Source organism: Sphingomonas sp. 1185 (genome assembly GCF_040544655.1).
In the GTDB taxonomy this organism is placed as follows: Bacteria; Pseudomonadota; Alphaproteobacteria; order Sphingomonadales; family Sphingomonadaceae; genus Sphingomonas.
The window spans coordinates 1-47120 of sequence record NZ_JBEPKL010000034.1 but is presented as its reverse complement, the minus strand read 5'-3'; the positions used below and the strand labels follow the sequence as shown (position 1 = coordinate 47120).

The window sequence follows — 47120 nt, the reverse complement described above, 5'->3', positions numbered from 1 at the left end:
GGGTGCCGCGCCCTGCCCTCGCGACTCCCCCCCGGCTTAGCGTGGGGGGGCACCGGGGGCTGCACACAAACCCCCTTCCTGCATTACCTACGTCCACGCCCACGCCCCGCACCCCGTCCCACCCCGCCCCTCCCAAAATACGTGACGAATTGGCGACAGCCCGGTAAAGGCCCGCCAATGACTCGTCCCACCGCCCGTACCCAGGCGCGCGCCGCCGCGCGCCTTGCCGCCGTTCAGGCGCTTTACCAGCATGACATGGAACAGACGCCGCTGGCCACGCTGCTCCACGAATTCCACAATCACCGCATCGGCGCGACCATCGAGGATGTCGAATATGCCGATGCCGACATCGATTTCTTCGACGACATCGTGAAGGGCGTGCATGCCCGCCTGGGCGAGATCGATCGGGCGATCGAGGAAAAGCTGGCCAAGGGATGGTCGCTGAACCGGCTCGACAAGCCGATGAAGGCGATCCTGCGCGCCGGCACCTATGAACTGCTCGCGCGGCACGACGTGCCGGTCGGCGCGGTCATCAGCGAATATGTCGACGTCGCCCACGCCTTTTACGAAAAGCGCGAATCGGGCTTCGTCAACGGCCTGCTCGACGCGATCGCCAAGGTCGCACGGGCCTGAAGCCCCGACCGCCCCGATGACCGAGGCGGAGTTCATCGCCGCGTTGCGCCGGATGCCGCTGCATCCCGGCGCGCGCGGGCTGATCGACGACAGCGCGGTGCTGACCGCCGCGCCGCTGGTCGTCACCACCGATACGCTGGTCGAGGGGGTGCATTTCCTGCCCCATGATCCGCCCGCCGATGTGGCGTGGAAGCTGGTCGCGACCAACCTGTCCGACCTCGCCGCCAAGGGGGCGCTGGTCGAGGGCGTCCTGCTCAACTATCCGCTGGGCGACGCCGCCTGGGACCGCGCGTTCCTCGCCGGGCTCGACGGCGTGCTGACCCGGTTCGAGGCCCGGCTGATCGGCGGCGACACGGTGACGATGCGCGGCCCCCGCACACTGACGCTGACCGCCTTCGGCCGCGACGCCGCCGCCCCGTCGCGCGACGGGGCCAAAGCGGGGGACGGCCTGTGGGTCACCGGGACGATCGGTGATGCCGGACTGGGCCTCGCGATCGCGATGAAGGGCGATGGCCCCACCACCCTGCGCGACGCCTATCGCCGCCCCTTTCCGCGTCTGGCCGAAGGCCGCGCGCTGGGCCCCGTGGTTCATGCGATGATGGACGTGTCGGACGGCCTGCTGATCGACGCGATGCGCATGGCGGGCGCGAGCGGGCTGGCGGTGGCGATCGACCTCGACTCGGTCCCGCTCTCCACCGAGGCACGCACCCATGGCGGCGAGGATCGCGCCGCCCGGCTGGCCGCAGCGACCGCGGGCGACGATTACGAACTCCTCTTCGCCCTGCCCCCCGACACCCCGCCCCCCGTCGCAGCAACGCGGGTCGGCCAGTTCGATCCGGGCGAAGGCCTGCGCCTGTTCGACGCTGGCGGCCCGGTTCCCCTGCCCGCACGGCTTGGGTTCGAGCACGCGCCCTCGCGCTGAATTTCCTTTTCCACGCCGATCGCCCGCTGCTAACCTGCATCATCCGGGCATGGGGAGATCGCCCGGACAAGGGGGGATAGCGTGACGACGGGTGTGACGAGGATGCTGGGCGCGTCGGTGATGGCGCTTGCCCTGATGAGCCTGACCGCGATGACTCAGGACCAGGCCGCCCCGCCGCCCACGGCCGCCAGTCCGTCGGCGGCCGCCGCACCCGTCCCGGTCGAGGCCTTTGCCGCGCTGCCCGAATTCGACAGCCCGGCCTTGTCCCCCGACGGCACCCGCATCGCCGCCAAGCGCGCGATCGACGGCAAGCAATATCTGATGGTCGCCCCGCTGATAAAGGGACAGGGCAAGCCCGCGCTGGCCGCGCTCAGCGACAAGGTCGACGTGAATTGGTGGCGCTGGGTCAATGACGAATGGCTGGTCGTCGGGCTGGGCAGCCAGGACACGATCCGGGGCGAGGATTATTACGTCACCCGCCTGATCGGCATCCGCGCCGACATGACCAAGATGGTGCGGATCGATTGGGAGAATTCGGGCTTCCGCGCCGACGAACTGCTGTGGACCGCACGCGACGGCAGCACCCGCATCCTGTTCGCCAAGCAGACCGGCATCTACGAGATGCAGGACGTCTATCCCTCGGTGTACGAGGCGGATGTCGCGACCGGGCGGGTCAAGCGGATCGCCTCCGGCCAGACCGATGTGTGGGACTGGTATGCCGATGGTGAGGGCCAGTTGCGCATGGGCGTGCGCTATAGCGACGATACCCGGCAGAAGAGCGTCCTCTATCGCCGGTCCAATGCCGAATCGTTCCACACCATCGCGCGCGCCAATGGCCGCAAGGACGAATCGGTTTTGATTCCGCGCATCTTCCGCGCCGACGGCACCGCACTCGCGATCGACGACAGCGACGGCTATGACGCACTCTACGAAGTCACGCTTCCCGACCTGAAGCTGGGCCGCAAGCTCAGCAGCGTCACCGGCTATGACATTGACGGGGTCATCGGCAACGAAGCGGGCAACGACATTTCCGCCATCCGCTATACCGACCAATCCTATCACGACGCCTGGACCGATCCGCGGATCAAGGAATTACAGGGTCTGATCGACAAGGCCGTCGCGCCGCGTCGCGCCGAGATCACCTCCTGGGACAAGGTGCGGAACCGCTTCCTGGTCGAAGTCGGCGGCGCGTCCCAGGCGGGCGCGCTCTATTATTGGGATATCGATTACGGGACCATGCAGTTCCTGACCTGGAACAATGCGCAGTTGCGCGGGCGGCGCCTCTCCCCGGTGCGCAGCGTCCGCTATAGCGCGCGCGACGGCACGTCGATCGAGGCGATACTGACATTGCCGCGTGGCAAGCCGGACCGGAACCTGCCGCTGATCGTGCTGCCCCATGGCGGGCCGTTCGCCCGCGATTCGGAAAGCTGGGACTGGTGGACCCAGTATCTGGCGGAGCTGGGCTATGCCGTGATCCAGCCCAATTATCGCGGCTCCTCCGGCTATGGCACCGCTTTTGCCCGCAAGGGAGAAGGCGAATGGGGCCTGAAGATGCAGGACGACCTCAACGACGCGGTCACCTATCTCGCCAAGGAAGGCATTGCCGATCCCAAGCGGGTCTGCATGGTCGGCGCCTCCTATGGCGGTTATGCGGCCATGCGCGCGGCACAACGCGACGGAGCGCTGTATCGCTGCGCCATCTCCTATGCGGGCGTCTCCGACCTTCAGGCGATGAAGCGCTACGACTCGCGCTTCCTGTTCAGCAAGACGCGCGCCGACTGGCTGCAGAAACAGGCGCCCGACTATCACGCGGTGTCGCCGCGTTTCGGCGCCGCCGACATGACGATCCCGCTGTTGATCGTGCACGGCAAGGCGGACAAGCGCGTGCCCGTCAACCAGTCGCGGATGATGGTGGCGGCGCTGAAGGCGGCGGGCAAGCCGGTCAATTACATCGAACAGCCGCTGGCCGACCACCATTTCACCCGCGCCGAGGACCGGCTGGAATTCCTGAAAGCCATGGCCGCCTTCCTGGCCAAGCATAACCCGGCCTGACCCTTCCCTCGCGGTTGCGGGGTGCCGTCCCCACCTTGCCGAAGGCGTCCCGCACCCCCATATCTTGTGTAGATTCGGCGCGCCTTTCCTTTTGGGGCCATTGCGGCTATGGCGGCGCCTCTTCGACATACCCTATAACACGACGAACCGAGGTATTTTTTGGCCAAGGAAGAACTGCTCGAGATGCGCGGCCGCGTGGTGGAACTCCTCCCCAACGCGATGTTCCGCGTCCAGCTCGAGAATGATCACGAGATCCTGGGGCATACGGCAGGCAAGATGCGCAAGAACCGCATCCGCGTGCTGGTCGGCGACGAAGTGCTCGTCGAACTGACGCCGTACGACCTGACCAAGGGCCGGATCACCTACCGCTTCAAGTGAGCGACCGGCCCCATATGCCGCTCGTCCTTGCATCCTCTTCCCCGCGCCGCCGCGATCTGCTGGCGCGGCTGGGAGTCGTGCCCGACCGAGTCGCCTCCCCCGATATCGACGAAAGCCCCCGCCCCGCCGAGCTTCCGCGTGTCTATGCGCTGCGGCTGGCGGTGGAAAAGGCGCAGGCCGTCGAGCGTGCCGAGGGCGAGATCGTCGTCGCGGGCGACACCACCATCGCGCTGGGCCGCCGCATCCTGCCCCCCGCCGAGACCGAGGCTGTGCAGCGCAAGCTGCTGCGCCTGATGTCCGGACGGCGGCACCATGCGCTGTCGGCGGTGTGCGTGATCGACGCGACCGGCAAGGTGCGCACCCGTCTGGCCGACACCATCGTCGCGTTCAAGCCGCTCTCCGATGACGAGATCGACGCCTATGTCGCGTGCGGCGAAGGGCTGGGCAAGGCGGGCGGCTATGCCATCCAGGGCCGCGCCGAGGTGTTCGTCCGCTTCCTGCAAGGGTCGCATTCGGGGGTGATCGGCCTGCCGCTGTTCGAGACCCGCGCCCTGTTGAAAGCCGCCGGGCTACCGCTTGTCTGAATGGCTCTATGAGGCCGGGATCGGCGAGGCGCGCGCCGCGCTGGTCGCGGATGGCCGGATCGTCCAGGCCGCGATCGAGCCGACCGCCACGCTGACCGTCGGCACGGTGGCCGAAGGGCGGCTGGTCGAACTGCTCCCCGGTCGACAGGGCCGGGTGACGCTGGCGGGCGGCGGCGAGGTGCTGCTGTCGCCGGTGCCCAGGGGGATGACGCAAGGCTCCGCACTGACCGTTATCGTCACGCGCGAGGCCATACCCGAGCGCGGCCGCGCCAAGCTGCCCAAGGCGCAACAGGCCCCCGACGACGCGACGCCCGCCCCCGGCCCCGATCTGCGCGCCCGCATCGCCGCCACCGGCCTGCCGGTCCGCGAATTGCGCGCGCATCAGGCGGACGATCTGGAAGCGGCGGGCTGGTCCGAACTGCTCGACGAGGCGGTGACGGGGGAGATCGGATTTGGCGCGGGCGTGCTGCGGATGACGCCCACCCCGGCGATGACGCTGTTCGATGTCGACGGTTCGCCCCCGCATGAGCCGCTGGCGATCGCGGCGGCGCGTGCGGTGGCCGGGGCGATTCTGCGCCACGGCATTGGCGGGTCGATCGGGATCGATTTTCCGACACTGGAGGGCAAGGGCCCGCGCCAGGCGGTGGCGGAGGCGCTGGATGCCGCGCTCCCCCTTCCCTTCGAGCGGACGGCGGTCAACGGCTTCGGCTTTCTCCAGATCGTGCGCCCGCGCCCGCGCGCCTCGATCCCCGAGCGGCTGGCGATCGACCCCGTCGGCGCCCGCGCCCGCGCGATCCTGCGTCAATGGGAGCGCGAGCCGCCCGGCCCGGCGATGGTCCACCGGCTCCCCGGCCCCCTTTACGATCGATTGATGGCCCAGCCCGACTGGCGCGACGAATGCGCGCGCCGCACGGGCCGCCCGCTGCAACTGGAACGCGCATGACCACCTGCCCCATCTGCGACAAGCCGACCGCCGCCGACCACGCCCCCTTCTGCTCGCGCGGCTGCAAGGACCGCGACCTGCTGCAATGGCTGGGCGAGGGTTATCGCATTCCGGTCAAAGAAAATGACGAAGAGGGGCTGGACACGGGGCAAAGCCACCCGTAAAGGCACGCCTCCAATCGCAATCGCGGTGTGGGCCCAAGTAGCTCAGTTGGTAGAGCATGCGACTGAAAATCGCAGTGTCGGTGGTTCGATCCCGCCCTTGGGCACCATTTTTCTGACATCGATGGTGTTTTGACGGTTCGCTTCTGGCGGGCTGTTTTCGCGTGGCTGGCGTTGCCCCATGGCCTTCGACTTCGCTCAGGCTGAACGGATGTTTGCAGATAGGACCTGATCCTACGCCCCGTTCGGCCTGAGCGAAGTCGAAGGCCATGCCAACACCACTTCCCTCCCGCAGGCGGGAGGGGCTGGGGGAGGGCAAGGGGTCTCACCGAGTGGGCAGCCCGCGACTCTTCCCCCTTCACGGATAGCTGACGGTCTTCGGAATCTCCGGAATCTCGATCCGCTCGGCATCGTCCCCCGGCACGGTCGGAAACTCCCGCGCACGCCAGGCCCGCTTGGCCTCCTCGATCCGTTCGCGGCGCGAGGAGACGAAGTTCCACCACACATGGCGCGGCGTGGTGAAGGCATCGCCGCCGCACAGCATCACCCGCCCGCCCGATCCGGACCGCAGCGTCGCGGCGATCCCCGGCTTCAGGATGTAGAGCCGCTGCGGCTCCAGCGGCATCCCCTCCAGGCTCGCCTCGCCCAGCGCGCAATAGACGGCGCGTTCCTCGGCCGACGCATCGATGGGCACGCTCCCGCCCGGCTCCAGCGCGATGTCGGCATAGATGGTGCCCGCATAGGTGGTCGTCGGTGCACGCTCTCCCCACAGCTCGCCCATGATGACCCGCGCGGTCGCGCCCTGCCCCTGTATCACCGGCAGCGCCTCGGCCCCGATATGCTCGAAGGCGGGGTCGATCTCCTCCTGCGCCTCGGGCAGCGCCAGCCAAGTCTGGATGCCCGACAGGATCGGCCCCTGCGGCCGCGTCTCGCCGGGCGAGCGTTCGGAATGGACGATGCCGTGCCCGGCGGTCATCAGATTCACCGCCCCCGGCTCGATCACCAGGTCGGTGCCCAGCGAATCGCGGTGCCCCAGCGCGCCGTCGAACAGATAGGTCACGGTCGACAGGTTGATATGCGGATGCGGCCGCACGTCGATCCCCGATCCGGGCGCCAGCTGCGCCGGGCCCATCTGGTCGAAGAACAGGAAGGGGCCGACCATCGTCCGCTCCTTGTTGGGCAGTGTCCGGTGCACCTTGAACCCGCCCAGATCGTGGGTGGAGGGTTCCAGCGTGCGCAGCAGGAAATCGTCAAACATGGGTCGCCTCCGTGGCGTCGAGCAGCTCGATCAGGTCGGTCGGGAAATAGGGTTCGGCGTGGGCGGCCAGTTCGTCGCGGGTGAACCAGCGCCAGCTCTGCATGACCCGCTGTTCGAGTGCGGTATGGCCCGCGCCCGTCACCTCATGCGCGTCGATGTCGACGCGGAAATAGCGTTCGTCGGCATCCACCTCGACCCCCTCGATGGTGCGGAATTCGACCTGCCGCCGCGCGACCTGCGGCCCGCAATCGCGGTCGAGCCCGGTTTCCTCGCGCAATTCACGCCGCGCGGCCGCCTCATAGCTCTCGCCCGGATCGACCGCGCCGCCCGGCGTGCACCAGAAGGGCGGGCGATCGCCGGGGGTGAAGCGGAACATCAGCGTCCGGCCCGCCCCATCCACCAGGAGGATGCGCGCGGCGGGACGGGGCAAGCGGGTCATTCGGCATCAAGCTCCGGATAATGGCGGAAGATTCCGTCTTCATTGAACGCCTGTCGCCGCTCGCTGTCCAGATAGGCGGCGATGCCGGGCAGGGTCTTCACACGGTCGTGCAAGCCGATCAGCGCGGGATAGTCGCGCTCGACCGCCGCCATCCGTTTCGGGAACATGTAGCGCAGGCCCGCGACCAGCTGGAACAGCGAGGTGTCGACCGGCGACCAGCGCCCGCCCGCCATCCAGTCGCGCGGCCCCAGCGCATCCTCGAAATAGCCGAGGAATTTGGGGATCCGCTCGCCCCGAAACTGCGCGGCGGCGCGTGCGGCCTCGGGCTTCTGCTCGTGATAATAGGCGCCGGTCGCGACCGGGTGATGGACGTTGTGGACCTCGGCGACCATGTCGCTGATCGTCAGTTGCAACTGGTGGAGCCACACACGCTCCCCCTCCGGCGCCAGGTCGTGCCGCTCGGTCAGCCAGTGGAGGATATTGGCGACCTGCGCGATCGCCTGTCCATCGGCGCGCAGATAGGGCGGCGCGAAGGGCGGGCGATCGCCCTTCTGCATGTCGGCGAGCAGCGCCTCCGCGCCCTCCTCCACGCCCCGGTCGCGATAGGGCAGACCCGCGGCCTCCAGCGCCAGCCGGACGAACTCGCCGCGTCCCGGCAGGCCAGGCCAGTACCACAGGTCATAGGGCATGGGCTTATTCTCCGGGCGCCTTCGCGCTGATCGCCAGCGCGTGGATACGCTCGGACAACAGATCGGCCAGCGCGTGGTTCACCCGGCGCTGGCGGGCGACGCGCGACTCCCCGGCGAACAGGGGCGATTCGACGATGACGCGAAAATGGCTCTCGCCGGTACCGTCATCGCCCAGATGGCCCCGGTGCATCGCGCTTTCGTTGATGACCTCCAAATGGGTGGGGGCCAGCGCCTGCGTCAGGCGGGCGGTGATCTGGTCGGCGACGGGAGCGGTGGTGATATCGGTCATGGCCCCTATATAGACGGTTTTTCGGGACAAGCGGATAGCCGTGGTACGTCGGTCGAGCAGCGATACCTCCAAGGACAAACCCGGCGCGCGGTTTCACGGCCGGGTCGAAAATACCGGCCGCGCCTGCGACCATGCCGGTTGCGCCGAAGCGGGCGAGTTTCGCGCGCCCCCGCCAGAAGGCACGCGCAGCGGCGACGGACCGGGGCAGTTCCGCTGGTTCTGCCTGGAGCATGTCCGCGCGTTCAACAGCCGGTACAATTTCTTCGAGGGCATGAGCGCCGACGAGATTCACCGCGCGCAACGCCCCTATGCGGGCTGGGAGCGCGAGACGCGCGCCTTTGCGCAAGGGGGGACCGATCCGGGGCCGCGCTGGGCCGATTTCTCCGATCCGCTCGACGCCATCGCCGCGCGCTATCGCCGCGAGGCCGCGCCCGAACGCAGCGACGGCAAGCCGCTGTCGGGGCAGGATCGCGAAAGCCTGAAAGTGCTGGGGCTGGAGGCGAATGCGGACCGCAGCGCGCTGCGCCGCCGCTATAGCGAGCTGGTGCGACGCTATCACCCCGACCGCAATGGCGGCGACCGGAGCCATGAGGGACGGCTGCAAAAGGTGATCGCGGCGTATCAACAGTTGCGCCAGGCTCCGGCGTTTGCCTGAACCCCTTATTCCTCCCCTGCAAGGGGAGGGGGACCGGCGAAGCGGATGAAGCTTTCGATAGCGGGACACCCCTCCGCCAGGCCTGCGGCCTGCCACCTCCCCTTGCAGGGGAGGAATCCAGGGCGGATCGACATTCAGGACTTCTTCCCCTCTCCCCTGGACAGGGGAGAGGGTTAGCGAAGCTTGCCAGCCTGCTGGCTAGCGCAGCTTGGGTGAGGGGTTGAGCGAGCCCAAGGGCTCGCGTGCTCGCGAAGTGAGCGCCCACCCCTCACCCAGCTCCGACTAAGCCTTTGCTTTCGCAAAGACCAAGTCTGCGCAACCCTCTCCCCTCTGCGAGGGGCGAGGGAAGGAAAGGCATCGCTGAATGGCGATCCGTCCTGATTACCTCCGCGGCCCGACCAGCCCGAATCGCGCGCCCTGCGGGTCCAGCGCCGACAGCGAATAATCGCCGCCGGGAATCTCCATCGGCCCGAACACGATCGTGCCGCCATGCTCGGTCACACGCGCCGCCGCGGCATCGATGTCCTCCACCGCAAAGTAGAAATGCCATCCCGGCACGCCCCCCGGCGGGCACCCCATCAACGCGCCCAGCACCACCGGCCCATCGGCCAGGAAGCGGTATTCGCCCAGCTCGCCCATCGGCATCCCGCCGCGATGGGCCCAGCCGAAATGCCGCTGGAAAAAGGCGAGCGCCCGGTCGGGGTCGCTGGCGATCCGTTCGTTCCACACGACATGCCCGGTCGCGGGGCCGGTGCCATGCTCGACAAAGGCGCGCGACGGGCGCTCCTCCTCCGCCGCCATGATATAGAAGGGCGCGCCCAGCGGATCGGCGACCAGCGCCATCCGCCCGACGCCCGCCACGGTCCAGGCGGGCATCAGCACCGATCCGCCATCCTCGACGATGGTCGCCAGCGACTCGTCGACATCGACGACCGGCAGATAGCCCAGCCAGACCGGCTTGCCCGCCGCCCCCGGCGGCCGCTGCATCAGGCCGCCGATCGCCTCGCCCTCGGTCGTGGCGAAGATTCGGTAATCCAGCTCGGCGATGCCGCTGTCGCCCACCTGCCATCCGATCACGCCCGCATAAAAGGCCTGCGCCGCCGCCGCATCGTCGGTCAGCAATTCGTACCAGATGAAATTCGCCATCACCCCACCCCATCATATTGCCGATCTCTCAGGGCGTTATGACGCTCCCCGGAGCCGATTCGGCGGCCCGTCGGCTCCCCCGACGATGACGCCCAAGCCCCGCCGACGCAATCGCCGCGACCGGGCCGATCCGCCATCTTCCTGCGATCACCGCCATTGAGTAGGGAGCCGCGCTTGGCCTAAGGCGTTGAGCGACGAGACGAGGGCCTGATGACCAACATCCCGAATACGCTTCCCGACAGCCGCGATACGACGATCCTCGACGCACCCGACAAGATGGTGTCGGTGCGCGACCTGTTCGGCATCGATACCGACATGGAGGTGCCCGCCTTCTCCGAGGCCGACGAGCGCGTCCCCGATCTCGATCCCGCCTATGTGTTCGATCCCGACACGACGCTGGCGATCCTGGCCGGTTTCGCGCACAATCGCCGCGTGATGGTGCAGGGCTATCACGGCACCGGCAAGTCGAGCCATATCGAACAGGTCGCCGCCCGCCTGAACTGGCCGTGCATCCGCATCAACCTGGACGCGCATATCAGCCGTATCGACCTGATCGGCCGCGACGCCATCGTCCTGAAGGACGGGCAGCAGGTGACCGAGTTCCGCGAGGGCCTGCTCCCCTGGGCGCTCCAGACGCCGACTGCGCTCGTCTTCGACGAATATGATGCGGGCCGTCCCGACGTGATGTTCGTGATCCAGCGCGTGCTGGAGACCGAGGGCAAGCTGACCCTGCTCGACCAGAATCGCGTCATCCGCCCCAGCAAGTGGTTCCGCCTGTTCGCCACCGCCAACACCATCGGCCTGGGCGACACCAGCGGCCTGTATCACGGCACGCAGCAGATCAACCAGGGCCAGATGGACCGCTGGAACATCGTGGTGACGCTCAACTATCTGCCCGCCGCGACCGAGGCGCAGATCGTGCTCGCCAAGTCGGGCGAATATGACAAGCCCGAGGGCAAGCAGCTGGTCGAGAACATGGTCCGCGTCGCCGACATGACCCGCAAGGGCTTCATCAACGGCGACATCTCGACCGTGATGAGCCCGCGCACGGTCATCACCTGGGCGCAGAACACGCTGATCTTCAACAACGATCCGGGCTTTGCCTTCCGCCTGTCGTTCCTGAACAAGTGCGACGAGAACGAACGCGCGCTGGTTGCGGAATATTATCAGCGCGTGTTCGGCAAGGACCTGCCCGAGAGCGTCGTCAGCCGGGCCTGACTCCCTTGGGCAACGAAACCCCTCTCGACCGGTTCAAGGCGGTCCTCGGCGGCACGGCGCGCACCATCGCGCAGGAGCCGGAGGTGGAGCTTGCCTTCACTGCCGACGCGCCGACGTCATCGGGCAAGCATATCCGCGTGCCGATGCCCGGCCGCGCCCTGCCCCCCGAGCAGGTGGCGGAGGCGCGCGGATTCGCCGATGCCTTTGCGCTGCGGCTGAAGCTGCACGACACCGCGCTCCACGCCAAGGCTGCCCCGGTCGAGGCCGTCGCGCGCGCCGTTTATGACGCGGTCGAGACGGCGCGGATCGAGGCGCTGGGCGCGCGCGGCTATGCCGGGATCGGCGACAATCTGGCCCATGCGCTGGACGTACGGCTGCGCTCCGACCCGTTGACGCGGGCGCGTAACCGCGACGAAGTGCCGCTGTCGACCGCACTCGGACTGCTGCTGCGCGAGCGGATGACGGGGCGCCCCTCGCCCGCCGAGACGGCGCCCGCGCTGGCGTTGGTCCGCGACTGGCTGGAGGGGGCGACCGATCTCGACGCGCTGGCGGGCGCGATGGACGATCAGAAGAGGTTCCAGACGCTGGCCGCGCGCATGCTCGCCGACCTCGAACTCGCCGAGCCCCCCGCCGAGCCCGAGCAGGCCGATGAGGGCGGCGACGACCAGGAGGGCGAGGACCAGCAGAATGAGGACGAAAGCGACGATCAGGACGACGAACAGGGCCAGGGCGAAGGCGAGGTAGAAGCCCGCGCCGAGAAGCGCGACTCGGACAGCGAGGACGGCGAATCGCAGGAGCAGAGCCAGGATTCGCTCGACGATCTCGACGGCGAACCCGGCGAGGATGGCGACGAAGGCAGCCAGCCGACCCGCCCCAACCGCCCGATGAACGATCTGGCGTCGCAATTCGACTATAAGCCCTGGACCACCCAATATGACGAGGTGATCGCGGCGGGCGAGCTGTGCGACGCCGACGAGCTGGCGCGGCTTCGCGGCTATCTCGACCAGCAGCTGGCGCATCTGCAATCGGCGGTGTCGAAACTCGCCAACCGACTGCAACGCCGGTTGATGGCGCAACAGTCGCGGTCGTGGGACTTCGACCAGGAAGAGGGGATTCTCGACGCGGCACGGCTGGCGCGCGTGGTGGTCAATCCCGGCCAGTCGCTGTCCTACAAGATCGAGCGCGACACCGATTTCCGCGATACCGTCGTCACCCTGCTGATCGACAATTCGGGGTCGATGCGCGGACGGCCGATCGGGATCGCGGCCATCTCCGCCGACATCCTCGCGCGCACGCTGGAGCGGTGCGGGGTGAAGACCGAGATCCTCGGCTTCACCACCCGTGCGTGGAAGGGCGGGCAGAGCCGCGAAACCTGGCTGGCCGCCGGGCGTCCGCCGCAGCCGGGGCGGCTGAACGACATTCGCCACATCGTCTACAAGCAAGCCGACGAGCCGTGGCGGCGCGCGCGCAACAATCTCGGCCTGATGATGCGCGAGGGGCTGCTCAAGGAGAATATCGACGGCGAGGCGCTGATGTGGGCGCATAGCCGCCTGGTCGCGCGGCCCGAGGAGCGGCGCATCCTGATGGTCATCTCCGACGGCGCGCCGGTCGACGACTCGACGCTGTCGGTCAATTCGGGCAGCTATCTGGAGCGGCATCTGCGCCAGGTGATCGGCTGGATCGAGAGCAAGAGCCCGGTCGAGCTGGTCGCGATTGGCATCGGCCATGACGTGACCCGCTATTACGCCCGCGCGGTGACGATCATGGACGCCGAGCAGCTGGGCGGCACGATCATCGAGCAGCTGGCCAGCCTGTTCGACACGCCGTGAGCCGGATCGCGCCCCCGGCGGAGGGTTTCGTCGGACCGGTCAAACGCTCGATCACGATCGCGGGCCACGCGACCTCGATCAGCCTGGAGCCGGTCTTCTGGACCGCGCTGGAAGAGGCGGCGGCGGCGCATGCCCTGCCGCTATCCGCGCTGGTGGCGGAGATCGACGCGCTGCGGATCGGCGCGGAGGCTCCCCCCAATCTGGCAAGCGCGATCCGGTCCTGGCTGTTCCTGCGGCGGTGATCGGGTTCGCGAAGGGGCGGAGATGGGCGTGGTCGACGCGCCACGGATGAGTATTGCCCTTGGGGCGAGGACGGGGCGTGGGCTTCGACTTCGCTCAGCCTGAACGGATGGAGGGACCTACGCCGCCCGAACCCTTGGCATGATCAGGGCTTAATCGCTGTCGACACCGACAACACCCCCATTCCCACCTCCGTTCGGCCTGAGCGAAGTCGAAGGCCATGGGATGACGGTTGCCCCCGGGGCAAAGGACCGGGCGCGGGCTTCGACGTCGCTCCGCCTGAACGGAGGTGGGGAAGACACCCCTCCCCGATTGACGCCGCCGCGCAGCTCCGGCAGGGCGCGCCGTCTGTTTCGGGGTATGTGTGGCCGGCATTACGCATCGCGACCGGGGATTGCGGGTCCATCGCTGGCTGGGGCTGGTGAGCGGGCTGTTCGCGGTTGCGCTGGCGCTGTCCGGCGTGATCCTGGCCTGTGCGCCGCTGATCGAGCGGATCGCCGCGCCGGACCGATACCGGATCAGCGGCGAAACCCGGATCGCCGCACAGGCCTATAGCGACGCCGCGTCTCGCCGCCTGCGCCCCGGCGAGCGGATCGCCACGCTGGCGCTCGGCGAGGGATCCGCGCCGGTCGCCGTGACGCTCGACCGGGTGGGCGACCGCGCGCAGCGCCAGCTGTTCCTCGACCCGCCGACCGCGCATATCCTCGCCAGCGGCTGGCGCGACGGCGGGGTGATCGGCGCGCTCCGGCGCCTGCATGACGGGCTTTTCCTGGCGGGGGCGGGGCGATGGATCGTGGGGATCGCCGGGATCGCCATCGTCCTGACCGGACTGAGCGGGTTCTGGGCAGCGCTGCCCCGCAAACGGCCCGCCAGGCGCCCTGCCCGGAGAGGCGACGCCGTCAGGGCCTGGCATCGGGGGATCGGATTCTGGTCGGCGGTCCCGGTGCTGGCGATGACCGTCAGCGGCATCGCGCTCGCCTTGTCCGATACGGCCACCGCGCCGCGCCCCGCGCCGCCGGTCGCCCGCCCCGCCCTGCCCGTCGCGCGGGTGGTGGCGAGCGCGCAGCGCTGGTCACGAGGGTCGCTCTTGGCGATCGACTGGCCGACCGAACGCTCGGCAGACTGGACCTTGTATTTCGCGGGGTCCGCGCCCGGCATCGTCAAGGTCGCCGATGACAGCGTCGGCGCGGTCGCCGCGCCGGGTCATGCCGCGCCGGTGATGCTGTCCTGGGCGCGCCGCCTGCATGATGGTCGCGCCATGTCCTGGGCCGGGCGCGCGCTGGCGGTGCTGGTCGGCCTGCTGGCGCTGGGGACCGCGGCGACCGGGCTGATCGCCTGGACGCGGCGCCCGAAGGTCAGACCCGCTCGACGCTGAGCAGGTCGGTCGCGTCGAGGCCGAGCAGGTCGATATGGTCGCGGATGCGCGGCCATTGCACCGCTAGGAAGCTCTCGCGCTCGGCGGCGCGCAGCCGGTCGGCGGCCCCCGGCATCACGAACATGCCGACGCCGCGCCGCACCTCGACATAGCCGTCGTCCTGGAAGCTCTGATACGCCTTGGCGACCGTCAGGGGGTTCGCCCCCTGGTCCGCCGCCAGCGCGCGGACCGAGGGAAGCTGGTCCCCGGTCCGGTAGGTGCCGTTGAGAATGCCCGCCGCGATCGTCCCGCGCAGGCGGATGTAAACCGGGCTGTCGTCGCCGCTAAGAGCTGTCATGCCAAGTTAATACAGCAACGCCTCGGGAAAGTCGAGGGCTATGGTGACAACGTTTGCACGATCGTCGCGACAGCGGCTCGGCCTATCCGCCCCAGGTCGACACGATCCGCGCCATGTCGGGGCGCGGCCGTTCGTCGAGCGGGCGGCCGGGCGTGCCGAGGAAGACGAACCCGACGATCCGCTCGGGCGCGGTGCCGAATGCGTCGCGCACCGCATCGGAAAAGGCGGGCCAGCCGGTCAGCCAGCCCCCGGCATAGCCCATGGCATGCGCGGCATGGAGCAGGTTCATGCACGCTGCCCCCGCCGACAATTCTTGTTCCCACAAGGGGATGTGGCTTTCGGTGCGGGGAGAGGACAGGACGACGACCAGCGACGGCGCCTGATGCGCGAACTGGTCCAGCGCGGCGATCTCGGTCGCCCCCGCCTGGGGCCGTTCGGCGCGGTACGCCGTCGTGATGACCTCCGCCAGTCGGCCGCGCGCCTCCGTCGGCACGATCACGAAGCGCCACGGCGCCAGCTTGCCGTGGTCCGGGGTGCGCGCGGCGATGGTCAGCATTTCGGCCAGCTGGGCGGCGTCCGGCCCCGGCGCGACCAGATCGCGCGGCTTGCCCGAACGGCGCGTCGCCAGCAGCGAAAGCGGGGTCGTACGGTCGTTGAACACCATGTCGGAGGAGGAATCGCTCATGGGTTCGATCCTTACGGCGTCGCGCATGATATTTACAGTCGCGGCTTTGCCGCTAGGTTACCGAACCATTACGCCCCAGCGTGCCGACCGGCGCGCGGGGCGATTTCGATGGAGTAAACGCCGGCATGGCGACTGCGTATGAGGCCGCCGCGCGCGGCAAGACGGTTTTGGGGCATCCCCGAGGCCTGTTCCTGTTGTTCTTCACCGAAATGTGGGAGCGTTTTTCCTTCTACGGGATGCGCGCCATCCTGGTCTTCTACCTGACCAAGCATTTCCTGTTCACCGACGAACCGGCCTTCGGCATCTACGCCGCCTATATGTCGCTGGTCTATTTCACGCCGGTGATCGGCGGTTATCTGGCCGATCGCTATCTGGGGGCCAGACGCGCGGTGCTGGTGGGCGGTATCTTCATCGCCTTCGGCCATTTGCTGATCGCCGTGATGGAAGGGCCGCAGGGCGCGCAAGGCGTCTATCTGGAGGGCTTCTACCTGGCGCTGGCCGCGATCGTGATCGGCACCGGGTTCCTCAAGGCCAATATCTCGGTGCTGGTCGGGCAACTCTATGCCCGCGACGACATGCGGCGCGATCCCGCCTTCTCGATCTTCTATATGGGGATCAACGGCGGCGGCGCGCTGGGGCCGATCGTGTGCGGCGTGCTGGGCGAGACGGTGGGCTGGGCCTATGGCTTCGGCGCGGCGGGCATCGGCATGTTGCTCGGCTTGGTCGCCTTTATCGGGCTGAAGCGCGAACTCCACGGCGCGGGTGAAGCGCCCTCGCTGCCCGCGCTGCGCGCCCCGGTCGTGGCCGGTCTGTCGCGCGAATGGCTGATCTATCTGGGCGCGATCGTGGCGACGCTGGTGACGTGGCAGCTGATCCGGCATCAGGATGCGGTCGGCACGCTGCTGATCGTGTTCAGCATCGGCACGGTGGGCTTCATCCTGTGGCGGGCGGTGTTCACCCTGGGCAAGATCGATCGCGACCGTATCCTGGCCGCGCTGTTCCTGATCGCGCTGTGCCCGCTCTTCTGGGCGCTGTTCGAACAGGCGGGCTCCTCGCTCAACGTCTATACCGACCGCTCGGTCGATCGCAGCCTGCTCGGCTGGACGATCCCGGCCTCGGCCTTCCAGTCGGTCAACTCGATCTTCATCATCCTGCTGGCCCCGGTCTTCGCGGCGGTCTGGACCCTGCTCGCCAAGCGGGGATGGGAGCCGAGCGCGCCGTTCAAGTTCGGCATCGGGCTGGTTGGCGTGGGCGCGGGCTTTCTGGTCCTGGTGGCGGGGGCCGCGCTGTATGCCGGGGCGCCGACGCCGGTGATCTTCGTCATCCTGGTCTATCTGATCCACACCATGGCCGAGCTGTGCTTCTCGCCGGTCGGGCTGTCGGCGATGACGCGGCTGTCGCTGCCCAGCATGACCGGGCTGATGATGGGCACCTGGTTCCTGGCGACGGCGGCGGGCAATTTCATCGCCGGACTGATCGCGCAGGCGACCGGCGGCGAGGGCGCGGGGCCGGACAAGGTGCTCGACGTCTATACGCGGATCGGCTGGTTCTCGATCGGGATCGGCGTCGTCGTGCTGGTCGGGTCGCCCTTCATCGCCAGGCTGATGCACCTCGACCTGTTGAAGGCCGAGGCCGCACTGGCGGGCGACAAGGAACTGGCCGAACCGGCGGCGGCGGGCGTCGATACGCGGCTGGAGCAGAAGCCGCTGTGAACCAAATGGGGCGGTTCGCGATGACCCAGCCGCCCCTTTATCCCTACCCCCCTGCTCTTCCGATCCCCCCCCCACCTCCGTTCGCACTGAGCGAAGTCGAAGTGCACGGGATGACGCCTGCGGACAGGCCGGGGCATGGGCTTCGACTTCGCTCAGCCTGAACGGAGGTTCGGGGGTATTACTCCGGCGACCGGCTCAGAGACGCGTCATCGCCATCGCCCGCTCGCCATAACGCGGCCCCGCCGTGCCGCCCCGTGGAGCCGCTTCGTCGAGCGTCGCCAGCTCCCCGGCCGAGAGCGTCAAGTCGGCCGCCTTCATCGAATCCTCCAGCGTCACGCGCCGCTTGGAGCCGGGGATCGGCACGATGTCGTCGCCCTGCGCCAGCAGCCAGGCCAGCGCCACCTGCGCGGCACTCGCGTCATGCGCGGCGGCGATGGACTTCACCACCTCGACCAGTGCCATGTTCCGGTCGAAATTCTCCTCCGAATAACGGGGATCGTTCCGCCGATAATCGCCCTCGGGCAGATCCTCGCGCCGGGCGATCTGCCCGGTCAGGAACCCGCGCCCCAAGGGGCTGTACGGCACGAAGCCGATGCCCAGTTCGCGCACGACGGGCAGGATGTCAGCCTCGACATCGCGCTCCCACAGCGAATATTCCGACTGGACCGCCGCGATCGGGTGGACGGCGGCGGCGCGGCGGATCGTCTCGGCGCCGGCCTCGGACAGACCCAGACGCCGGACCTTGCCCTGTTCGACCAGCCGCCCCATCGCGCCGATCGTATCCTCGATGGGGACATTGGGATCGACCCGGTGCTGGTAGAACAGGTCGATCGTCTCGACCCCCAGCCGCCTGAGCGAGCCTTCGCACGCGCGCTGGACATTGGCGGGGGTGGAATCGACCCCGGTCATGCCGTTCTCGTCATAGCGGAAGCCGAATTTGGTCGCGATCACCACCGCGTCGCGCCGACCGCGAATGGCACGGCCGACCAGTTCCTCATTGACCAGCGGGCCATAGATTTCGGCGGTGTCGAACAGGGTCACGCCCAGCTCGATCGCGCGGTGGATGGTCGCGATGCTCTCCGCCTCGTCGGCCTGGCCGTACATGTTCCGGCCGACACCGGCCATCGGCATGCAGCCGAGACCCAGCGCGGAAACCTCGAATTCGGGGCCGAGCGTGCGGTATTTCATGGGGTGTCCTCGTCGATGGTGCGGCTGGCTCGGGAAACGGTCGCGGTGGCGGCAAGGTCCATGCTGACATTGCCGAGCGTCCGGAAGATGTCCGGAATCGTCTCCACCGCGATCAACAGCCCCAAAGGCGCGGCGGGCACCCCCAGCGCGACGCAGACCGGCGCGATCGAGGCGAAGAAGGTGATCTGCGACGGCAGGCTGGCCGAGCCCAGCGAGCACAGGGTCGCCACGACCACGGCGGCCGCGACCGAGGCCATGCCGGGCACGATCCCGAACCAGTCGGCAATGTAGAGCGCCACCGCGACGTTCATCGCGGGCTGGGTCGCGCGGAACATCGCGACCGCCATCGGCAGGACCAGGCTGGCGGTGCCCGGCGCGATGCGCAGCACCTTCGCCCCCTCGACCATCGCGGGCAGGCTGGCGAGCGAGGATTGGGTGGAGATCGCCACCGCCTGCGCCGGGGCCAGCGCGCGGGCGAAGCGCGCCAGCGGCACCCGCGCGCCCAGCATCGCCACGCCGTAAGCCATCAGCATGACGATCACGCCGATGCTGGCGATGATCGCGATATAATGGGCCAGCGCCCCGAACGCGCCCCCGCCCGCGCTCGCCCCGACGACGAAGGCCAGCGCGAACACGCCCAGCGGCGCCAGCCACAGCACCCATCCGATCAGGACCAGCATCGCATCGCGGATCGCGGTGAAGAATCGCAGCAGCAGCGCCCGCCCCTCGCCCTCGATCCGGGTGATCGCAAAGGCGAAGGCCAGCGTGAACAGGATCAGCGACAGCAGCGCATTGTTGGTGGCGGCGGCGAAGATGTTGGTCGGCACGATGCCGGTCACGAACTCGGCGATGGGCGGCGGGGCGGCGACCGGCTCGGCATGGCCCAGCGCCGCCTTCAGCGCCTCCGCCGCGTCGCGCGGGATCGGCACCGCGTGCAGCAGCGCGGGCGTGACGACGGCGGCCATCGTCGCGGTCAGCGTGACCAGGATCAGGAAGGTCAGGATCGCGCGCGCGGCGATCCGCCCGGCCTGCGCCGCCTCGGCAGTCGCGGTCACCCCGGTGATCAGCAGCGTGACGACCAGCGGGATGACCGTCATCTGCAACCCGTTCAGCCACAGCGTGCCGACCGGCCGCGCGACCGCGACACCCGCTTGCGCCAGTCCGGGCGAGGCCGCCGCCAGCCCCACCCCCACCAACAGACCGGCGGCCAGACACAATAGGATCAGCGTGGCACGGGACATGAAGGGGCCTCGGTTCCTTTGAGCTTTTGGAAAGGTCACGCTAAACGGGGCGCGACCGCATGGTGTTTCCTCTTAATCCGGCAGGGACTTGGCCGCATGGCAAGAAAATATTTCGGCACTGATGGCATTCGCGGCGCCACCAACGGCGCGGTGATGACCGCCGAGATGGCGATGAAGGTCGGCATGGCGGCCGGGGCCTATTTCCAGCGCGGCGACCATCGCCACCGCGTCGTGATCGGCAAGGACACCCGCCTGTCGGGCTATATGCTGGAATCGGCGCTGGTCGCGGGCTTCACCAGCGTCGGCATGGACGTGGTGATGCTCGGCCCGCTGCCCACGCCCGCGGTCGCGATGCTGACCCATTCGATGCGTGCCGATATCGGCGTGATGATCTCCGCCAGCCACAATCCCTTCGCGGATAATGGCATCAAGCTGTTCGGCCCCGATGGCTACAAGCTGTCCGACGAGGCCGAGGAATCGATCGAGGACCTGATCGAGCAAGACGTGCCGCTGGTGGCCTCGGGCAAGATCGGCCGTTCGCGCCGGGTCGACGACGCCGCCGGGCGCTATATCCACTTCGCCAAGTCGACCTTCCCGCAGGCGCTGCGCCTCGACGGCCTGCGTGTCGTGATCGACTGCGCGAACGGCGCGGCGTACAAGGTCGCCCCCGCCGCCCTGTGGGAACTGGGCGCGGATGTGGTCGCCATCGGCGTCACCCCCAACGGCACCAACATCAATGACGGCGTCGGCTCGACCGCGCCGCAGACGCTGGCCGAGACGGTGGTGGCGAGCGGCGCGGACATCGGTATCGCGCTGGACGGCGATGCCGACCGCCTCATCATCGTCGACGAGACTGGCGCGGTGGTCGATGGCGACCAGCTGATGGCGATGATCGCGACGAGCTATGCGCGCGAAGGGCGGCTGGCGGGCGGTGGCCTGGTCGCCACCGTCATGTCGAATCTGGGGCTGGAGCGGCATCTGGCCGCGCAGGGGCTGGGCCTGATCCGCACCAAGGTCGGCGACCGCCATGTCCTGGAGGCGATGCGGACGCGCGGTTACAATGTCGGCGGCGAGCAGTCAGGGCATATCATCCTGTCCGACTATGCCCGCACCGGCGACGGGCTGGTCGCCGCGCTCCAGGTGCTGGCCGAACTGAAGCGCGCGGGCGCGCCCGCCAGCGAGGTGCTGCACCGGTTCGATCCCCTCCCCCAGCTCCTGAAGAATGTCCGCTTCGCGGGCGGCAAGCCGCTGGAGCATGAGAAGGTGCAGGGCGTCATCGCCGCCGCCGAGGCGGAACTCGCCGGGCGCGGTCGCCTGGTCATCCGCCCGTCGGGCACCGAGCCGGTCATTCGCGTGATGGCCGAGGGCGAGGACAAGCGCCAAGTCGAAACCCTGGTCGACCGCATCTGCGACGTGGTGCGCGAGGTGGCCGCCTGATGCTGGAGATGCGTCCCGATTGCGAGCGCTGCGGCACGGACCTGCCCCCGTCCCAGGGCGGCGCCTTCATCTGCTCGCTGGAAACCACCTTCTGCGCCGAATGCGCCGACGAGCTGGACGAGATCTGCCCCGATTGCGGCGGCGAGCTGCTCGACCGGCCGACCCGCATGGGCCGTGTACTGAAGGCCAACCCCGCCTCCACCCAAGGCCGCTTTCGCGGCTGACCTCGACCCCGCGTGCCCGCCGCTCTATGCGGGCCTCATCACATTGAAGGAGTTTCCATGCCCCAGCTCGTCCTGATCCGCCACGGCCAGTCCGCCTGGAATCTCGAGAACCGCTTCACCGGCTGGTGGGATGTCGACGTGACCGCGCAGGGTGCCGCCGAGGCGCGCGCAGCGGGCGCGATGATGGCCGAGAAGGGCCTGGACTTCGACCTGACCTTCACCAGCCTCCAGACCCGCGCGATCAAGACGCTGAACCTGGCGCTGGAGACGATGGGCCGCCTCTGGCTGCCGACCGAGAAGCATTGGCGGCTGAACGAGCGCCATTATGGCGGGCTGACCGGCCTGGACAAGGCGGAGACGGCGGCCAAGCATGGCGACGAGCAGGTCAAGATCTGGCGCCGCAGCTTCGACGTGCCACCGCCCCCGGCGGATGCGGGCGGCGAGTTCGACGTGTCGGGCGACCGCCGCTATGCGGGCATCGACGTGCCGCAGACCGAAAGCCTGAAGGACACGATCGCCCGTGTCCTGCCCTATTGGGAAGAGCGCATCGCGCCTGCGCTGCGCGACGGCAACCGCGTGCTGATCTCCGCGCACGGCAACTCGTTGCGCGCACTGGTCAAGCATCTGTCGAACATCCCCGACGACGAGATCACCGGCCTGGAAATCCCGACCGCGCAGCCGATCGTCTATGAACTGGCCGACGACCTGACCCCGACCGACCGTTATTATCTGTCCGAACGCTAAGCGATCGGGAGACGGAGGGCGATCTGACGTGCGACCGCCTCGCGCCCCGACCTCTTCGCGGCTTCGCGGCTTCGCGTGAGCCATTTGATTTCACGCGAAGCCGCGAAGACACGAAGATTTTTGTTCGCGCGGAGGCGCGGAGACGCGGAGAGTTGGTCCGCGCGGCGGGCGGATCGCTCCCATGGCAGCATGCCATCGTCTTCCGTTCGACAGGGAGGGCTACGCGGCGGCCCATACCGACACCTCCGCGTCTCCGCGTGTCCGCGCGAACCAAACTCCATCCTCCGTTCAGGCTGAGCGAAGTCGAAGCCCACGCCCCCCCGCTCCGGCAAAATCGCCCGCCACGATGCCCGAACGCATACGGAAACTTGCCCCCCTCGCCCCGTCCCGCTAGGCAGCCCGCTTCCCCGGCAACGGGGCCAAAGGGGCTAAGGCGGAACAGCGGATATGACGTCGGTCGGGATCATCATGGGGTCCACTTCGGACTGGGAAACCATGCGGCATGCCGCCGAGACGCTGGAGGCGCTGGGCGTGGCGCATGAGACCCGCGTCGTCTCCGCGCATCGCACGCCGCAGCGTCTGTACGATTACGCCACCACCGCCGCCGATCGCGGGATCAAGGTCGTTATCGCGGGCGCGGGCGGCGCGGCGCACCTCCCCGGCATGGCCGCGTCGATGACCCATCTGCCGGTGCTGGGCGTGCCGGTCGAGTCCAAGGCGCTGAAGGGCATGGATAGCCTGCTCTCGATCGTCCAGATGCCCGGCGGCATCCCCGTCGGCACGCTGGCCATCGGCAAGGCGGGCGCGATCAATGCGGGCCTGCTCGCCGCCTCGATCCTGTCGCTGTCCGACGAAGACCTCGCCGAGCGTCTGAAGGACTGGCGCCAGCGCCAAACCGACGGCGTCGCCAACGATCCGCAAGGGTAAGCCGATGCTGAAGCCGGGTTCGACGATCGGGATTCTGGGTGGCGGCCAGCTGGGCCGAATGCTGGCGGTGGCAGCCGCGCAACTGGGGTATCGCACCCATGTGCTGGCCCCCGACGAGGAAAGCGTCGCGGCGCAGACCGCGTCCGCGCTGACCCGCGCCGATTATCACAATACGGTCGTGCTCGCCGACTTCGCCGCCGCCTGCGACGTCGTCACCTATGAGTTCGAGAATGTCGACGTGACGCCGGTCGAATGGCTGGCCGAGCGGCTGCCGGTCCATCCCGCGCCCGCCGCGCTGCGCGTCGCGCAGGACCGGATCGCCGAGAAGAGCTTCGTCGAGAAGGTCGGCGGCCGCCCCGCCCCCTGGGCCGCGGTCAATTCCGCCGCCGACCTGACCGCCGCGCTGGAGCGGATCGGCTGTCCCGCGATCCTGAAGACCACGCGCTTCGGCTATGACGGCAAGGGCCAGGCGTTGATCCGCGAGATGGCCGATGCCCCCGCCGCCTGGGAAGCGATCGGCGGCCCCGCCGTGCTGGAGGGGTTCATCCATTTCAGCCACGAATTCTCGATCCTGGTGGCGCGCGGGACCGACGGCACGACCGTCCGCTACGACCCGCCGCACAATATCCACCGCGACGCGATCCTGCGCACCTCCACCCTGCCCGCGCCGCCCGAGATCGTGGCGCAGGCCGAGGAAGCGACCGCGCTCGCCATCCGCATCGCCGAGCAGCTGGGCTATGTCGGGGTGCTGGCCTGCGAATTCTTCGCGACCGAGAACGGCCCCGTCTTCAACGAGATGGCCCCGCGCGTCCACAATTCGGGCCATTGGACGATCGAGGGCGCCGAAACCTCGCAGTTCGAGAATCATATCCGCGCGATCTGCGGCCTGCCGCTGGGCGACACGTCGCTGACGGGTGCGTGGGTGCAGATGGAGAATCTGATCGGCGACGATGCCTGGGACGGCGCGTTCACCGAAAAGGGCACCCATCTCCACCTCTATGGCAAGGCCGAGTCGCGGCCGGGGCGCAAGATGGGGCATATCACGCGCGTGACACGCTGAGCGGGCGTCACGCTATCGCCGGACGGTGAAGGTCACGGGCACCAGCACCTGCGCCTGATAGACCTGATCGCCCTTCATCACCGGCCGGATCCGGAATTGCCGGTAGAGCCCCAAGGCCGCCGCGCCGAAACCGCGCCCCTTGGGCCGCTCCGCCGCGATCGAACAGCTTCTGGGCGTTCCCGGCCGGGGCACGTCGCATAGCAGCACCGCGATGCCGCTGACCCCGCCCGCCCAAGCCATTTTGGGAAAGGCTTTGTCGATCAGCTCCTGCGGCGGCTTTTCGATCCATTCGGCAAGCGCGTAGCGGAGCCGCCCTTCGCCCGGACCATCGCCGTCGCCGCGTCCGTTGCCGGTGCCGCGCCCCTCGCCACCCGTCCCGCGCCCGCTGGCGATTCCCGTCCCCAGCCCATCCGAGATCGCCGTCCCGACGCGCAAGGCCGGCTCGGCCGCCAATCCCGCCGCCGGGGCGGGCAGGTCGACCATGTCGAACCGGGCAGGCGCGACCGCCGCCGGGGCGGCCTGTCGGGCTGGGCGCGCGGGCGCCGGGCGTGGCGATCCGCCCCCGGCGGTCGGACGCGGCACCAGGCTCTCGCGCTTGACCGGGGCCGGTGCGACCGGCGGCGGCGGCACGGGGACGGGCGGAGGCTCCGGCGGGCGGGGCACGTCGAACAGCGTCAGCAGCGGCCGGGCCGGGTCGTCGGTCAGGCGATGCCGGGGCTGTCCCCAGATCAGCGGCGCCAGGATCACGGCATGGACCGCCGCCGTGGCGACGACCGCCACCGATCGCCGCCCGTGATCCCGCCGGACCGAAACGCTGTCCCGCATCGCGCTATTCTCCCGGACGGAGGATCACCGCGATGCTGATCGACGTCAAGTCCGCGCCCAGTCCTCGCCGATCCGGCGCAACACGTCGAGCGGTACGCGGCCGTGGCGCAGCACGGCGGTGTGGAACGCCTTCAGGTCGAACCGCGCGCCCTGCTGCTTCCGGGCGGACTCGCGAATGTCGACAAAGACCGAATGGCCCAGCTTATAGCTCGCCGCCTGGCCGGGATTGACGCAATAGCGTTCGACCTCGCGCGTCGCGAACCCCTCCGCCTCGCCCTCGGCCTCGACGAAATGGCGGATCGCCTGTTCGCGGGTCCAGCGCATATGGTGAAGCCCGGTATCGACCACGCAGCGATTGGCGCGGAACAGCAGGAACTTCAGATAGCCCAGCTGCCCCAGCGGATCGTCGTCATACATGCCGATCTCGTCCGCCAGCTGCTCGGCATAGAGCGCCCAGCCCTCGCCATAGCCCGAAAAACCGTTGATCTTGCGGATCAGCGGCAGCCGCGTGTTGGACAGCGCCAGCCCGCCCTCCATCTGATGCCCCGGCAACCCTTCGTGATAGACGGTCGTCGCCAGGCAAAATTTGGGCCAGTCGGCGCTGTCCTTCAGGTTGAAATAGACCAGGCCGGGGCGCGATCCGTCGATGGCGGGCCCCTGCGCAAAGGCCGCCGCCGCGCCCGCCTCGGTCTGCGGGGGCACACGGCGCACCTCGAAGCCATAGGGCGGCATGCGTTCGAACACCTGCGGCAGGCGGGTGCGGATCGCATCCAGCCGCGCGTTGCAATAGGCGATGGCGGCGCGCTTACCCTCGTCGGTATTGGGATAGAGCTGGTCGGGATTCTTGTAGAGCGCGGCCATGCGCTGCCCCACCGTGCCCTTGGTGAAGCCCTGCTTCTTCAGCAGCGCGTCGAGCCGGGCGGACAGCATCGCCGCCTGGTCGCGGCCGAAGCGATGGACCTCGTCGGGCGAGAAGCTGGTCGTCGTATTGGCCTTGAGCGCGACCGGATAATAGGCCGCCCCCTCGCGCAGTTTCCACACGCCCGCATCATGCGTCGCCTTGGCCCGCAACGCCTTGGCATAGGCGAGCTGGCGATCCAGCGCGGGCAGCACCTCCGCCTCATAGATTTTCGCGGCCGCCTGCGCATGGCGGTCGCCCAGCCCCTTGTCGGCGGCGCGGCGCGCAAGCGACCGGACGACCAGCGCCTCGCTGGCGGGCTGGCGGGTCTTGCCCATCTGTTCGATCGCGAGGTCGAGGATGAAGTCGGGCGGCACCACCCCCTGCCCCGCATCGTGGCGCATCCGGTCGGTGTGCGCGTCCATCTGCTGCCCGAAGGCGCGCAGCCGCATCAGATAGGCATCGGCATCGCCCGCATTGGCGATCTTGTGCTTGGTGTCGAGAAAGTCGGGGACCGACTGATAGGCGCCCGACAGCTGCGACACGACATAGGGGCTGGGCCCATAGGAATAGCCGCCGAAATCGAACGCCTGCACCGCTTCGGCCGAGCGCCGGGTGTAGAGGACCGATTCCAGGTCGATCCGCTCCTCGGGCGACAGGGTGGTGGGGTCGATCGCCTGGAGCCGGGCCAGATCGGCCTTGGTCGCCGCCTTCGCCGCCGCGATCCCGGCGGGGGACTGGTCGGACAGACGCCCCCGCAGATCGGCATTGGCGCCGGTGTCTAGGCCGAGGCTGGTCGCTCCCTCGGGACTGCGGCGAAGCTGTTCCTGGACCAGCGTGTCGAACAGCGCGGTCAGGCGGGCGGATGCGCTGGTCTGGGCCAGAACCCCCTCGCTGCCCGCCGCCACGGCCAGCGCCGCCGTGCCCCCCAGGAAATGCCGCCGGTCGATCATGCTTGTCCCCTTTTGGTTTTCGACCGGCAGCGTAACGGGATTTGGCGGGAATTGAAGCGGTTATGGGGCGGGTGTTTGCACATGGGCTTCGACTTCGCTCAGCCTGAACGGCGGTTGGGTGCGGGGCTTTCCCCTACAGCCGTTCAGCCTGAGCGAAGTCGAAGGCCAAGGGAAACCCCCGAAGAAAAAGGGCGGCCCGTCCTGCGACGCGCCGCCCTTCTCCCGCTCAAGGCGTAAAAATCACCCCGCGCGCGTGCCCGACAGCGGGAAGCTGCCGAACGCGCCCGCGCCGACCGATCCGGTCAGCGTGTCGCCATCGGCGGTCGCTTCGCAGTCCAGCGTCATCGGCATGGGCGAGGAGATCGACATCTTCCAGTGGATCGTGTTGCCCGACACGCTCCCCTCGATATCCATCGCCCCCATCTGGCCGCCGCCCGAGCCGGTGAAGCGATCACCCTCGGTGGTGACGGTCAGGGTCATCTCCTGGTCGCCCAGCGGCGACTTGACGGTGCAGTTCCAGGTGCCGTCGATGTCGGCCATATTCGCTCTCCCTTATTGTCCGGCGGCGGGGGCGGGCCCCGCCACATCGGCCGCCTCGACCACCTCGACCGGCAGGCCCAGCGTATCGAGCTGCGGCTTGACCGTCTTGGCATCGCCGACCACGACCCAGATGAATTGCCTGGGGTTCAACGCCGCCTCGATCGACTTGTTCAGCTCGGGCAGCGTCATCGCCTGATACCGCCGGGTGATCGTCGCATAATAATCGTCGGGACGGCGGAACAGGTCGTTGGCCTGCATCGCCGACAGCACCGCGCCCGACGTCTCGAAGCTGCCCGACAGCGATCGGATCGCCCCGGTGATCGCGCGGTCGAACTCCATCTGGTCCATCGGCTTGGTGGTCAGGAATTCGGTGACGTCGGTGCGCAGCGCGTCGATCGACGGGCCGGTCTTGTCCGCCTGCACCGGCGCCGACATGATATAGGGCGCCGCGAATTCCGAGGTCTGGAACCCGCCGCGCACGCCATAGGACCAGTGCTTGTTCTCGCGGATATCGGTGTTGATCCGGCTGAGAAAGCTGCCGCCCAGCGCGTCGTTGGCGGTGTTCTGCACCAGCAGATTGTCGATGCCCTTCAGCCCCGTCGGCGCGCCCGCCAGGATCATCGACTGCGGGCTGTCGGGCCGGTTGACCAGCACGATCCTGGGCGCCGAGGGTTGCCCCGCGGCGAAGTTCTTGACCCCCGCCGCGCCCGTGCCGCGCCAGTCGCCCAGCACCCGGTCGAGCGCCGCCTTCACCTCGGCCAGCGGACGGTCGGAGGTGACGAAGATCTTCGCCTTGTCGGGCCGCAGCCACGCCTGTTGGAACGCAATCAGGTCGGCGCGGGTCAGCGCCGCCACCGCCCGCGGATCGCCCGCGCCCTGCGCCTTGGCATAGGGGCTGGTCGGCCCATAGACGAGCGGCGGCAGGACACGGCTCGCCAGCCCCTGCGGGCTGGTCAGTTCCTGCTTGATGCCCGCCAGCGTCTGCGCCTTGACCCGCGCCAGTTCGGCATCGGGGAAGGCGGGGTTGCGGACGATATCGGCATAGAGGTCGAGCGCGGGCGCCAGATTGGCGCTCGGCACGTCGAGGCCGACGACCGTGCGGTCGTTCGATGCGCTCGACCCGATCGAGGCGCCCAGCCGCTCCTGCTCCTCGGCGATCGCGATCGTGTTGCGGTGGGTGGTGCCCTCGTCCAGCATCGACTGGACCAGGCGCTGCGTCCCCAGCTTGCCGGGCACGTCGGCGGCGATCCCGGCGTCGAACGACATCGCGATCTGCGTCACCGGCACGGCGGTCCGCTGCGCGTAGATCAGCTCGATCCCGTTCGCCAGGCGGCTGCGCTCGACCGCCGGGAAGCTCAGCGGCTTGACCTCGCCGACCTCGGGCAGGCTGCCGCGCGTCCCCTTGACCGGCTGGTCGGGCGCGGCGGGCACATCGGCGCGCGGCGGCACCTTAGCCTCCTCATAGGCATCGCGCGCGCCGGGCACGACGGTCAGCGTATAGGCCGGGCGCGACAGCCATTTGTCGGCCGCCGCCTTGACGGTCGCGGGCGTCTGCGCCGCGATCGCCAGCAACTGCTTCTTATATTTGCCCGGATCGTTCGAGTAGAGCGCCCCCTCGGCCAGCGCCACCGCCTTGCCGCCGAAGCCGCCGACCGATTCCAGCCCCTCGACACGGCCCGACACGAACCGGGTCACCGCGCGCCGCACCTCGTCGGCGGTCGGGCCGTTCTTCAGGAAGTCGGCCAGGATCTCCTGCATCCGCTTGTCGACCAGCGCCGGATCGACGCCGGGACGGACGATCGCGGTCATGTTGAACATGCCGACCTGTGCGAAGGGACGGTCGCTGGCCGACACCTGCACCGCCAGCTTCTCCTGCTTGACCAGGATATTGTCGAGCCGCGACGAGGCCAGCCCGCCCAGGATCGACCCCGCGACCACCAGCGGCGCGCTCTCCGGGTCGTTCAGCCCCGGCACCGCCCAGTTGCGGCTGATCATGACCGCCGCCACGCGGTCCTTCATCACCTCGTTGACGGGGGCGGGCAGGGTCGGGATGGCGACGGTCGGCAGGACGCTCTTGGGGCCCGGCTGGATCGCGCCGAAATATTTCTCCACCAACGGCTTGGCGGTGGCGACGTCGATATCGCCCGCCAGCACCAGCACGGCGTTATTGGGGCCGTAATGCTCCCGGAACCAGTCCTTCACCGTGTCGAGCGTCGCGGCGTCGAGATCGGTCATCGAGCCGATGGTGGTATGGGCATAGGGATGGCCCGCGGGGAACAGCCCCTCCAGGATCTTGTACTGGGTCAGGCCATAAGGCTGGTTGTCGCCCTGGCGCTTCTCGTTCTGGACGACGCCGCGCTGCTCGTCGAGCACGCTCTGCGTCACCGCGCCGAGCAGATAGCCCATGCGGTCCGATTCCAGGAACAGCGCGCGGTCGAGCGCGGCGGTCGGCACCGTCTCGAAATAATTGGTCCGGTCGAAATAGGTGGTGCCGTTATAGTCGGTCGCGCCCACCGACTTGAGCGGCGCGAAGAAATCGCCCGGCGCATTCTCCGACCCGTTGAACATCAGATGCTCGAACAGATGCGCGAACCCGGTCTTGCCCTTGGGCTCGTGCTTCGAGCCGACGTCGTACCACACGCTGACCGCGACGACGGGCGCCTTGCGGTCGGTATGGACGACGACGCGCAGGCCGTTCTTCAGGGTGAAGGTCTGATAGGGGATGTCGACCGCCTTCACGAGGGTCGATACGGGCGCGGGCTTCGCGGTGGCGACGGCCTTGACCGCGGTCTGTGCAGAAACGGCCTGGCCCGGCAGGACGAACGCGAGGGCGGCGGCGCCGGTCAGCGCCACGGACTTGATACGCATGATCTTTTGAGTCTCCCCACTCAGTAAGGGGTCGAGCATAGCGGGCGCGCGACGGACCGCAATCCCGGTCCGACACAGCGATTTCACCGCATCCCGCTTGCCACCCTTTCGCAATCGAAACGGCCATCCCATCTTGCGGACAGCATCATGCGCCCACCCCTTGTGTTGCCAATTTGCAACACCATCTGACCTGGAAAGCGACAGGAACCCCAGATGAACCTCAAAAAATTCACCGACCGCGCAAAAGGCTTTCTGCAAGCCGCGCAGACCGTGGCGATCCGCAACAGCCATCAGCGTATCGCCCCCGAACATCTCCTCAAGGCGCTGATCGAGGACGATCAGGGCATGGCCGCCGGTCTGATCCAGGCGGCGGGCGGCGACGCCAAGCGCGTCGAGCGCGAGACCGACGCCGCGCTCGGCCGTATCCCGGCCGTCTCCGGCTCGGGGGCGCAGTCGTCGCCCGGCCTCGACAATGACCTGGTGCGCGTGCTCGACCAGGCCGAGCAGGTCGCGCAAAAGGCGGGCGACAGCTTCGTCACCGTCGAGCGGCTGCTGCTCGCTCTCGCCCTTGCCTCCACCACGGCGGCGGGCAAGGCGCTGGCGGCGGGCGGGGTCAATCCGCAGGCACTCAACGGCGCGATCGAACAGCTGCGCCAGGGCCGCACCGCCGACACGGCGGGGGCGGAGGATCGCTATGACGCGCTGAAGAAATTCGCCCGGGACCTGACGCAAGTGGCGCGCGACGGCAAGCTCGATCCCGTGATCGGCCGCGACGAGGAAATCCGCCGCACCATCCAGATCCTCGCCCGCCGGACCAAGAACAACCCCGCGCTGATCGGCGAACCCGGCGTCGGCAAGACCGCGATCGCGGAAGGGCTGGCGCTGCGCATCGCGAACGGCGACGTGCCCGACACGCTGAAGGACCGCAAGCTGATGGCGCTCGACATGGGCGCGCTGATCGCGGGCGCCAAATATCGCGGCGAGTTCGAGGAGCGGCTGAAGGGCGTGCTCGACGAGGTGAAGGCCGCCGAGGGCGACATCATCCTGTTCATCGACGAGATGCACACGCTGATCGGGGCGGGCAAGGGCGACGGGGCGATGGACGCCTCCAACCTGCTCAAGCCCGCTTTGGCGCGGGGCGAGCTGCACTGTGTCGGCGCGACCACGCTCGACGAATATCGCAAATATGTCGAGAAGGACCCCGCGCTCCAGCGGCGGTTCCAGCCGGTCTTTGTCGGCGAGCCCACGGTCGAGGACACCATCTCGATCCTGCGCGGCCTGAAGGAGAAATACGAACTCCATCACGGCGTGCGCATCACCGACGGCGCGCTGGTGGCGGCGGCGACGCTGTCCAACCGCTACATCACCGACCGCTTCCTGCCCGACAAGGCGATCGACCTGATGGACGAGGCCGCCAGCCGCATCCGCATGGAGGTGGAGTCCAAGCCCGAGGAGATCGAGACGCTCGACCGCCGCATCCTGCGCCTGAAGATCGAGCGCGAGGGGCTGCGCCGCGAAAGCGACGCCGCCAGCATCGACCGGCTCGGCCATCTGGAGGAGGAACTCGCCAATCTGGAGGAACAGTCGCACGCACTGACCCAGCGCTGGCAGGCGGAGAAGGACAAGATCGCGGGCGAGGCGAAGCTGAAGGAACAGCTCGACCAGGCACGGATCGAACTCGATCAGGCGCAGCGTAGCGGTGACCTCGCGCGGGCGGGCGAGCTGTCCTATGGCCGCATCCCGCAGCTGGAGAAGCAACTCGCCGAGGCGCAGTCCGCGACCGAAGGCGCGATGCTGCGCGAGGAAGTCACCGCCGACGATATCGCGGGCGTGGTCAGCCGCTGGACCGGGGTGCCGGTCGACCGGATGATGCAGGGCGAACGCGAGAAGCTGCTCCGTATGGAGGAGGTGATCGGTGCGCGCGTGATCGGCCAGGAGGATGCGGTCCGCGCCGTCTCCACCGCCGTCCGCCGGGCACGCGCCGGGCTACAGGACCCCAACCGGCCGCTGGGCAGCTTCCTGTTCCTGGGGCCCACGGGCGTCGGCAAGACCGAGCTGACCAAGGCGCTGGCCGAATTCCTGTTCGACGATCCCTCCGCGATGGTGCGCCTCGACATGAGCGAGTTCATGGAGAAGCACAGCGTCGCACGGCTGATCGGCGCCCCTCCCGGCTATGTCGGCTATGAGGAAGGCGGCGTGCTGACCGAGGCGGTGCGGCGGCGGCCCTATCAGGTCGTGCTGTTCGACGAGGTGGAGAAGGCGCATGGCGACGTGTTCAACGTGCTGCTCCAGGTGCTGGACGACGGTCGCCTGACCGATGGCCAGGGGCGGACGGTCGACTTCTCGAACACGCTGATCATCCTGACCTCGAACCTGGGCAGCCAGTATCTGGCCAATGTCGAGGACGGGCAGAGCGTCGAGAGCGTCGAGCCGCAGGTGATGGAGATCGTCCGCGCGCATTTCCGTCCGGAATTCCTCAACCGGCTGGACGAGATCATCCTGTTCCACCGGCTGGGCCAGAGCCATATGGGCCCGATCGTCGACATTCAGGTCGGCCGCGTCGCCAAATTGCTAGCGGATCGCAAGATCACCCTGCACCTGACCGACGCCGCGCGCGAATGGCTGGGCCGGGTGGGCTACGACCCCGTCTATGGCGCACGCCCCTTGCGCCGCGCGGTCCAGCGGCACCTCCAGGACCCGCTGGCCGAGGAAATCCTGCGCGGGCATGTGAAGGACGGCGCGACCGTCACCGTGGATGAAGGCGACGGGAAGCTGGCGTTGTCGGTGGGGTGATTTCTCCACAAAAAAAGGGGCGGTGGCAAATGCCACCGCCCCCAGTTGTGATCCATATGGGATCTTAGAAGGTGACGCGTGCCGTCACCGAGAACAGGCGACCCAGCGCGTCGTAGGTCGACGGATAGGTGTTGCCGCTATTGTAGCTGGTCGAGCCGATCGACGAACCGACGAACGGCGGCTTGCGATCGAACAGGTTGCGCACTGCGAACAGCAGCGAGAACCGGTCGGTCGCCTGGAAGCGCGTCGTCAGGTCGAAATAATGATAGGCGCCGATACGCTGGAACGCGGCGACCGGGGCACCGCCCGATTCAATGTCGGACGCCAGCGCCAGCGGCTCATACTTGGCCGGGGCCAGGTAACGCCACAGGACCGACAGATCGACCTTGCCCACCGACAGCGTGGTCCGCTGGTTGAACGAGAACTCGGGCTGGATCGAGCCGCAATTCACCGAATAATAGCTGGTGCACTCGCGGTAGATCGAGCTCGGGGTCGCCTGGAACTTCGAACGGCTGGTCCAGTTGCCGTTGAAGGCCAAGGCCAACTTGCCGAAGCCCAGATCGTGACGATAATTCGCCGCCACGTCGATACCGTCGGTCAGCAGCTGGCCGAGATTGGCCAGCGGCGTGGGCAGACCAGGGGTCGACGCCGAGCTGCCGTCGAGCCCGCCGGTCAGCGGATTGCGACGGATGCCGGTGCACGCCGTGCTGGTTGCGCTGGCAGCGGACAGATTGCCGAAGCAGCTGTTGATCACGTCGCCTTCGGTCGGCGAGCCGATCGCGTTGGTCACCTTGATGTTGTAATAGTCGACCGTCAGCGAGAAGCCCGACAGGAAGGTCGGCTGGATCACTGCACCCACGGTGAAGGTGGTCGCCTTCTCAACGCCCAGATTGGGGTTGCCGCCGCCGGTGATGTTGATCTGGCCCGACGAACCGTTGGCGATGTTGCCGATCGTCGAAGCCGGTGCGCCCTGCGCCAGGCAGACCGCGCGCAGATTGGCGTTGTTGACCGGCGCGGCGCCCGCGCAGGGGTCGTTGGCCAGGTTGCCCAGCTGGGTGATCGTCGGCGAGAACAGCTCACCGATGTTCGGCGCACGCACCGCGCGGGTGTAAAGGCTGCGCAGCTTGAACGCCGCAACCGGCTCCCAGCTACCGCCGGCCTTCCAGGTCCAGTTGCCGCCCGAACGCGAATAGTCCGAATAGCGGGCACCGGCTTCCAGCGTCAGGCTGCGGAAGAACGGCTTGTCCTCGATCAGCGGCGCGACGACTTCGACGAACCCTTCCTTCACGTCATAGCGGCCGCTGGCGTCGGGCGAAGCCGCACCGTTGCCGAGCACTTCGTCGGGCGTCTGGGTGGCGACGTCCGAGCTCGTGCGCGCGGTATACTTACGATACTCGCCGCCCAGCGCGATGCTGATCGGGGTCGAGGCCAGCGGGCTGGACACGCCGAAATCGCCCGACACGACGCCGCGCAACGTGCCCAGCGTGGTCTGCACCGTGCTGCTGGTGTTGGCGCCGAGGATGAAGGCGAGCTGGTCGGCGGTGATGCTGCCGGCCGGGCCGAACAGGTTGATCGGAACGCAGTTGTTCGACGTGTCGACGCAGCTCGTGGTGCTGGTCGCCAGCGACGCCTGCTGCAGACGCGAGAGCAGGCCGTTGCCCGACTGGCGCTGAACATTCTCGCTCTCGCCATAGGTGCCGAACACGTCATAGCTGAAGTTGCCGAACAGCGCGCCGCGCACGCCAGCGCGGATGTTGAACAGCTGCGTGGTGTATTCGCTGATGCGGGGGCCCGCCTCTACGAAACGACGCGATGCCGCCGTGGTGAAGGTCCGGTAGTTGGGATCGGTCGGGCTGGTCGCGGCGTAATAGGAATTGCACTGCGCCTGGGTCGGAGCCTGGATACCCGCCGTGTTCGGATCGGCATCGACCGCATTCAGACAGAAGGTGTTGCGCGCGGCGGCCGGGATATAGGGGTTGCTGATCGGAATGGTCAGCGCATTGCCGAAGGTCCCCGACGGCGCGATGATCGTCGACACGGTGTTCTTCGAGAACATCGCCTGGCTGTAGAATTCCAGGTGATCCGAGACTTCATACTTCGTCGAACCGAAGATGTTGAAGCGCCGGAACGGCGTCTGATAGATGTTGTACGGATTGAAGTTGAACGAGTTGTACGTCGGGACCAGCGCACCCGTGGTCGGGTCGATCTGCTGGGTCACCAAATTCGGCACAGAGAAGCGCCCCGGCACGGTGGTGCCCGAACCGCCTGCCTGACCGGTATAGGAATCGATCGACTGGATGCCGAACGTACGATCGCCCTGATAGACGGGGTCGGTTTCCTGATAACCGATGCTCAGCACCGCATTGCCGCGGCCATCGTCCATGTTGGTGCCGACGGTCAGTTCGGTGCGATAGCTGTGGCCGTCGCCCTTGCCGGTGATCTGGTCGGTGACGGAGAAGTCGACGCCCGAGAAATCGCTGCGCGTGATGAAGTTGATGACGCCTGCGACCGCGTCTGCGCCGTACGTGGTCGACGCGCCGCCGGTCAGGATGTCGGTCCGCTCGATCAGCGCCAGCGGGATGTTGTTGAGGTCGGTCGCGCCGGTGAGATCGGCGGGCGCGATACGCGCGCCGTCGACCAGCACCAGGTTGCGGTTATAGCCCAGGCCGCGAAGGTTGACGAACGAGGCACCGCCATTGCCGTTGTTGACCTGCGAACCCAGCGAAGGAACCGCACCCGGCAGCTCGCGCAGAATCTGCTCGGCGGTGTTCACCTGACGCAGCTGGATTTCTTCCTGGCCAACGACGGTGACGGGGCTGGTGGCGACGATGTTCGGATTGCGGATCAGCGTGCCGGTCACGACGATGTCGCCGCCGGTGTTGGCCGTTGAGGTCGACTCGCTGGTCTGGGTGCCGGGCTCCTGCGCGGCCGTCGGCGCGGCGACCGGGGCATTGCCCGTGGTCTGGGCGAAGGCAGGCATTGCACCGAAGACCGCGGTACCGGCCAGCAGGCTGGTCGCCAGCAACTGGCCCTTGAAGATCTGTTTCATGTCTTACCCCTTTTGAGCGCTCCGTAAGGGGGCAGAGCGCGTTCCTGCGCAGATTGACTCTGCTGCATGGCTTCGTGGGTAAACGGCCTATAAAAGCTTATACAACCGCCATTTACCTTAATTGCCACCTTTTTGCTGCATTGTAGCATAAGTGTCACAGCCACGGTGACCGACCATTGCGGACGAGCGCAAGCCCGGCTCGGCGTGTAACAATAATAGAAACTTGCGTCTTGGCCATTCACAAGGAATACCGTGTCTTAGCCGGTCATTCCCGATCCGGCGGCGCAAAGGGAAATGCGTCATGTCTCCATTCTTGCCTCTCGTCATGGCCCTGCAGGCCGTACCGGCGCCGTCCGCCACCCCGCCCGCCAAAGCTGATGCGGAAAAGGTGATCTGCAAGCGGATCGTCGAGACTGGTTCCTTCATAAGGGCGCACAAGACGTGTGCGACGCGTGCCCAATGGGCGCGCAGCAGCGAAGCCAACAAGGCCGTCGCGCAGCGCATGGTCGAGGACAATAGTGGACGGCCCACCGGCCAATGACATGGCGGGCGGCGGTGGTCGGGCTCATGTCGGGCATCCTATTGGCACCTTCGGCCGCGACGGCTCAGGTATCGGACGGCGGCACGGTCCGCCAACTGGACCAGCTGAGCCAGTGCAGGGCGATGACCGACGACAAGGAACGGCTGGCTTGTTTTGATCGGGCCAGCGCAGCCATTCTGGCATCGCGGGCGGCCGGCGACCTGATGGTCCTCGACCGCAAGGCCGTGATCGCACGGAAGCAATCGCGGTTCGGGCTGGCGGTACCGACCAGTGAGATGTTCGGGGGCGGCAGAGCCGACGAGGTCACCGACGTCCGACAGTTGGACAGCACCATCAAAACCGCCAGCGCCGCCAAGGCCTATGGCCGCTGGAACCTGGAACTGGCCAATGGTTCGGTCTGGCAGACGGTCGATGCGTTGACCTTTGGCCCCAGCAAGGGCGATGCGATCACCCTGAAGGAAGCGCCACTGGGCGGCTATCGCGCGACGATCGCTGGCGGCCGCTCGATCCTGGTCAAGCGGATCCGCTGACCCCCCTCACCCCATCGGCCCCGTCACCAGCAGCGGGTCGAGCTTGCGTCCGCGCCATTGCAGACTCCAGTGGAGGTGCGGGCCGGTGGCGCGGCCCGTGGCGCCGACCGCGCCGATGGGTTGGCCCTGGCGGACATGGTCGCCGGGGCGGACGTCGATGCGCGACAGATGCAGGAAGGCGCTGTTGAGACCCTGGCCGTGGTCGAGCATCAGCAGATGCCCCTCCAGCGTGAAGGGCGTGTCCGCCGCCAGGATCACGACGCCATCGGCGGGCGCGCGGACGATGGTGCCGGTGGCGGCGGCGATGTCGGTGCCGGAGTGATAGCTGCCCGGCTCGCCGCGATAGATTCGCTGCGCCCCGAACAGGCCGGAGATGCGGCCCCGGACCGGCCATATCAGCGGCTGACGCCAGCCCTCCGCATCGGTGACCTGGGCACGGGCGGCGCGGATCCGGTCGAGCTCGGGCGGGCGCAGCCGCTGGAATTCGGGATCGGGCACGGGATATTTGGGCAGGCGGTCGAGCCGCTCGATCCGCCAGGCGCGCGGCGCGACGGTCAGGCTCTGGCGCCACTGGCGACCGTCCGCCAGCGTCGCGACCAGTTCGGCGGCGGGTCCGGCGTCGCGGTCGAACCCGATCAGGAAGGCCCCGTCCGGCGTGAGCGGCACATCCTGTCCGTCGAGCGTCATCGCGACCGTACCCGCAGGCGCCTGTCCCCGGATCAACCCGCCCTGGCTGAGTTCGCCAGTCCAGCGGAACGCCGAGCGGGCGGCGGCGGGCACCGCGACGGTCTGCGCGGGGAGCGGGGACAGGCCCAGCCCCGCGACCAGCAGCCCCAGCGCGACACCGCCCGCCTTCCTCATTGCGGGGCGAGCACCTGCGCGGTCGCCTGCGCATCGGCATAGGCTTCCTGTCGGCTGGCGCTCCAATATTTCAGCTCCTCGAGCGGGATGCGACGGCCGGTCACTGCGCAGACGACATGGTCGCCCGGCGACAGGACGCGAAAGCCGTTGGCCAGATAATGGAGCCGCGCGGGGCGATCGGTGTTCGACATCAGCATCTTCGTCACTTTCGGGTCAAAGGAGCGTGGGCTGGTCCGGCCGGGATTGATCCGGCCTGGGCTCCCGTTTGGGCTTGTCATAGGTTTTGGGGGCGGGCCGCTCAACCCCGGCCCGGCTACCGTCCCCGTCCACCGCGACATCGACCGTGCCGTCGCGGAAACGCAGCGTCAGCGTGTCCGCCGCGCGCGCCGCCTCGGCCGAGGACAAGGTCTCGCCGCCGGGCCGCGCGGTGATCCGGGCATAGCCGCGCTCCAGGATGCGATCGGGGTTCAGCGACTGGACCAGCCGCCAGGTCGCGGCCAGCCGGTCGCGCCCGCGCTCGACCTGGCGCTCGAGGATCGCCGGGCGCAGCGCCGCGCCCGCCCGGTCCAGCCCGCCGCGCGCCAGCGTCACCCGCCGCTCCAGCCCGCGATCGAGCCGCGCCCCCGCCTCGTCGGCGCGCTGGCGCTGGGGCCCCAGCAACTGGTCGCGCTTGGGCAGAAGCCGCGCCATGGCGTCCAGCCGCTCGCGCCCGCGCTCGACATAGCGGCGCGCACAGCGTTCGGTCCGCTGGCGGTGGCTGGCCACGGTCAGGCGCAGGTCGGCCAGCACCGGCACCGCGATCTCGGCCGCCGCCGTGGGGGTCGGCGCGCGCAGGTCGGCGGCATAGTCGCACAGCGTCGTGTCGGTCTCATGCCCCACCGCCGAGATGATCGGGATGGTGCAGTCGGCGACCGCGCGGACGACTATCTCCTCGTTGAACGACCAAAGATCCTCGATCGAGCCACCGCCGCGCGCGACGATCACCAGGTCGGGGCGCGGCACCGAGCCGCCGGGCTGGATCGCGTCGAAGCCCCGGATCGCGGCGGCGACCTCCTCCGCCGAGCCAGCGCCCTGCACCTTGACCGGCCAGACGATCACATGGGTGGGACAGCGATCCTCCAGCCGGTGGAGGATGTCGCGGATCACCGCGCCGGTCGGCGAGGTGACGACCCCAATCACCGGCGGCATGAAGGGCAGCGGCTTTTTCCGCTCGCGCGCGAACAGCCCCTCGCCCGCCAGCTTCGCCTTCAGCTTTTCGAACAGGGCCATCAGCGCGCCCGCGCCCGCCAGCTCCATCCGTTCGACGACGATCTGGTATTTGGACCGGCCGGGGAAGGTGGTCAGGCGGCCGGTGGCGATGACCTCCACCCCGTCCTGCGGCTGGAAGGACAAGCTGTTGGCCGCGCCCTTCCACATGACCGCGTCGATGACGGCATTCTCGTCCTTCAGGCTCATATAGACATGGCCCGAGGTGGCGCGCTTATATCCGGAAATCTCGCCGCGCAGGCGGACATGGCCGAACTCGCCCTCCACCATCCGCTTCAGCTTCAGGCTCAGTTCGCCGACCGACAGCGCGAGCGCGTTGTCGCCGGCGATCTCCTCGGCTACCAGCCTCGAACTTTCGTCATAGGGATAAGGATCGGGCATGAACGTCCTGCTGCTGGGATCGGGGGGCCGCGAACATGCGCTGGCATGGAAGCTGGCCCAGTCGCACGGGTTAGATACGCTCTACGCCGCGCCCGGCAACCCCGGTATCGCCGCGCATGCGACCTGCGTCGGCTTGAACGCGACCGATCACGCCGCCGTGGTGGCGTTCGTGAAGGAACACGCCATCGGTCTGGTCGTGGTCGGGCCCGAGGCGCCGCTGGTCGACGGGCTGGCCGATTCGCTCCGCGCCGAGGGCGTGCCGGTGTTCGGCCCGAGCAAGGCCGCCGCGCAGCTGGAGGGCTCCAAGGGCTTTACCAAGGACCTGTGCCGCCGCGCCGACATCCCGACCGCGGGCTATGTCCGCGTCTCGACCCTCGCCGACGCGCAGGCCGCGCTCGCCACGACCTTCGGCCTGCCCGTCGTCATCAAGGCCGATGGACTGGCGGCGGGCAAGGGCGTGACCGTCGCCTTCACCCGCGCCGAGGCCGATGCCGCGATCGCCGACCTGTTCTCCGTCCCCGGTGCCGAAGTCGTGATCGAGGAATTCCTGGCGGGCGAGGAGGCCAGCCTGTTCGTCCTGACCGATGGCGAGGCGCTGCTTCCCTTCGGCTCGGCGCAGGATCACAAGCGCGTCGGCGACGGCGATACCGGCCCCAATACCGGCGGCATGGGCGCCTATAGCCCCGCGCGCGTCCTGACCCCGGAGCTGGAACGCCAGGCGATCGACCGGATCGTCCGCCCCACCGTGGATACGCTGCGCGCCGAAGGGACGCCCTTTTCGGGCGTGCTCTATGCCGGGCTGATGCTGACCGAGCAGGGGCCCAAGCTGATCGAATATAATGCCCGCTTCGGCGACCCCGAATGCCAGGTGCTGATGCTGCGCTTCCAGGGCGATCTGCTGGCGGTGATGCTGGCGGTGGCCGAGGGGCGGCTGGCCGAGCTGCCCGCGCCCGCCTTCTCGGACGATCCGGCACTGACCGTGGTGATGGCGGCATCGGGCTATCCCGGCACGCCCAGCGCGGGCGGGAGCATCGATGCGATCGACGCCGCCGAGGCGACCGGCGCGGTCGTGTTCCAGGCGGGCACCCGGATGGACGGCGAGCAGCTGGTCGCCAGCGGCGGCCGCGTGCTGGCCGTCACCGCCAGCGCCGCCACCGTGGGCCAGGCGCAGGCCGCGGCCTATCGTGCGGTCGACGCGATCCGCTTCCCCGACGGCTTCTGCCGCCGCGACATCGGCTGGCGCGAGGTCGCACGGGAGGCCGATGCGCAGGGAACCGAGGCCAGAGCCTGACGATTGGGCTCGCGATCGGGGCGATGGGACAATAGGGTAAGGCCATGAACGAGACTTCTGCGACGGCGCAAAGCCTGATCCCTGATGGCGTGGCGACCATCACCACCATCCATTTCGCCCTGATCGCGCTGGTCGCGGTGGCGGCGATCGCGGTCATCCTGATCGGGATGCGGCTCAAGCATCGCCGGAACAAGGCCACCCGCCAGGTCGAGGACAATGCCGAGGAAGCGGGCGTCGCGCTCCGCCAGCCCGACAGCGCCCCGATCCGCGAAGCCGCGCTGACGCAGCCCCGGCCCGTTCCGGAGCCCCAGCCCGTTCCGGAACCCGCACCAGCGCCTGCCCCCGCTCCGGCTCCGGCCGCCCCGCCGCCGCCCCCGGTCATGCCCGCCCCGGCGGCACCCGAGGAATCGCCGGTGGCGGACGAGCCGCTGAACGCCGAGCCGGTCGCCGCGGCCGCCCCGCTGGCCGCCAGCCCCGCCGCCGAGGCTGCTCCGCAACCTGCTCCGGCCCAGGCCGGGCGGCCCGAAGATCAGCCGATCACGCTGCTCAAGGGCCTGGGGCCCAAGCTGACCCAGAAGCTGGCCGAACATGGCATCACCACGGTCGGCGACATGGCGGGGCTGAGCGAGGCGCAGGCCCAGTCGCTCGACGCGCAACTGGGACCGTTTTCGGGCCGGATGGCACGCGACCGCTGGCTGGAACAGGCGCGGCTGCTGGCGGCGGGCGACCGGGCAGGCTTCGAGGCGGTGTTCGGCAGGCTCTGACGGAACGGGGGCTTTCCCGGTCGGTTGAGGCGCGATGACGACACTCGATCCCGCCACCACCGCGCTCATCCTCATCGACCTGCAACGGGGCATCGCCCCGCGCGCCGGTGGCCCCCGGTCCGGTGACGAGGTCGTGGCGACCGCCAAGGCGCTTGCCGCCCGCTTCCGCGCGGCAGGTGCGCCGGTCGTGCTGGTCCATGTCGGCTTCACGCCCGAGACGATGCCCAGCCAGACGGTCGACCGCCCCAGCCTGCCGCCCGAGGGCACCCCGCCCGACTTCAGCGAACTGGTCCCCGGCCTGGTCGAGCCCGGCGACATCGTCGTGCTCAAGCATCACTGGGGGGCCTTCACCGGCACCGACCTGGACCTGCAACTGCGGCGGCGCGGGGTACGGACGGTGGTGATCGCGGGCATCTCCACCAATATGGGCGTCGAATCGACCGCGCGTTCGGCGTGGGAGCTGTCCTATGACGTGGTCATCGCCGAAGATGCCTGCGCGTCGCGATCGAGCGAACTCCACGCCTTTGCGGTCGATCATATCCTGCCGCTGATCGCGCGCGTGGTGGCGTCCGGGGATATTCGGTTGGAAGGTTGAGTCTCGCCATCGGTCCTGCCCAGGGACGGATCGCCATTCCGCGATGCCTTTTCTTCCCTCGCCCCTCGCAGAGGGGAGAGGGTTGCGCAGACTTGGTCTTTGCGAGAGCAAAGGCCTAGTCGGAGCTGGGTGAGGGGTGGGCGCTCGCTCCGCGAGCGCGCGAGCCTTCCGGGCTCGCTCAACCCCTCACCCAAGCTACGCTAGCCAGCAGGCTGGCAAGCTTCGCTAACCCTCTCCCCTGTCCAGGGGAGAGGGCAAGAAGAAGCAATGCTGAATGTCGATCGGCCATGACCTTTCGGTCAAGACGGGTGGGGGGAACGGCGTGGAATTCCTGTTCGAGATCCTGATTCAATATGGCGGCGAAATCCTGATCCAGCTGCTGATCGAGACGGCTGCGGAGATCGGGCTGCACAGCATAAGCGAGACCTTCAGCAAGCCGAAGAACCCGGTCATTACCACCATCGGCTTCGCCCTTTGGGGCCTGGCGGCAGGCGGGCTGAGCCTGTTGCTGTTCCCATCCTCGCCCATCACCAACCCGGACTGGCGCCGGATCAATGTGATCGTGACGCCGTTCGTCGTGGGCGGCGTCATGGCGGTGATCGGCAGCCTCCGGCGGCGCAAGGGACTGTCCCTGATCCACCTGGACCGCTTCGGCTATGCGTATGTATTCGCGCTCGTCATGGCGCTGGTCCGGTTCCACTGGGCCGGATAGGCGGGTCTTCGCGTCGCGGAGCCGCCCTGGCGGGCTATCGGTCTGCTACGCTTCGCTGACCAGCAGCTTGTCGATCCGCCGTCCGTCCAGGTCCACGACCTCGAAGCGCCAGCCCTGCTCGACGAAGCTCTCGCCTTCGGTCGGCAGGTGGCGGAACACCGCCAGCGCCAGGCCCGCCACGGTCGCATAGTCGCGGTCGTCGGGCAGGTCGATGCCCAGCCGGTCGGCCAGCGCGTCCGCCGCCATGGTGCCTGCGACCAGCAGCGAGCCGTCGTCGCGCTCGACCACCGAGGGAGCCTCGCCGGGATCGGCGTCCGAGGCGAACTCGCCCGCGATCGCCGCCAGCAGGTCGGCCGGGGTTACGATCCCCTCGAAATGGCCGTACTCGTCATGGATCAGCGCCATCGGCACCTCGGCCTGACGCAGCGCCAGAAGCACGTCCATCGCGTCGATCCGGTCGATGACGACGGGAGCCTTGCGCATCAGCTGCTTGAGGTCGAGCGGCTCGCCCCGGAACAGCGCCATCGCGATGTCGCGCGCCTGCACCACCCCGACCACCGCGTCGATCGAGCCCTCCCCCACCGGCAGGCGGGTGCGCGGGCTTTCGAGCAGCTTGGCGCGGATCGCGGCATCGTCCAGCGTGCAGTCCAGCCAGTCGATCTCGGTACGCGGCGTCATCACCTCACGCACCGGCCGGTCGGCCAGCCGTACCACGCCCGAGATGATCGAGCGTTCATGCTCCTCGATCACGCCCGACTTGGACGCCTCGGCGACGATCAGGTGCAGCTCCTCGGCGGTCACCTGATCCTCATTGTCGCGGTTCAGGCCCAGCAGCTTGAAGATCACCCCGCTGGTCGAATCGAGGATCCAGACGATGGGCGCGGTGCCGACCGCCAGCCAGCGCATCGGCACGGCGACGAAGGCGGCGATCGGCTCGGGCTTGCGCAGCGCGAACTGCTTGGGCACCAGCTCGCCCAGGATCAGCGAGGCATAGGTGGTCAGCCCGATGACCAGCGCGAAGCCCAGCGTCGCGGCGGTCGAGGGCGCGATGCCCAGCGTCTCCAGCCGCGCGGCGGTCGGCGTGCCCAGACTGGCGCCCGAATAGGCACCCGCGATGATGCCGGTCAGGGTGATGCCGATCTGGACGGTCGACAGGAACTTGCCCGGATCGGCGGCCAGCGTCAGCGCGGCCTGCGCGCCCTTGCGACCGCTCCTCGCCATCGCCTCCAGCCGGGCGCGGCGCGACGACACGATCGCCAGCTCGCTCATCGCGAACGCCCCGTTCAACGCGACAAGCGCGAGGATGATGAGGACGTCGATCCACGGAAAGGGGGGCAGCGGTGCCATCGGTACAGGGTGCTCATAGCGGGACGGGAGGGCCTTCGACAACTCCCGTCGTCATGTTCCGTTCAGATCGCTTGCGGAACAAGCGCTACCGGGTCCGCGTTTCCGGGGGTGAGACGCGACAATCTAACAAGGGTTATGCGCATGAAGACGTCCGCAAAGTTCCTGTCCATGGCCGCAATGTCGGCGGTGCTCGCCACCTCGGCCTGCACGACCGATCCCGAAACCGGACAGCAGCGCCTGTCCAAGGCCGCGATCGGCGGCATCGGCGGCGCGGTCGGCGGCTATCTGCTCGGCGATCTGGTCGGCGGTCGGCGCGACCGGACCGAGAAGATCCTGGGCGCCGGCATCGGCGGCCTCGCCGGGGCCGGGATCGGCGCCTATATGGACAAGCAGGAGCGCGACCTGCGCGCGCGGACCGCGGGCACCGACGTGCAGGTGGTGCGCCAGGGCGACGACCTGCTGCTGAACCTGCCCTCGGGCATCACCTTCGCCTATAACTCGTCGCAGGTGCAGCCGCAGTTCCGCCAGACGCTGGACCAGGTCGCCGACATCCTGTCGCAGTATAAGCAGACCTATATCGACGTGTACGGCCACACCGATTCGACCGGCAGCGATGCCTATAACCAGCGCCTGTCCGAACAGCGCGCGGTCTCGGTCGCGGATTATCTCGCCTCGCGCGGGGTGCAGCCCGCCCGCATCGGCACGCGCGGCTTCGGCAAGTCGCAGCCGATCGCCTCGAACGACACCGAGGAAGGCCGCGCCGCCAATCGCCGCGTCGAGATCAAGATCGTTCCGATCCGCGAGGGCGACCTGCGCTGATCGAGTCGAGATTCGCGAACATGGCAAAGGGCTCGGACGGGATACCGTCCGGGCCTTTTTTCATGGGCGGCCCGCACGCCCTCGCCTATGATATGCCCTGGTGATCGAAGGGGCGAAGGTCATGGAGGCACAAGCGGGCAAGACGGGATGGCGGGCCTCCAGATGGGCGTCGCCCCTGCTGACGGGACTGTTCACCTACGTCGTGCTGATGATCCTCAACGCGTGGCATGTCGGTGTGAATTCGGCATGGCGCACTGTGCTTGTCTGCGGGTCAAGCGGTGCTCTGGCGAGCTATCTGGTGGGCCGCCTCCGGAAGCGCGCGGGACCGGACTGACGCGTCGTCATCGCCGGGCCGCGAAGAAATCCCGCAACAGGCCCGCCGCCTCCCCCTCGCCGATCCCGGCATAGATGTCCGGCCGGTGGTGGCAGGTCGGCTGGGCGAAGAAGCGGGGGCCGTGCTCGACCGCCCCGCCCTTAGGATCGCTGGCCGCATAATAGAGTCGCGCGATCCGGGCATGGGCGATGGCCCCCGCGCACATCGCGCAGGGCTCCAGCGTGACCCAGAGGTCGCAATCCTCCAGTCGGTCGCGGCCGAGCTTGGCCGCCGCCGCGCGAATCGCCTGGATCTCGGCATGGGCGGTGGGGTCGTGCAGGCGGCGCGGCGCGTTGGCCCCCGTGGCCAGGATCACGCCATCGCGAATCACCACCGCGCCGACCGGCACCTCTCCGGCCTGCCCCGCCTGGGCAGCGGCGTCGAGCGCGGCGCGCATCGGGGCGGGGAGCGGGAACATGCCCCCTCCCTGCCGCGCGCGGGGAACAGGGGCAAGAGCGGTGCCCCTGCCCCTTATGGCTTATTGCGCGTTGTCGGCAGGCTTTTCGACCTTCACCGTGGGCACCTCGACGGTCTTGGTCTCGGTACCGACCGAGACCTTGGGCCCCTCGGCGCGGAAGGCGGGGGCCTGCACCACCGCCGGACGGGTCTGGTCGATATTGACCCAGCCCATCGCCATGGCCCCGGCGACCAGCAGGAGGATGATGCCGATAAGGACGAGAAAGGCGCGCATGGGTCTGGCTCCATCAGGTTCGTTGCCGTAACAACGCCCCGTTCACCGGGCCGGTTGCACGGGCCCCGATGGGGAATCGGTTGACGCGGACGCCGGTACGGGTTATCCGCGCGGCCTTTCCGGGCATTGCCTGAAACCAGGATAACGATCATGTCGCGCATTTGCGAGCTGACCGGCAAGGGCCGGCAGGTGGGTAACAACGTTTCCCACGCCAACAACAAGACCAAGCGTACGTTCCTGCCGAACCTGCAGAACGTCACGCTGATTTCCGACGCGCTGGAAAAGAGCGTCCGTCTTCGCGTTTCGACCCACGGCCTGCGCTCGGTCGAGCACAATGGCGGCCTCGACAACTGGCTCGTCAAGACCTCGGACGACCAGCTCAGCCTGCGCGCCCGTCGCCTGAAGCGCGACGTCGTGAAGAAGCTGGCCTCGACCCAGACCGAAGCCGCCGCCGCGTAATCGCGCGACGCGACTGCCGAGCTTTCGAAGCCCGCCGCTCCCCGGAGCGGTGGGTTTTCGACGTTTGGCTGGGCATGGGCCAGGTCGGATCGACATTCAGCACTGCTTCTTCTTCCCTCTCCCCTGGACAGGGGAGAGGGTTAGCGAAGCTTGCCAGCCTGCTGGCTAGCGCAGCTTGGGTGAGGGGTTGAGCGAGCC

48 protein-coding genes and 1 tRNA gene are annotated in these 47120 nt (G+C 68.4%); 29 read left to right on the top strand and 20 right to left on the bottom strand.

Annotated features, from left to right (window positions below; all coding sequences use genetic code 11):
• The first annotated feature begins 177 nt into the window (after positions 1-177).
• The 8 genes from nusB to ABIC44_RS17335 all read left to right on the top strand — a co-directional run bounded on the left by nusB (position 178) and on the right by ABIC44_RS17335 (position 5783).
• Complete coding sequence (nusB, locus tag ABIC44_RS17370; protein ID WP_309691761.1) at positions 178-633, top strand: transcription antitermination factor NusB; 456 nt, start codon at positions 178-180, stop codon at positions 631-633.
• 16 nt (positions 634-649) lie between these two features.
• Positions 650-1555, top strand: coding sequence for a thiamine-phosphate kinase (gene thiL / locus ABIC44_RS17365; protein WP_354296717.1), 906 nt, complete (start codon positions 650-652; stop codon positions 1553-1555).
• Between the two features lie 135 nt (positions 1556-1690).
• Positions 1691-3607 carry an alpha/beta hydrolase family protein gene (locus tag ABIC44_RS17360; protein WP_502959863.1) on the top strand — a complete coding sequence of 639 codons (1917 nt, stop codon included), beginning with the start codon at positions 1691-1693 and terminating at the stop codon, positions 3605-3607.
• 159 nt (positions 3608-3766) lie between these two features.
• Positions 3767-3985: a translation initiation factor IF-1 gene (gene infA, locus ABIC44_RS17355; protein ID WP_007403889.1), complete on the top strand. Its 219-nt coding sequence runs from the start codon at positions 3767-3769 to the stop codon at positions 3983-3985.
• A gap of 14 nt (positions 3986-3999) precedes the next feature.
• On the top strand, positions 4000-4569 hold the full coding sequence (locus ABIC44_RS17350) for a Maf family protein (protein WP_354296715.1): 570 nt from the start codon (positions 4000-4002) through the stop codon (positions 4567-4569).
• Positions 4562-5512 carry a ribonuclease gene (locus ABIC44_RS17345; protein ID WP_354296714.1) on the top strand — a complete coding sequence of 317 codons (951 nt, stop codon included), beginning with the start codon at positions 4562-4564 and terminating at the stop codon, positions 5510-5512. The genes ABIC44_RS17350 and ABIC44_RS17345 overlap by 8 nt, the downstream gene beginning before the upstream one ends.
• Positions 5509-5676 (top strand): DNA gyrase inhibitor YacG, encoded by a 168-nt coding sequence (locus ABIC44_RS17340; RefSeq protein ID WP_307102281.1) that lies wholly within the window; start codon positions 5509-5511, stop codon positions 5674-5676. Before ABIC44_RS17345 ends, ABIC44_RS17340 begins: the two co-directional genes overlap by 4 nt.
• Positions 5677-5707: 31 nt before the next feature.
• Positions 5708-5783, top strand: a tRNA-Phe gene (locus tag ABIC44_RS17335).
• Positions 5784-6031: 248 nt separating this feature from the next.
• Here the strand turns inward: ABIC44_RS17335 and ABIC44_RS17330 are convergent.
• Genes ABIC44_RS17330 through ABIC44_RS17315 form a run of 4 tightly spaced genes read right to left on the bottom strand, consistent with a single transcriptional unit; the run spans position 6032 to position 8348 of the window.
• Positions 6032-6931, bottom strand: a complete 900-nt coding sequence (locus ABIC44_RS17330) for a pirin family protein (protein WP_354296713.1) — start codon at positions 6929-6931, stop codon at positions 6032-6034.
• Positions 6924-7370 carry an NUDIX hydrolase gene (locus tag ABIC44_RS17325; protein ID WP_354296712.1) on the bottom strand — a complete coding sequence of 149 codons (447 nt, stop codon included), beginning with the start codon at positions 7368-7370 and terminating at the stop codon, positions 6924-6926. Before ABIC44_RS17325 ends, ABIC44_RS17330 begins: the two co-directional genes overlap by 8 nt.
• A complete protein-coding gene (locus tag ABIC44_RS17320) occupies positions 7367-8059 on the bottom strand; it encodes a glutathione S-transferase (protein WP_354296711.1) in 693 nt (230 codons plus the stop codon). The genes ABIC44_RS17325 and ABIC44_RS17320 overlap by 4 nt, the downstream gene beginning before the upstream one ends.
• A 4-nt stretch (positions 8060-8063) precedes the next feature.
• On the bottom strand, positions 8064-8348 hold the full coding sequence (locus ABIC44_RS17315) for a BolA family protein (RefSeq protein WP_307102274.1): 285 nt from the start codon (positions 8346-8348) through the stop codon (positions 8064-8066).
• 40 nt (positions 8349-8388) lie between these two features.
• Here ABIC44_RS17315 and ABIC44_RS17310 point away from each other — a divergent pair, with 40 nt between their 5' ends.
• Positions 8389-9003 carry a J domain-containing protein gene (locus ABIC44_RS17310; RefSeq protein ID WP_307102273.1) on the top strand — a complete coding sequence of 205 codons (615 nt, stop codon included), beginning with the start codon at positions 8389-8391 and terminating at the stop codon, positions 9001-9003.
• Between the two features lie 381 nt (positions 9004-9384).
• On the opposite strand, the gene ABIC44_RS17305 is transcribed toward ABIC44_RS17310, so the two are convergent.
• A complete protein-coding gene (locus ABIC44_RS17305; RefSeq protein WP_354296710.1) occupies positions 9385-10149 on the bottom strand; it encodes a VOC family protein in 765 nt (254 codons plus the stop codon).
• A 210-nt stretch (positions 10150-10359) separates the two neighbouring features.
• On the opposite strand from ABIC44_RS17305, the gene cobS reads away from it, so the two are divergent.
• From cobS to ABIC44_RS17285, 4 genes are all read left to right on the top strand, one after another.
• Positions 10360-11367 carry a cobaltochelatase subunit CobS gene (gene cobS, locus ABIC44_RS17300; RefSeq protein WP_307102269.1) on the top strand — a complete coding sequence of 336 codons (1008 nt, stop codon included), beginning with the start codon at positions 10360-10362 and terminating at the stop codon, positions 11365-11367.
• Between the two features lie 5 nt (positions 11368-11372).
• Entirely contained in the window at positions 11373-13196 is a 1824-nt protein-coding gene (gene cobT, locus ABIC44_RS17295) for a cobaltochelatase subunit CobT (protein ID WP_354296709.1), read from the top strand.
• The gene (locus ABIC44_RS17290) at positions 13193-13438 is read left to right on the top strand and encodes a ribbon-helix-helix domain-containing protein (protein WP_354296708.1); all 246 of its coding nucleotides are present in this window, start codon (positions 13193-13195) and stop codon (positions 13436-13438) included. The genes cobT and ABIC44_RS17290 overlap by 4 nt, the downstream gene beginning before the upstream one ends.
• 362 nt (positions 13439-13800) lie before the next feature.
• Positions 13801-14811, top strand: a complete 1011-nt coding sequence (locus ABIC44_RS17285; protein WP_354296707.1) for a PepSY-associated TM helix domain-containing protein — start codon at positions 13801-13803, stop codon at positions 14809-14811.
• Here the strand turns inward: ABIC44_RS17285 and ABIC44_RS17280 are convergent.
• Together ABIC44_RS17280 and ABIC44_RS17275 are read right to left on the bottom strand one after the other, a co-directional pair.
• Positions 14792-15148, bottom strand: coding sequence for a GntR family transcriptional regulator (locus ABIC44_RS17280; RefSeq protein ID WP_309691671.1), 357 nt, complete (start codon positions 15146-15148; stop codon positions 14792-14794). The genes ABIC44_RS17285 and ABIC44_RS17280 overlap by 20 nt on opposite strands.
• An 82-nt stretch (positions 15149-15230) precedes the next feature.
• Complete coding sequence (locus ABIC44_RS17275; RefSeq protein ID WP_354296718.1) at positions 15231-15809, bottom strand: nitroreductase family protein; 579 nt, start codon at positions 15807-15809, stop codon at positions 15231-15233.
• Between the two features lie 149 nt (positions 15810-15958).
• Here ABIC44_RS17275 and ABIC44_RS17270 point away from each other — a divergent pair, with 149 nt between their 5' ends.
• Entirely contained in the window at positions 15959-17545 is a 1587-nt protein-coding gene (locus ABIC44_RS17270) for a peptide MFS transporter (RefSeq protein WP_354296706.1), read from the top strand.
• A gap of 195 nt (positions 17546-17740) precedes the next feature.
• Here ABIC44_RS17270 and ABIC44_RS17265 read toward each other — a convergent pair whose 3' ends face one another.
• Both ABIC44_RS17265 and ABIC44_RS17260 read right to left on the bottom strand, forming a co-directional pair.
• On the bottom strand, positions 17741-18733 hold the full coding sequence (locus ABIC44_RS17265; RefSeq protein WP_354296705.1) for an aldo/keto reductase: 993 nt from the start codon (positions 18731-18733) through the stop codon (positions 17741-17743).
• A complete protein-coding gene (locus ABIC44_RS17260) occupies positions 18730-19974 on the bottom strand; it encodes a dicarboxylate/amino acid:cation symporter (RefSeq protein WP_354296704.1) in 1245 nt (414 codons plus the stop codon). Before ABIC44_RS17260 ends, ABIC44_RS17265 begins: the two co-directional genes overlap by 4 nt.
• A gap of 96 nt (positions 19975-20070) precedes the next feature.
• Between ABIC44_RS17260 and glmM the strand changes: the two genes are divergently transcribed.
• From glmM to ABIC44_RS17235, 5 genes are all read left to right on the top strand, one after another.
• Positions 20071-21411 carry a phosphoglucosamine mutase gene (gene glmM / locus ABIC44_RS17255; RefSeq protein ID WP_354296703.1) on the top strand — a complete coding sequence of 447 codons (1341 nt, stop codon included), beginning with the start codon at positions 20071-20073 and terminating at the stop codon, positions 21409-21411.
• A complete protein-coding gene (locus ABIC44_RS17250; RefSeq protein WP_354296702.1) occupies positions 21411-21635 on the top strand; it encodes a DUF1272 domain-containing protein in 225 nt (74 codons plus the stop codon). The genes glmM and ABIC44_RS17250 overlap by 1 nt, the downstream gene beginning before the upstream one ends.
• A 57-nt stretch (positions 21636-21692) precedes the next feature.
• Complete coding sequence (gene gpmA, locus ABIC44_RS17245; protein WP_307102248.1) at positions 21693-22379, top strand: 2,3-diphosphoglycerate-dependent phosphoglycerate mutase; 687 nt, start codon at positions 21693-21695, stop codon at positions 22377-22379.
• Positions 22380-22847: 468 nt separating this feature from the next.
• On the top strand, positions 22848-23306 hold the full coding sequence (gene purE, locus ABIC44_RS17240) for a 5-(carboxyamino)imidazole ribonucleotide mutase (protein ID WP_309736993.1): 459 nt from the start codon (positions 22848-22850) through the stop codon (positions 23304-23306).
• A 4-nt stretch (positions 23307-23310) separates the two neighbouring features.
• Complete coding sequence (locus ABIC44_RS17235; RefSeq protein ID WP_354296701.1) at positions 23311-24366, top strand: 5-(carboxyamino)imidazole ribonucleotide synthase; 1056 nt, start codon at positions 23311-23313, stop codon at positions 24364-24366.
• Positions 24367-24378: 12 nt separating this feature from the next.
• Here ABIC44_RS17235 and ABIC44_RS17230 read toward each other — a convergent pair whose 3' ends face one another.
• The 4 genes from ABIC44_RS17230 to ABIC44_RS17215 all read right to left on the bottom strand — a co-directional run bounded on the left by ABIC44_RS17230 (position 24379) and on the right by ABIC44_RS17215 (position 30450).
• Positions 24379-25191 carry an energy transducer TonB gene (locus ABIC44_RS17230; RefSeq protein ID WP_354296700.1) on the bottom strand — a complete coding sequence of 271 codons (813 nt, stop codon included), beginning with the start codon at positions 25189-25191 and terminating at the stop codon, positions 24379-24381.
• Positions 25192-25236: 45 nt separating this feature from the next.
• Positions 25237-27042, bottom strand: coding sequence for a DUF885 domain-containing protein (locus ABIC44_RS17225; protein ID WP_354296699.1), 1806 nt, complete (start codon positions 27040-27042; stop codon positions 25237-25239).
• 240 nt (positions 27043-27282) lie between these two features.
• A complete protein-coding gene (locus tag ABIC44_RS17220; RefSeq protein WP_307102239.1) occupies positions 27283-27582 on the bottom strand; it encodes a hypothetical protein in 300 nt (99 codons plus the stop codon).
• Between the two features lie 12 nt (positions 27583-27594).
• Entirely contained in the window at positions 27595-30450 is a 2856-nt protein-coding gene (locus tag ABIC44_RS17215) for a M16 family metallopeptidase (protein WP_354296698.1), read from the bottom strand.
• A 213-nt stretch (positions 30451-30663) separates the two neighbouring features.
• On the opposite strand from ABIC44_RS17215, the gene clpB reads away from it, so the two are divergent.
• Positions 30664-33243: an ATP-dependent chaperone ClpB gene (clpB, locus tag ABIC44_RS17210; RefSeq protein ID WP_354296697.1), complete on the top strand. Its 2580-nt coding sequence runs from the start codon at positions 30664-30666 to the stop codon at positions 33241-33243.
• Positions 33244-33307: 64 nt separating this feature from the next.
• Here the strand turns inward: clpB and ABIC44_RS17205 are convergent, their stop codons facing one another.
• A complete protein-coding gene (locus ABIC44_RS17205; protein WP_354296696.1) occupies positions 33308-36292 on the bottom strand; it encodes a TonB-dependent receptor domain-containing protein in 2985 nt (994 codons plus the stop codon).
• A 301-nt stretch (positions 36293-36593) separates the two neighbouring features.
• Between ABIC44_RS17205 and ABIC44_RS17200 the strand changes: the two genes are divergently transcribed.
• Positions 36594-36833, top strand: a complete 240-nt coding sequence (locus tag ABIC44_RS17200) for a hypothetical protein (protein ID WP_307102231.1) — start codon at positions 36594-36596, stop codon at positions 36831-36833.
• Between the two features lie 14 nt (positions 36834-36847).
• Positions 36848-37363, top strand: a complete 516-nt coding sequence (locus ABIC44_RS17195; protein ID WP_354296695.1) for a hypothetical protein — start codon at positions 36848-36850, stop codon at positions 37361-37363.
• Between the two features lie 6 nt (positions 37364-37369).
• Here the strand turns inward: ABIC44_RS17195 and ABIC44_RS17190 are convergent, their stop codons facing one another.
• The 3 genes from ABIC44_RS17190 to xseA are packed head-to-tail and all read right to left on the bottom strand — an operon-like array spanning position 37370 to position 39871.
• Complete coding sequence (locus ABIC44_RS17190; RefSeq protein ID WP_354296694.1) at positions 37370-38224, bottom strand: M23 family metallopeptidase; 855 nt, start codon at positions 38222-38224, stop codon at positions 37370-37372.
• Positions 38221-38421, bottom strand: a complete 201-nt coding sequence (locus tag ABIC44_RS17185) for a DUF2093 domain-containing protein (protein ID WP_307102226.1) — start codon at positions 38419-38421, stop codon at positions 38221-38223. The genes ABIC44_RS17190 and ABIC44_RS17185 overlap by 4 nt, the downstream gene beginning before the upstream one ends.
• Before the next feature lie 16 nt (positions 38422-38437).
• Positions 38438-39871 (bottom strand): exodeoxyribonuclease VII large subunit, encoded by a 1434-nt coding sequence (gene xseA / locus ABIC44_RS17180; RefSeq protein ID WP_354296693.1) that lies wholly within the window; start codon positions 39869-39871, stop codon positions 38438-38440.
• Here xseA and purD point away from each other — a divergent pair.
• The 4 genes from purD (at position 39870) to ABIC44_RS17160 (ending at position 43233) form a co-directional block, all read left to right on the top strand.
• Positions 39870-41162, top strand: coding sequence for a phosphoribosylamine--glycine ligase (purD, locus tag ABIC44_RS17175; protein WP_354296692.1), 1293 nt, complete (start codon positions 39870-39872; stop codon positions 41160-41162). The two genes, xseA and purD, sit on opposite strands and share 2 nt — an antisense overlap.
• A 44-nt stretch (positions 41163-41206) precedes the next feature.
• Positions 41207-41926, top strand: coding sequence for a helix-hairpin-helix domain-containing protein (locus ABIC44_RS17170; protein ID WP_354296691.1), 720 nt, complete (start codon positions 41207-41209; stop codon positions 41924-41926).
• 34 nt (positions 41927-41960) lie between these two features.
• The gene (locus ABIC44_RS17165; protein WP_354296690.1) at positions 41961-42521 is read left to right on the top strand and encodes a hydrolase; all 561 of its coding nucleotides are present in this window, start codon (positions 41961-41963) and stop codon (positions 42519-42521) included.
• A 322-nt stretch (positions 42522-42843) separates the two neighbouring features.
• Positions 42844-43233 (top strand): hypothetical protein, encoded by a 390-nt coding sequence (locus tag ABIC44_RS17160; protein ID WP_354296689.1) that lies wholly within the window; start codon positions 42844-42846, stop codon positions 43231-43233.
• A 45-nt stretch (positions 43234-43278) separates the two neighbouring features.
• Here ABIC44_RS17160 and ABIC44_RS17155 read toward each other — a convergent pair whose 3' ends face one another.
• Positions 43279-44580 (bottom strand): hemolysin family protein, encoded by a 1302-nt coding sequence (locus ABIC44_RS17155; RefSeq protein WP_307102214.1) that lies wholly within the window; start codon positions 44578-44580, stop codon positions 43279-43281.
• A gap of 141 nt (positions 44581-44721) precedes the next feature.
• On the opposite strand from ABIC44_RS17155, the gene ABIC44_RS17150 reads away from it, so the two are divergent.
• Together ABIC44_RS17150 and ABIC44_RS17145 are read left to right on the top strand one after the other, a co-directional pair.
• Complete coding sequence (locus tag ABIC44_RS17150; protein WP_307102212.1) at positions 44722-45399, top strand: YiaD family glycine zipper/OmpA-like lipoprotein; 678 nt, start codon at positions 44722-44724, stop codon at positions 45397-45399.
• 100 nt (positions 45400-45499) lie between these two features.
• Positions 45500-45733 (top strand): hypothetical protein, encoded by a 234-nt coding sequence (locus ABIC44_RS17145; protein WP_354296688.1) that lies wholly within the window; start codon positions 45500-45502, stop codon positions 45731-45733.
• A 7-nt stretch (positions 45734-45740) separates the two neighbouring features.
• On the opposite strand, the gene ABIC44_RS17140 is transcribed toward ABIC44_RS17145, so the two are convergent.
• Together ABIC44_RS17140 and ABIC44_RS17135 are read right to left on the bottom strand one after the other, a co-directional pair.
• Positions 45741-46169, bottom strand: a complete 429-nt coding sequence (locus ABIC44_RS17140) for a nucleoside deaminase (RefSeq protein WP_309698071.1) — start codon at positions 46167-46169, stop codon at positions 45741-45743.
• Positions 46170-46250: 81 nt separating this feature from the next.
• Positions 46251-46463, bottom strand: coding sequence for a hypothetical protein (locus ABIC44_RS17135; protein WP_354296687.1), 213 nt, complete (start codon positions 46461-46463; stop codon positions 46251-46253).
• Between the two features lie 150 nt (positions 46464-46613).
• Between ABIC44_RS17135 and rpmB the strand changes: the two genes are divergently transcribed.
• The gene (gene rpmB / locus ABIC44_RS17130) at positions 46614-46922 is read left to right on the top strand and encodes a 50S ribosomal protein L28 (protein ID WP_307102206.1); all 309 of its coding nucleotides are present in this window, start codon (positions 46614-46616) and stop codon (positions 46920-46922) included.
• Positions 46923-47120 lie beyond the last annotated feature (198 nt).

Coding starts and splice junctions, on each gene's coding strand:
- nusB (WP_309691761.1), top strand. CDS start 178: ATGACTCGTCCCACCGCCCGTACCCAGGCGCGCGCCGCCGCGCGCCTT.
- thiL (WP_354296717.1), top strand. CDS start 650: ATGACCGAGGCGGAGTTCATCGCCGCGTTGCGCCGGATGCCGCTGCAT.
- ABIC44_RS17360 (WP_502959863.1), top strand. CDS start 1,691: ATGAGCCTGACCGCGATGACTCAGGACCAGGCCGCCCCGCCGCCCACG.
- ABIC44_RS17350 (WP_354296715.1), top strand. CDS start 4,000: ATGCCGCTCGTCCTTGCATCCTCTTCCCCGCGCCGCCGCGATCTGCTG.
- ABIC44_RS17340 (WP_307102281.1), top strand. CDS start 5,509: ATGACCACCTGCCCCATCTGCGACAAGCCGACCGCCGCCGACCACGCC.
- ABIC44_RS17330 (WP_354296713.1), bottom strand. CDS start 6,931: ATGTTTGACGATTTCCTGCTGCGCACGCTGGAACCCTCCACCCACGAT.
- ABIC44_RS17325 (WP_354296712.1), bottom strand. CDS start 7,370: ATGACCCGCTTGCCCCGTCCCGCCGCGCGCATCCTCCTGGTGGATGGG.
- ABIC44_RS17320 (WP_354296711.1), bottom strand. CDS start 8,059: ATGCCCTATGACCTGTGGTACTGGCCTGGCCTGCCGGGACGCGGCGAG.
- ABIC44_RS17315 (WP_307102274.1), bottom strand. CDS start 8,348: ATGACCGATATCACCACCGCTCCCGTCGCCGACCAGATCACCGCCCGC.
- ABIC44_RS17305 (WP_354296710.1), bottom strand. CDS start 10,149: ATGGCGAATTTCATCTGGTACGAATTGCTGACCGACGATGCGGCGGCG.
- cobS (WP_307102269.1), top strand. CDS start 10,360: ATGACCAACATCCCGAATACGCTTCCCGACAGCCGCGATACGACGATC.
- ABIC44_RS17280 (WP_309691671.1), bottom strand. CDS start 15,148: ATGACAGCTCTTAGCGGCGACGACAGCCCGGTTTACATCCGCCTGCGC.
- ABIC44_RS17270 (WP_354296706.1), top strand. CDS start 15,959: ATGGCGACTGCGTATGAGGCCGCCGCGCGCGGCAAGACGGTTTTGGGG.
- ABIC44_RS17265 (WP_354296705.1), bottom strand. CDS start 18,733: ATGAAATACCGCACGCTCGGCCCCGAATTCGAGGTTTCCGCGCTGGGT.
- ABIC44_RS17260 (WP_354296704.1), bottom strand. CDS start 19,974: ATGTCCCGTGCCACGCTGATCCTATTGTGTCTGGCCGCCGGTCTGTTG.
- glmM (WP_354296703.1), top strand. CDS start 20,071: ATGGCAAGAAAATATTTCGGCACTGATGGCATTCGCGGCGCCACCAAC.
- ABIC44_RS17250 (WP_354296702.1), top strand. CDS start 21,411: ATGCTGGAGATGCGTCCCGATTGCGAGCGCTGCGGCACGGACCTGCCC.
- gpmA (WP_307102248.1), top strand. CDS start 21,693: ATGCCCCAGCTCGTCCTGATCCGCCACGGCCAGTCCGCCTGGAATCTC.
- purE (WP_309736993.1), top strand. CDS start 22,848: ATGGGGTCCACTTCGGACTGGGAAACCATGCGGCATGCCGCCGAGACG.
- ABIC44_RS17235 (WP_354296701.1), top strand. CDS start 23,311: ATGCTGAAGCCGGGTTCGACGATCGGGATTCTGGGTGGCGGCCAGCTG.
- ABIC44_RS17230 (WP_354296700.1), bottom strand. CDS start 25,191: ATGCGGGACAGCGTTTCGGTCCGGCGGGATCACGGGCGGCGATCGGTG.
- ABIC44_RS17225 (WP_354296699.1), bottom strand. CDS start 27,042: ATGATCGACCGGCGGCATTTCCTGGGGGGCACGGCGGCGCTGGCCGTG.
- ABIC44_RS17220 (WP_307102239.1), bottom strand. CDS start 27,582: ATGGCCGACATCGACGGCACCTGGAACTGCACCGTCAAGTCGCCGCTG.
- ABIC44_RS17215 (WP_354296698.1), bottom strand. CDS start 30,450: ATGCGTATCAAGTCCGTGGCGCTGACCGGCGCCGCCGCCCTCGCGTTC.
- clpB (WP_354296697.1), top strand. CDS start 30,664: ATGAACCTCAAAAAATTCACCGACCGCGCAAAAGGCTTTCTGCAAGCC.
- ABIC44_RS17205 (WP_354296696.1), bottom strand. CDS start 36,292: ATGAAACAGATCTTCAAGGGCCAGTTGCTGGCGACCAGCCTGCTGGCC.
- ABIC44_RS17200 (WP_307102231.1), top strand. CDS start 36,594: ATGTCTCCATTCTTGCCTCTCGTCATGGCCCTGCAGGCCGTACCGGCG.
- ABIC44_RS17190 (WP_354296694.1), bottom strand. CDS start 38,224: ATGAGGAAGGCGGGCGGTGTCGCGCTGGGGCTGCTGGTCGCGGGGCTG.
- ABIC44_RS17185 (WP_307102226.1), bottom strand. CDS start 38,421: ATGCTGATGTCGAACACCGATCGCCCCGCGCGGCTCCATTATCTGGCC.
- purD (WP_354296692.1), top strand. CDS start 39,870: ATGAACGTCCTGCTGCTGGGATCGGGGGGCCGCGAACATGCGCTGGCA.
- xseA (WP_354296693.1), bottom strand. CDS start 39,871: ATGCCCGATCCTTATCCCTATGACGAAAGTTCGAGGCTGGTAGCCGAG.
- ABIC44_RS17170 (WP_354296691.1), top strand. CDS start 41,207: ATGAACGAGACTTCTGCGACGGCGCAAAGCCTGATCCCTGATGGCGTG.
- ABIC44_RS17165 (WP_354296690.1), top strand. CDS start 41,961: ATGACGACACTCGATCCCGCCACCACCGCGCTCATCCTCATCGACCTG.
- ABIC44_RS17155 (WP_307102214.1), bottom strand. CDS start 44,580: ATGGCACCGCTGCCCCCCTTTCCGTGGATCGACGTCCTCATCATCCTC.
- ABIC44_RS17150 (WP_307102212.1), top strand. CDS start 44,722: ATGAAGACGTCCGCAAAGTTCCTGTCCATGGCCGCAATGTCGGCGGTG.
- ABIC44_RS17140 (WP_309698071.1), bottom strand. CDS start 46,169: ATGCGCGCCGCGCTCGACGCCGCTGCCCAGGCGGGGCAGGCCGGAGAG.
- ABIC44_RS17135 (WP_354296687.1), bottom strand. CDS start 46,463: ATGCGCGCCTTTCTCGTCCTTATCGGCATCATCCTCCTGCTGGTCGCC.
- rpmB (WP_307102206.1), top strand. CDS start 46,614: ATGTCGCGCATTTGCGAGCTGACCGGCAAGGGCCGGCAGGTGGGTAAC.